The sequence below is a fragment of the Thalassotalea fusca genome (assembly GCF_053485835.1).
The window spans coordinates 346,027-403,697 of the sequence record NZ_JBQRUN010000001.1; the positions used below are offsets into that span (position 1 = coordinate 346,027).

General features: G+C 40.4%; 47 protein-coding genes (2 of these 47 only partly in view). 21 read left to right on the forward strand and 26 right to left on the reverse strand.

Annotated elements, in window-relative coordinates; all coding sequences use genetic code 11:
• From ACSLUK_RS01505 to ACSLUK_RS01525, 5 genes are all read right to left on the reverse strand, one after another.
• Positions 1–909: the start of an ABC transporter permease gene (locus tag ACSLUK_RS01505; RefSeq protein WP_448546726.1), read on the reverse strand. It extends 1,524 nt beyond the left edge of the window; only the first 909 of its 2,433 coding nucleotides appear in the window; its start codon is at positions 907–909; its stop codon lies off the left edge, out of view.
• On the reverse strand, positions 910–1,608 hold the full coding sequence (locus ACSLUK_RS01510; RefSeq protein WP_448546727.1) for an ABC transporter ATP-binding protein: 699 nt from the start codon (positions 1,606–1,608) through the stop codon (positions 910–912).
• Between the two features lie 9 nt (positions 1,609–1,617).
• Positions 1,618–2,862: an efflux RND transporter periplasmic adaptor subunit gene (locus tag ACSLUK_RS01515; protein WP_448546728.1), complete on the reverse strand. Its 1,245-nt coding sequence runs from the start codon at positions 2,860–2,862 to the stop codon at positions 1,618–1,620.
• 294 nt (positions 2,863–3,156) lie between these two features.
• Positions 3,157–4,317, reverse strand: a complete 1,161-nt coding sequence (locus ACSLUK_RS01520) for a cyclic di-GMP phosphodiesterase (protein ID WP_448546729.1) — start codon at positions 4,315–4,317, stop codon at positions 3,157–3,159.
• Between the two features lie 186 nt (positions 4,318–4,503).
• Positions 4,504–4,866 (reverse strand): winged helix-turn-helix transcriptional regulator, encoded by a 363-nt coding sequence (locus ACSLUK_RS01525; protein ID WP_448546730.1) that lies wholly within the window; start codon positions 4,864–4,866, stop codon positions 4,504–4,506.
• Positions 4,867–4,986: 120 nt separating this feature from the next.
• Between ACSLUK_RS01525 and ACSLUK_RS01530 the strand changes: the two genes are divergently transcribed.
• Positions 4,987–5,844, forward strand: a complete 858-nt coding sequence (locus tag ACSLUK_RS01530; protein WP_448546731.1) for an N-acyl homoserine lactonase family protein — start codon at positions 4,987–4,989, stop codon at positions 5,842–5,844.
• 67 nt (positions 5,845–5,911) lie between these two features.
• On the opposite strand, the gene ppx is transcribed toward ACSLUK_RS01530, so the two are convergent.
• The 7 genes from ppx to ACSLUK_RS01565 all read right to left on the reverse strand — a co-directional run bounded on the left by ppx (position 5,912) and on the right by ACSLUK_RS01565 (position 16,576).
• A complete protein-coding gene (ppx, locus tag ACSLUK_RS01535) occupies positions 5,912–7,423 on the reverse strand; it encodes an exopolyphosphatase (RefSeq protein WP_448546732.1) in 1,512 nt (503 codons plus the stop codon).
• A gap of 11 nt (positions 7,424–7,434) precedes the next feature.
• The gene (gene ppk1, locus ACSLUK_RS01540) at positions 7,435–9,561 is read right to left on the reverse strand and encodes a polyphosphate kinase 1 (RefSeq protein WP_448546733.1); all 2,127 of its coding nucleotides are present in this window, start codon (positions 9,559–9,561) and stop codon (positions 7,435–7,437) included.
• A 94-nt stretch (positions 9,562–9,655) separates the two neighbouring features.
• Entirely contained in the window at positions 9,656–10,156 is a 501-nt protein-coding gene (locus tag ACSLUK_RS01545; protein ID WP_448546734.1) for a glycine cleavage system transcriptional repressor, read from the reverse strand.
• Between the two features lie 58 nt (positions 10,157–10,214).
• Positions 10,215–10,586, reverse strand: coding sequence for a PilZ domain-containing protein (locus ACSLUK_RS01550; protein WP_448546735.1), 372 nt, complete (start codon positions 10,584–10,586; stop codon positions 10,215–10,217).
• A gap of 135 nt (positions 10,587–10,721) precedes the next feature.
• Positions 10,722–12,395 carry an energy-dependent translational throttle protein EttA gene (gene ettA / locus ACSLUK_RS01555; protein WP_448546736.1) on the reverse strand — a complete coding sequence of 558 codons (1,674 nt, stop codon included), beginning with the start codon at positions 12,393–12,395 and terminating at the stop codon, positions 10,722–10,724.
• A 186-nt stretch (positions 12,396–12,581) separates the two neighbouring features.
• Positions 12,582–14,486 (reverse strand): alpha/beta hydrolase family protein, encoded by a 1,905-nt coding sequence (locus ACSLUK_RS01560; protein WP_448546737.1) that lies wholly within the window; start codon positions 14,484–14,486, stop codon positions 12,582–12,584.
• A 128-nt stretch (positions 14,487–14,614) separates the two neighbouring features.
• Positions 14,615–16,576: a methyl-accepting chemotaxis protein gene (locus tag ACSLUK_RS01565; RefSeq protein ID WP_448546738.1), complete on the reverse strand. Its 1,962-nt coding sequence runs from the start codon at positions 16,574–16,576 to the stop codon at positions 14,615–14,617.
• 131 nt (positions 16,577–16,707) lie between these two features.
• Between ACSLUK_RS01565 and ACSLUK_RS01570 the strand changes: the two genes are divergently transcribed.
• Complete coding sequence (locus ACSLUK_RS01570; RefSeq protein WP_448546739.1) at positions 16,708–17,760, forward strand: hypothetical protein; 1,053 nt, start codon at positions 16,708–16,710, stop codon at positions 17,758–17,760.
• Positions 17,761–17,905: 145 nt separating this feature from the next.
• Here the strand turns inward: ACSLUK_RS01570 and ACSLUK_RS01575 are convergent, their stop codons facing one another.
• Complete coding sequence (locus tag ACSLUK_RS01575) at positions 17,906–18,388, reverse strand: hypothetical protein (RefSeq protein WP_448546740.1); 483 nt, start codon at positions 18,386–18,388, stop codon at positions 17,906–17,908.
• An 848-nt stretch (positions 18,389–19,236) separates the two neighbouring features.
• Here ACSLUK_RS01575 and ACSLUK_RS01580 point away from each other — a divergent pair.
• From ACSLUK_RS01580 to ACSLUK_RS01595, 4 genes are all read left to right on the forward strand, one after another.
• On the forward strand, positions 19,237–20,493 hold the full coding sequence (locus ACSLUK_RS01580) for an HlyD family secretion protein (protein WP_448546741.1): 1,257 nt from the start codon (positions 19,237–19,239) through the stop codon (positions 20,491–20,493).
• The gene (locus ACSLUK_RS01585; RefSeq protein ID WP_448546742.1) at positions 20,486–21,160 is read left to right on the forward strand and encodes an ABC transporter ATP-binding protein; all 675 of its coding nucleotides are present in this window, start codon (positions 20,486–20,488) and stop codon (positions 21,158–21,160) included. Before ACSLUK_RS01580 ends, ACSLUK_RS01585 begins: the two co-directional genes overlap by 8 nt.
• 659 nt (positions 21,161–21,819) lie before the next feature.
• The gene (locus ACSLUK_RS01590; RefSeq protein ID WP_448546743.1) at positions 21,820–23,544 is read left to right on the forward strand and encodes an ABC transporter permease; all 1,725 of its coding nucleotides are present in this window, start codon (positions 21,820–21,822) and stop codon (positions 23,542–23,544) included.
• A 140-nt stretch (positions 23,545–23,684) separates the two neighbouring features.
• The gene (locus ACSLUK_RS01595; protein WP_448546744.1) at positions 23,685–25,304 is read left to right on the forward strand and encodes a protein adenylyltransferase SelO; all 1,620 of its coding nucleotides are present in this window, start codon (positions 23,685–23,687) and stop codon (positions 25,302–25,304) included.
• Between the two features lie 15 nt (positions 25,305–25,319).
• Here the strand turns inward: ACSLUK_RS01595 and ACSLUK_RS01600 are convergent, their stop codons facing one another.
• Positions 25,320–25,757, reverse strand: coding sequence for a CBS domain-containing protein (locus ACSLUK_RS01600; RefSeq protein ID WP_448546745.1), 438 nt, complete (start codon positions 25,755–25,757; stop codon positions 25,320–25,322).
• Between the two features lie 307 nt (positions 25,758–26,064).
• Here ACSLUK_RS01600 and ACSLUK_RS01605 point away from each other — a divergent pair, with 307 nt between their 5' ends.
• The 7 genes from ACSLUK_RS01605 (at position 26,065) to ACSLUK_RS01635 (ending at position 34,710) form a co-directional block, all read left to right on the forward strand.
• Entirely contained in the window at positions 26,065–28,215 is a 2,151-nt protein-coding gene (locus tag ACSLUK_RS01605) for an ABC transporter permease subunit (RefSeq protein ID WP_448546908.1), read from the forward strand.
• 17 nt (positions 28,216–28,232) lie between these two features.
• Positions 28,233–29,870, forward strand: a complete 1,638-nt coding sequence (gene pstA, locus ACSLUK_RS01610; protein WP_448546746.1) for a phosphate ABC transporter permease PstA — start codon at positions 28,233–28,235, stop codon at positions 29,868–29,870.
• 79 nt (positions 29,871–29,949) lie between these two features.
• On the forward strand, positions 29,950–30,774 hold the full coding sequence (pstB, locus tag ACSLUK_RS01615) for a phosphate ABC transporter ATP-binding protein PstB (protein ID WP_448546747.1): 825 nt from the start codon (positions 29,950–29,952) through the stop codon (positions 30,772–30,774).
• Between the two features lie 23 nt (positions 30,775–30,797).
• On the forward strand, positions 30,798–31,499 hold the full coding sequence (gene phoU / locus ACSLUK_RS01620; RefSeq protein WP_448546748.1) for a phosphate signaling complex protein PhoU: 702 nt from the start codon (positions 30,798–30,800) through the stop codon (positions 31,497–31,499).
• 210 nt (positions 31,500–31,709) lie between these two features.
• On the forward strand, positions 31,710–32,390 hold the full coding sequence (locus tag ACSLUK_RS01625) for a TIGR00153 family protein (RefSeq protein ID WP_448546749.1): 681 nt from the start codon (positions 31,710–31,712) through the stop codon (positions 32,388–32,390).
• A gap of 9 nt (positions 32,391–32,399) precedes the next feature.
• The gene (locus ACSLUK_RS01630) at positions 32,400–33,665 is read left to right on the forward strand and encodes an inorganic phosphate transporter (RefSeq protein ID WP_448546750.1); all 1,266 of its coding nucleotides are present in this window, start codon (positions 32,400–32,402) and stop codon (positions 33,663–33,665) included.
• 388 nt (positions 33,666–34,053) lie between these two features.
• The gene (locus ACSLUK_RS01635; RefSeq protein ID WP_448546751.1) at positions 34,054–34,710 is read left to right on the forward strand and encodes a hypothetical protein; all 657 of its coding nucleotides are present in this window, start codon (positions 34,054–34,056) and stop codon (positions 34,708–34,710) included.
• A gap of 69 nt (positions 34,711–34,779) precedes the next feature.
• On the opposite strand, the gene ACSLUK_RS01640 is transcribed toward ACSLUK_RS01635, so the two are convergent.
• On the reverse strand, positions 34,780–35,061 hold the full coding sequence (locus ACSLUK_RS01640; RefSeq protein ID WP_448546752.1) for a peptidylprolyl isomerase: 282 nt from the start codon (positions 35,059–35,061) through the stop codon (positions 34,780–34,782).
• 157 nt (positions 35,062–35,218) lie between these two features.
• On the opposite strand from ACSLUK_RS01640, the gene ACSLUK_RS01645 reads away from it, so the two are divergent.
• The 4 genes from ACSLUK_RS01645 (at position 35,219) to ACSLUK_RS01660 (ending at position 38,391) form a co-directional block, all read left to right on the forward strand.
• Positions 35,219–36,136, forward strand: a complete 918-nt coding sequence (locus ACSLUK_RS01645; RefSeq protein ID WP_448546753.1) for a hydrogen peroxide-inducible genes activator — start codon at positions 35,219–35,221, stop codon at positions 36,134–36,136.
• A gap of 117 nt (positions 36,137–36,253) precedes the next feature.
• Complete coding sequence (locus ACSLUK_RS01650; RefSeq protein ID WP_448546754.1) at positions 36,254–36,802, forward strand: RNA polymerase sigma factor; 549 nt, start codon at positions 36,254–36,256, stop codon at positions 36,800–36,802.
• Entirely contained in the window at positions 36,795–37,490 is a 696-nt protein-coding gene (locus tag ACSLUK_RS01655; protein ID WP_448546755.1) for a hypothetical protein, read from the forward strand. Before ACSLUK_RS01650 ends, ACSLUK_RS01655 begins: the two co-directional genes overlap by 8 nt.
• Positions 37,483–38,391, forward strand: a complete 909-nt coding sequence (locus tag ACSLUK_RS01660; protein ID WP_448546756.1) for an OmpH family outer membrane protein — start codon at positions 37,483–37,485, stop codon at positions 38,389–38,391. The genes ACSLUK_RS01655 and ACSLUK_RS01660 overlap by 8 nt, the downstream gene beginning before the upstream one ends.
• 87 nt (positions 38,392–38,478) lie before the next feature.
• Here the strand turns inward: ACSLUK_RS01660 and ACSLUK_RS01665 are convergent, their stop codons facing one another.
• The 5 genes from ACSLUK_RS01665 to ACSLUK_RS01685 all read right to left on the reverse strand — a co-directional run bounded on the left by ACSLUK_RS01665 (position 38,479) and on the right by ACSLUK_RS01685 (position 43,561).
• Complete coding sequence (locus ACSLUK_RS01665; protein ID WP_448546757.1) at positions 38,479–38,874, reverse strand: hypothetical protein; 396 nt, start codon at positions 38,872–38,874, stop codon at positions 38,479–38,481.
• 231 nt (positions 38,875–39,105) lie between these two features.
• Complete coding sequence (locus ACSLUK_RS01670) at positions 39,106–41,274, reverse strand: malate synthase G (RefSeq protein ID WP_448546758.1); 2,169 nt, start codon at positions 41,272–41,274, stop codon at positions 39,106–39,108.
• 238 nt (positions 41,275–41,512) lie between these two features.
• Positions 41,513–42,214, reverse strand: coding sequence for an LrgB family protein (locus ACSLUK_RS01675; RefSeq protein WP_448546759.1), 702 nt, complete (start codon positions 42,212–42,214; stop codon positions 41,513–41,515).
• Positions 42,207–42,605, reverse strand: a complete 399-nt coding sequence (locus tag ACSLUK_RS01680) for a CidA/LrgA family protein (RefSeq protein ID WP_448546760.1) — start codon at positions 42,603–42,605, stop codon at positions 42,207–42,209. The genes ACSLUK_RS01675 and ACSLUK_RS01680 overlap by 8 nt, the downstream gene beginning before the upstream one ends.
• Before the next feature lie 14 nt (positions 42,606–42,619).
• Complete coding sequence (locus tag ACSLUK_RS01685; protein WP_448546761.1) at positions 42,620–43,561, reverse strand: LysR family transcriptional regulator; 942 nt, start codon at positions 43,559–43,561, stop codon at positions 42,620–42,622.
• A 306-nt stretch (positions 43,562–43,867) separates the two neighbouring features.
• Between ACSLUK_RS01685 and ACSLUK_RS01690 the strand changes: the two genes are divergently transcribed.
• The gene (locus tag ACSLUK_RS01690; protein WP_448546762.1) at positions 43,868–45,457 is read left to right on the forward strand and encodes an isocitrate lyase; all 1,590 of its coding nucleotides are present in this window, start codon (positions 43,868–43,870) and stop codon (positions 45,455–45,457) included.
• An 86-nt stretch (positions 45,458–45,543) separates the two neighbouring features.
• Here the strand turns inward: ACSLUK_RS01690 and ACSLUK_RS01695 are convergent, their stop codons facing one another.
• The 6 genes from ACSLUK_RS01695 to tkt form a co-directional block, all read right to left on the reverse strand.
• Positions 45,544–46,326: a DUF481 domain-containing protein gene (locus ACSLUK_RS01695; protein ID WP_448546763.1), complete on the reverse strand. Its 783-nt coding sequence runs from the start codon at positions 46,324–46,326 to the stop codon at positions 45,544–45,546.
• Positions 46,316–47,146 carry a mechanosensitive ion channel family protein gene (locus ACSLUK_RS01700; RefSeq protein WP_448546764.1) on the reverse strand — a complete coding sequence of 277 codons (831 nt, stop codon included), beginning with the start codon at positions 47,144–47,146 and terminating at the stop codon, positions 46,316–46,318. Before ACSLUK_RS01700 ends, ACSLUK_RS01695 begins: the two co-directional genes overlap by 11 nt.
• 166 nt (positions 47,147–47,312) lie before the next feature.
• Complete coding sequence (gene fba, locus ACSLUK_RS01705; RefSeq protein WP_448546765.1) at positions 47,313–48,377, reverse strand: class II fructose-bisphosphate aldolase; 1,065 nt, start codon at positions 48,375–48,377, stop codon at positions 47,313–47,315.
• A 448-nt stretch (positions 48,378–48,825) separates the two neighbouring features.
• On the reverse strand, positions 48,826–50,004 hold the full coding sequence (locus ACSLUK_RS01710) for a phosphoglycerate kinase (RefSeq protein WP_448546766.1): 1,179 nt from the start codon (positions 50,002–50,004) through the stop codon (positions 48,826–48,828).
• 121 nt (positions 50,005–50,125) lie between these two features.
• On the reverse strand, positions 50,126–51,139 hold the full coding sequence (epd, locus tag ACSLUK_RS01715) for an erythrose-4-phosphate dehydrogenase (RefSeq protein WP_448546767.1): 1,014 nt from the start codon (positions 51,137–51,139) through the stop codon (positions 50,126–50,128).
• 52 nt (positions 51,140–51,191) lie between these two features.
• Positions 51,192–53,186: a transketolase gene (gene tkt / locus ACSLUK_RS01720; protein WP_448546768.1), complete on the reverse strand. Its 1,995-nt coding sequence runs from the start codon at positions 53,184–53,186 to the stop codon at positions 51,192–51,194.
• A gap of 244 nt (positions 53,187–53,430) precedes the next feature.
• Here tkt and ACSLUK_RS01725 point away from each other — a divergent pair, with 244 nt between their 5' ends.
• The 3 genes from ACSLUK_RS01725 to ACSLUK_RS01735 form a co-directional block, all read left to right on the forward strand.
• Positions 53,431–56,124, forward strand: a complete 2,694-nt coding sequence (locus tag ACSLUK_RS01725; RefSeq protein WP_448546769.1) for a CHASE domain-containing protein — start codon at positions 53,431–53,433, stop codon at positions 56,122–56,124.
• Between the two features lie 160 nt (positions 56,125–56,284).
• Entirely contained in the window at positions 56,285–56,422 is a 138-nt protein-coding gene (locus tag ACSLUK_RS01730; protein WP_448546770.1) for a hypothetical protein, read from the forward strand.
• Positions 56,423–56,673: 251 nt separating this feature from the next.
• Positions 56,674–57,671 carry the 5' portion of an ankyrin repeat domain-containing protein gene (locus ACSLUK_RS01735; protein ID WP_448546771.1) on the forward strand. Its footprint extends 985 nt past the window's final position, so 998 of the gene's 1,983 nt are visible here — the first part of the coding sequence; it begins with the start codon at positions 56,674–56,676; the stop codon falls past the right edge of the window.

A 57,671-nucleotide genomic window follows, 5' to 3' on the forward strand; every position in this document is an offset into this window, starting at 1 on the left:
GAATAAATTAGCTAAATTCGCGCTAGCAACTAAGAGCAACATCAAAGCACCTAACAAAAGCAGCAAAGCTAGCTCATCTGCATTTCCTATAATCGCTTCCCTTAAGGGAATTACTTCGCTTTTTATTGTGCTTAAATTGAGTAATGGGTGATTAATAGATTTGCTGAGTGCTACGCTGAGTGCTTGTACCTCTTCTGTATAAATCGCGCTACGGTTAGAAAGCCCTTTAGCGATTAAACTTGCTTCACCTTCTGACACTTTGTCAGTGCCAACCAAATCAGCGTTTGAATAATCCAAAGGGAGATATAGCGTTGGTTGTCTGGCTGATAAGTTTTCAGGTGCTTCTACGCCCTCGCTTAGAATGCCTATTATTGTATAAAACTGGCCGTCGATATTAATCTGTCTACCAATAATCGTTGGATTGCCAGAAAATTTCTCTTGCCACAAGTGGTATGAAATAACGGTAGACGGTGTATAACTACCTAATTGCTCTTGATGGTTAAATCCTCTGCCGAGAATAAAAGTTGATCCTAGTTGCTCAAAATAGTTTTCTGAAACAAAAGCTGTTTCCAATTTGAACGTTTGTTGAGTCAACTCTAGTGTGCGAGTTTCTGCAATATACATAGCAATAGATTCAAAACTCGTTTGTTGCTCAATAAAGCGGTGTTGTAATACAGGTAGTGAAGGAAATGTCTTTCCCGCGAAACTAAGTTTCAGATTGACTGCATATTGTTTGTCTGCGTCTTTATACGGTAAAGACTGTAGGAGTAATAAGCTGTTCAAACTAAATATGCTGATTACAGTCGCCATTGAAAATGCTAGCGTTAGAATGACTGTTGCGACAAATTGTGGGCGTTTACTCAAACTACGCAACGCAACACGTAGCTCCATTAACCAATAAGCACTCATTTACGCTATCTTCCTTTGCGTTGAACCTAAGATTTTTCCATCGAATAAATCAATTCGACTTTTAGCTTGATTAGCGTAGCGAGCATCATGGGTTACCATACATAAGGTTGTTCCTTGTTGGTTTAGCTCATTTAGCATTGACATGACTATATCGCCATTGTGTGAATCTAAGTTGCCTGTAGGTTCATCTATGAGGAGTATTGATGGCGACATAACTAATGCTCTCGCAATTGCAACACGTTGTTGTTGACCCCCAGATAACTGATTTGGAAAGTGATTAAGACGGTGGCGCATTTCTACCATCTCAAGGGCCTTTATTGCTGCTTCTTTAGCGCCAGCACCTTTAGCGTCACTATAGAACAGTGGCAGCGCTACATTTTCCCAAACACTCAATTCATCGATCAGGTTAAATGATTGAAAAATAAAACCGATTTCTTTGTTTCGAACCTCTGCTAATTGATCAGCATTTAATTTGTTTACATCAATGCCGCTGAGGTGGTAGCTACCAGAAGTTGCCTTGTCCATTAGACCCAAAATAGATAATAACGTTGATTTTCCACAACCTGAAGGACCTGTAATTGCTACATAGTCTCCTTGTTGAATGGTCAAATCGATACCGTCAACTGCCGTAGTTGTCATGTCTTGGCTAATAAATTTTCTTGTTATGCCTGCCAATTCGATTACGCATTTTTTATTCATTTTACTTCCTTAGTTCAAGAGCACAATTTGGTCGAGTTCTCGCCATTTTTCTACGTCAGAGACGACTAACTGTTGGTTCGCTTGAGCGCCATCAATAACTTCAATGTATCGCCCTGCAATACGTCCAAATGTAATTGGTGTTGTTTTAGCTAGTTGCTGCTCTTCATTAACCATGAACACATTTGCTTTAGAGTTGCTGGCAATATTGGCTGGTATTTCAACGAATAATGCATCGGGAATGACACTTGATGTGACAAATCCTTGGATATTAATGTCTGGGCGAGCACTTGCTGGTAACGTCTGTTCTATAGTGGCTTCAATAGTGACATAGCCATCCGTAACAACGGGATCAATGCGACTAACGCTTGCACTAATCGATTGATGAGCGATTGTTAACGTTACCGGACTACCTAGCGCTATTTCAGCTGCTTGGCTTTGAGGGACCTTGAGTTCAGCGTCTAATTTATCGACACTTCCAACAATGGCAAGTTTGTCTCCAGATAAGATGTTTTCACCTAACTCTACAGGTAGGCGCTGGAGTACACCTTTGATTCCCGAGCGTACAACAAGGGCGTTTTGATTGTTAAGGTGTAAATTTAGCTGGCTTTCAGCTAACTTCACAAGTTCACGTTCAACTGATAGCCTAGTATCATTAATTGCTTTTAGATGCTCCATCCTTTGTTGGGCAATTGATAATCTGACCTCAAGTTGTTCAACAGTAATCTCAGATGTTTGAATTTGTAATTTTGAAATAGTCCCACTTGATTCGAGACTTTTTTCCGCGGTGTACTTTAATCGTGCAGACTTCAGTTCTGCTTGTAATAGCGCGATATTTGATTGCTGCTGCAAGCGTTCGTCCTGAAGCTCGATTTCTAACTTTTTCAAGTTGGTATTGGCTCTATGGACGGCAAGTTGCGCAGCTTCAACTTTTTGATTTAGTTCAGGGTTGTTTAATTCTAAGATGATGGTGTCTACATCAACCTGGGCACCGGGCTTTAATCGTATTTTCTCAACAGTCGCAGCAACGGGAGCTGTTAAGATTCGAGTATCCTGTGAAATGAGTTTCCCATAAGTATTTATAACTAAAGGTAAATCTCCACGTTTAACCGGTTTGATGTTGATTTGGCTTCTTTGAATGCTCACATCATTGGTTGACTGAAACCAAATGATAAAAGTTAAGACCACTAATACGGTAATCGCATTGAATTTATTATTCTTAAATACATCCGTAAATCGCTTATTGGATTCAGTCATGACATCCATATTTTTTGCCCATAATTAGAGTATAATGCTCTCTACGTTTACAAAAAGCATGCCATCGTATAACTGTATAAGATTCAATTGGTTATGTTTTGTGTGTTCGGTTGAAAAGGTGTTTTGTGATCGGAAATGGTACGGATTTGCGAAAATGGAATAGAATTTTTTCTAAACTAGTGGGGATTATTTCAAGGAGAATTTACGCATTCTTGGATTGCCACTCCACTGTCTTTTTCAGTGAACTTCTCAAACACAAGATAAGTGGGTGGTATTGGACAAAGAGTTTATTGACTAGCCTTCCATTAGTAACAATTCAGTGATCTCTTTCATGTTCAAATTAAAGTCATCGGCTCTTACACTTTTTACGATAAAGTCATCACTCTTACTTAAATCTATATCTTGAGTATTGAGGTAATGTTTTAATTTTACGCTGTAAAATGAGCGCACCGTTGGTTTGGTTGGATCTTCACTGTTACGTTGTTCAACGACGGCGAGTTTTTTCGAGTTAAGCTGTACAAGCGAGCCAACAGGGAAAGAGCCAATGCATCGGATGAAGGCTTCAACTAGCGTATGATCTAGGTGATTTTCTTTTACTAGCTCGCGCAAAATACTAAAAGCTTTCACATGGGTGAAACCTTCTTTATATACACGTGTCGCTGTTAATGCGTCAAATATGTCGCAAACGGCTATCATACGACCGAATTTCGAAATATCATCCCCTTTAACTTGGCGTGGGTAACCTCCGCCATTAAGTTTTTCGTGGTGCAGCGCGGCAACTTCCAAACTTAGCTTTGAAATACCTGGTGTTTTTTTGATGATATCGATGGAGTGGCTGGCATGCGTTTTCATTATGGCAAACTCTTCATCGGTGAGTTTGCCAGGTTTGTTTAATATTTCGTCGGGGACCATAATTTTCCCCACATCGTGCAGAAACGCGCCAATGGACAAATGTTGAACTACCTTCTTGGGCATTTTTAAATGTCGGGCAAAAATGCTCATGTAAACACACACGGCTACCGAATGTTCGAGCAAATATTCATCTTTCTCACGAATATTGACTACGCATGCAAGTGAATCTGGGCTATTAAATACTGCATCTACGGTTTTATTTGTCGCTTCGATTACGGGGGCTAAGTCTAAGTCGCAACCAGCTAACGCATCAGCAAATACCTTTTTCTGGATTGATTTCGATTGATCAAAGATGGCTTTTGCTTCTTTTACTTCTTTGGCTATCGTTTGCCGATCTTTTCGAGTAGTGCTTTTTTCGTCGTTTAAAATTGTTTTAGATTTATCAATGAGAACAGAGGTAACACCTTTGTTTTCCAAGTTACTAATAACGGCTTTGTTTTTGATGATGCCAGGAGCAGACAGCGAATAGTTGTTTTGTTGTGTGGCAATATCAACGACATAATAGCCGACGACTAATTCGGATATTTTTACTTCTTCGATCATTATTGAACTGCTCTCTCTTCTACATGTCGTAATTACTAATTGCAAATGGCCGTTTTAAATTATTGTTATTATGAATGTTTGAATATTTGCCATACAACGATGGAAAATAGCATTCCATAAAATTTATGGATAATCAATTGGCAATAGACCAATGTGCAAATAATTACGAGTAACGCACAACTTTCACTAGTTTTGAATAGCTACAGAGTTTTCGCTCTTATCTATTTGTGAAATATGACGAGCACCCCATTCGCCAAGTACTTTGATCACCGGTGCTAATGTTTGGCCATATTCTGTCACTGAATATTCTACCTTAGGAGGAATTTCTGGATAGATTTTACGCGCAATAAGGTTGTCAGCTTCCAGCTCTCTGAGTTGCTTAGTCAACATACGTTGCGTGATATTTGGCATTAAACGGCGCAACTCATTAAAGCGTCTTGTATCAGCTAATAAGTAATACATGATTATCCCTTTCCATTTTCCGCTAAGTACGGTTAACGTAGCCTCAACGGGGCAGCCAAAATTACAGTCATATTGTTGATGAGCCATCTTTTAATTCCCTATTTTACGGTATACAAATTGATACTGGGTTTCAAAACTGTGCGTACTTACGTAAATCGAATATACCGTATATGATGGCGACACTAAACATAGAAATGGAGTTATTTGATGAAAGGTGTAGCAAAAAAATTCGTAAAGCAGTCAATGGTCGCAACGAGTACGATGGTGGCGGCGTTGTGTTTCAGCAATCCGTTACTTGCGTATGATAAGGCCAGTAATGCACTTAAGTTATATACGTTTGATTGCGGGACAATCGATGTGTCGAATATGGACGTTTTTTCATCTTCAGGCGATTATGCCAACCAAAGTCAGCGATTAGTGGGAAGCTGTTATTTGATTCGCCATCAGCAAGGTGACTTGCTTTGGGACACAGGATTGTCAGCTGAGCTAGTTAACAAGGAACCATTGGTGAACGGTGTATTTACATTGTCCATGAATTCGACTTTGGCAGAACAACTAAAAACATTGGCGCTTACGCCAGATGATATCGAATACATGTCTATTTCACACAGCCATTTTGATCATACCGGACAAATGGCACAGTTTCCTGCCGCGACTTGGTTAGTAACAGAGGCGGAGCTAACAACAATTACAAAAGGGGAAGATTTACAGCCGCTCTATCAACAAATAAAAACGCTTCCACGAAAAACATTTACCGGTAGCTATGATGTATTTGGTGACGGTAGTGTGGTTATTTTAGAAATGCCGGGACATACGCATGGACATACAGTGTTACAGGTGAACTTAGCCAATACGGGCCCTGTGTTGCTTTCTGGCGATTTATATCACCAGGCAAAAAGCCGTGAGTTGAAGCGTGTCCCTCGCTTTAACGTAGATGAGCCACAAACGCGTGAATCAATGGATAAATTTGAAGCGCTTGCTAAAGAATTAAATGCCAAAATCATCATTCAACACGAGAGTAGCGATATTGAGCAACTTCCTAAGCTGCCAAAATATCTAGACTAGCGTGATGAGCCTGACATGATCGTAGCTTCACCCAACAACTGATGTGCTTATAGATAAGTACTTGGTATTAATGGGCTATTGTGAGTGTCAGGCCAATTTTCTTCAGTGATTTTTTTTCATAATATAATTCGGTGTCAACAATAGGGCGCTCTTGTAGCCACTGCGTATCTACTGTGAGAGTAATATTATGTTTGTTAACATGGAGCAAAATTCCATCGTTTTGATTTATTTGGCGTTGTTGACAAACGATAATGGCAAGTCTTAGTACAGCACACAATCGTTCTAGCGTTTTGGAATTGAGTAAGTACCATGTGTGCTGGTCAACAGGTAGTATTTTTTTGCGCTGACTTCCAACAAACCATGCTAGTGCTTGTTGTTGCTCCTGATTAAATCCTGCAATGTCTGCATGTTGCAGAATATAATGTCCGTGTTTATGGTAACCCGACGGATTAATGTCAATGCCCAGTTCGTGTAGTTTGATCGCGGCCAATAATAGCTCTTTGTATATTGGCGCTTGTAGTTGCCACCCTTGTTCGATATTTGTCCACCATGTATGAACTAATTGGCTGATTTGTTTAACATGGGTAACATCAACATTAAAGCGTTCAGCAAGACTATTAACACTGCGTTCGCGAATGTTGTTGTTGAGTTTTTGATCGAGTTGCTCAAACAGAACGCCTTCTCGCAGTGCTGAAGTGCAATAGTCTATGCTATGAATATCTAGCCTTTCAAATAAGGCAATTAACACCGCTAACCCACCACATATAACACTTTTTCTCGATTCTTTTAAATCGCTTAGATTGATTTTTTCGACACGTTTATAGCTGATGAGTTGATGTTTAAGTTTATGTAATTGGTCAAGTGTAATCTCTTGGGGCAGTGCTTCATTGGCATTGATGAGTGAATGAATCGCTTTTATCGTACCTGAAGTACCAACTGCGTTTTGCCAACCCGCGCGTCTAAATCGTTTGACGATTGAATCTAACTCATACTTAGCCGCATTGATAGCGCGTTCAAATGCTTTGGCCGTGATTTTACTATCAGGAAAAAATTGCTGTTGATAACTCACACAGCCCATTGTTAAGCTTGCTAACGTTTCAATGTTATGTCCAGTACCTATGATACATTCAGTGCTACCGCCACCAATATCAATAACAATGCGTTTGTTTTCTGAATAAAAATTATGTGCCACACCTTGATAAATGAGTCGCGCTTCTTCGTGTCCAGAAATTATTTCGATATCAAAAGGGAACACCTTTGAGGCTTCTTTTAGGAACTGAGTTGCGTTTTTTGCTTGTCGTAAGGTAAAGGTGGCTACTGCACGAAAGTTTTCTGGCTGAACTTGCGCAGTGCTGATGGCTAAACTCTCTAAAATGGCAATGCCACGTTTTATTGCTTTTGCTGAAAGCTTATTTTCATCATCAAGCCCTTGTGCAAGCTGCACGCGGTATTTCTCAGAGTGTACAATTTGCAATTGCTGCTCAACTTGACGAGCCAAGACAAAATGAAAGCTGTTTGAGCCTATGTCTAAAGCCGCGAGATAGTCTTGTTGAGGTGAGGCTGCACTGGGCTTATTCATATATTGGAATGTTACTTTGTCTCGTTTTCGATAATGTGTGCGTCGTCAATTTCCGTGTCCACTAGGTATTCGTATATGGCCATTTGTGAGCGAATCGCTCTGTTTTTTCCTTGTTTAACATACTTGTTGGTTTGCTGCTTATCAATGATGCGCGCTTTCTGATTATCATTTAATTGTAGTGTAAGTGTATCAATGATACGTTTTTTTAGGGCTTGATCGTATATTGGACAGCTTACTTCAACGCGGTGGTCGATATTACGTTCCATCCAATCGGCAGAGCTAATGTATAGCAGCTGTTCGCCCCCACTATGAAACAACATGACTCTAGGGTGCTCAAGAAACTGGTCAACGATGGATATGGCGGAAATATTGTCACTTACACCTTTTATATTCGGTACGAGTGAACACATGCCTCGCACAATTATTTGAATCTTTACACCGGCTTGACTCGCCGCATACAAGCGATTAATCAAACCTTTGTCGACCAAGTTGTTCACTTTGAGAATTATAGATGCCTGATTGCCTTGCTCAGCCTGTTCTATTTCATGATCGATAAGTTGATACAGTCGTCTTCTCGAGGTTAGCGGAGAGACAATTAAATGGTTGAACCGATAACGCTTGTAGCTATGTGCGATAAATGAAAACACATTATCCACTTCCTGTGTAATTTCTTTATGTTTAGTGAACAACGAAAAATCGGTGTAAACACGGGCATTTTTTTCGTGAAAGTTACCTGTGCCGATATGGGCGTAATTGACTATTTTATCGTTCTCAATGCGTTTAACTAAGCACAGTTTAGAATGAATTTTTAAGGTGTCGATACCAAACTCTACCTTAATACCGGCATCTTTCATGCGCTTTGCCCATTCAATATTGGCTTCTTCGTCAAAACGCGCTCTAAGTTCAACCACTACCGTCACTTTTTTGCCATTTTTTACGGCTTCGATTAATGAGTGAATAATTTCCGAATGTTTTGCCACGCGATAGATGTTGATCTTAATGTGTACGACATGAGGATCATAAGAAGCTTGGCGGAGAAACTCGGTAAAATGCCTGAATTTGTAATAAGGATAATATACGAGAACGTCATTTCGTGTAATAGCATCAAATGAGAAGTTGCAACGCGTGAAGCGGCTCGCATCTAAGGCGGGTAACTCTTGCTTTTCCAGCGTCGGGCTGCCTAAGTTTGGAAACTTAATAAAATCTTTGAAGTGGCGATATCGAACGCCCGGTACCATATTGTTCTTATCTTTGATTTTTAGCGCTTTCTTGAGAAACTTTTGCATGTAATCCGGCATGTGCTGATCGTAACCCAAGCGAACAAGATCAGCGGTTAATCGCTGTTTAAGCCCTTTGGACATCTTGTCCAGCAGGCTTTGATCTAATTCATCATTCAAATCGTACTCTGCATCACGCGTCAATTTGAGGGAATAGGCGTCTTTTTCTGTGTAGTCAAATATCCCTTTAAAGATACGATCCATAAAGAAATGAACCACATCGTCAAGCATGACAACACGCTGCATTCCATGGCTTGTAGAGCGTGGAAGAATAATGAAGCGGTCGACTTCCTCACGTGGAATTTCAACGAGTGCGTATTGGTTTTTGTCGGCTTGCTTTAAACTCACTAGAAAATAAATGCCGTCATCGTCTAAGCATGCGACAAGGTGTGTATTTGAAGAAATGATGATAGGAGTAATGTGGCGAATTACGTGGTTGTTGAAATAGGTTTCCAACCAGACTTTTTCAATTTTTGTCAGTTCTTTAGTAAATGTTCGAGATTTTTCATTGTTGAACAATAATTGAATTTGATGTTTCTCTAACTCAGCAAATGCTCGTTTGGCGGTTAGCCTAAATGTCTCAGTTAGGTTATTCACCTTACGGTTAATTTCATTGAGCAATTGTGCTAAGTGATCATGTTGAGCTGTTTGCGTTTCACTTGTCGCATCTGCTAACAGAAGTTTTCGGCGCAAATTAGCCACCCGTACTCTAAAAAACTCATCTAGGTTGGCTGAATATATACCTAAAAAGCGAATACGTTCGATTAGTGGAACTGAGTCATCGGCGGCCTCTTGTAAGACGCGCTCGTTAAAAGATAACCAGCTTAATTCCTTATCAAAAAACATACTTATGTCTAACATCAGAGGCGAAATATACTGGGAAAATCTCAGTATATGATTCAATTATGACACTTTTAAGAAAATCGACACGTAAGTGTCATAATTGAACGGTGGTCTATTTACGTGAAATATCAACCATTAAATCGTCAGCTAAGTTTTCTAGTGCATCAATTAACGCATCTAATTGCTGTTCAGTAACTGTGACCTTAGCTTGTGCTTTAAACAGGTCTTGACCAGAGTGAGGAGCACTTTCACGCGAGCTATTAAGGTTGAGCAAATTGCCGCCTTGTTGATGAATTACCGAAGAAATCTCCTTAACAATGCCAACACGATCATTTGCAGTAAGTTCTAACGTGACATTAGCAGCATCGGGATCTGTCGTTGTGCTGGCGGCTTCAATGTTTAGTTTAAAATTCGGCAATTCTTGAAGTGAGGCAATTAATACCGGAGCTTTGTCGTCATCAATGGCGACTTCAATAACACCCGCAAAAAAGCCTGATAAATGGTGCATACTACTCGTTTGCCAGTTACCGTTAAATTGGTTAATGGTATTGGAAAGCTGATCGACAAGCCCTGGACGGTCTGGGCTGATAAAGGAGATAACCAAATGCTTCATACGTTGTCCTTTTAAATAAAGTTAATTGGGAATAGGAGTCACCTTTTAGGCTACATTTTTAATTGTCGTCATTAATGCTGGTAAGCTGGTATAACTCTTTGTTTAATTGGGTTTCATCGCCTAAATTGAGTTCGACAAGTCGCCTTAAATGCGTCACGCTTTCTATGTCGATTGCATTGCAACGTAGCCCCATCTCTTTTTCTTCTTGATGAATTACGGCGACGTGCATTGAAACGCATGATTCACCGTCGGCTAGTTCAAAGATTAATTCACCAAGTTTACCTGTGAGGGAAGGTGAGTCTTGAGGGTTACTGATCAATGCACCGTTTAACGAAATATCATGTATTGATACGGGGTACCGTACTTCATCTACTTCTAGGTGAGCATTTATTGAAAATAAAATTCGAGAGAATTGACGTCTATTTTCCATTGATACCAGGCTAATTAATGATCATTATCTTTAGCATAGCTTGCTTTTAAAAAAAAGGCACCCTAAATACGATTAAGGTGCCTTTTATTTGTTGATAACTAACGAATTAGTTAATTTGCTAGTTTCGGTTAGTCGTTAGCTAATCTTTTTGTACTTGATACGATGTGGTTCAAGCGCTTCAGGGCCCAATGTTTTCTTCAACCATTCATTGTAATCACTAAAGTTACCTTCGAAGAAGTTAACCTGACCTTCATCACGGTAATCAATGATATGTGTTGCAATACGATCTAGGAACCAACGGTCATGCGAGATAACCATGGCACAACCAGGGAACTCAAGCAGTGCTTCTTCCAGCGCACGCAAGGTTTCAACGTCCAAATCGTTGGTTGGTTCATCAAGCAGTAACAGGTTACCGCCAGTCTTAACCAATTTAGCTAGATGGACACGGTTGCGTTCACCACCAGAAAGGTCGCCAATAAACTTTTGTTGATCGTTGCCTTTGAAGTTAAATCGGCTACAGTATGCGCGGCTTTGGATTTCATAGTTGCCAATTTCAATGATATCACTGCCTTCCGATATTTCCTGATAGACGGTGTTCTTGTCTTCCATGTCGTCACGGAACTGGTCAACACTGGCCAATTTTACGGTATCACCTACAGTAACGGTACCAGAGTCGGGTTGTTCGGTACCTGATAGCATTTTGAACAATGTTGATTTACCCGCGCCGTTCGCCCCGATAATACCGACAATCGCCCCTTTTGGAATGCTAAAGCTTAAGTTGTCAATAAGTACACGGCCGTTGTATGACTTAGTTAAGTTTTCAACATCAAGCACTTTGTCACCCAAACGTGGTCCAGGTGGAATGTACAACTCGTTAGTTTCGTTACGTTTTTGATGCTCTTGGCTGTTAAGCTCTTCAAATCGAGCCATACGCGCCTTGTTTTTAGATTGACGTGCTTTAGGATTTTGGCGAACCCATTCAAGTTCTTGCTTGATGGTTTTTTGCAATGCACTTTCTTTACGTGCTTCTTGCTCTAGGCGCTTATCTTTTTGCTCCAACCACGATGAGTAGTTGCCTTCCCATGGAATACCATAGCCGCGATCAAGCTCTAAGATCCAGCCTGCTACATTGTCTAAGAAATAACGGTCATGGGTAATCGCCACAACAGTACCTGAGTAGTCATGTAGAAATCGCTCTAACCAGGCAACAGATTCTGCGTCTAAATGGTTAGTTGGTTCGTCGAGTAATAACATGTCTGGCTTTTGTAGAAGAAGACGACATAAAGCAACACGGCGACGTTCACCACCACTTAAGTGCTGTATTTTTTGATCCCACTCAGGTAATCGCAATGCATCAGCGGCACGTTCTAATTGATTGTCTAACGCGTGTCCGTCATGGCTGGCAATAATTGCTTCTAATTCGCCTTGCTCTTTTGCTAATGCGTCAAAGTCTGCATCTTCTTCTGCATAAGCTGCATATACTTCATTAAGGCGAGTCATCGCATTTTTAACAACTGCTACCGCTTCTTCAACGATTTCACGAACGGTTTTGCTTTCGTCTAATACTGGCTCTTGTGGTAGGTAACCAATGTTAGTGCCGGCAAGTGCCTTTGCTTCACCTTCAAATTCGGTGTCGACACCCGCCATGATTCTTAATAGCGTTGACTTACCCGCACCGTTAAGACCTAACACACCAATTTTGGCACCTGGGAAAAATGAAAGAGAAATATCTTTTAAAATTGTGCGTTTTGGTGGCACAACTTTACTGACGCGATGCATCGAGTAAATAAACTTATCTGGCAATGCCATAAAAAACCTTTTGATTTGTTGCGTTTAAAATTGACGATATTTTAGGTTAAAGCACTAAGGATAGGCAAATAGGAAAGAGATTTATTTTATTACTAGGGTTAATTTATTTGAATGGTTTGTGAGCCAAGGCGTGGTTTATATATTGAGGTGCTTGCGGTCACAAGCACCTCAGAATTGTTTGTGAGATTATTGCAGATACACAGATAAGAACTTTTCTAATGAGGTGAGCACGGCCAATCGGTTCTTTTCAATTTCCAGATGATGATTACCTTGTGGAAGCTCAATATAATCAACTTTCTTGTCGTAATCTTTTAGCTCATCAAACATGTTACGGCTGTGTCTGACATCTACTACACGGTCGTCTTCACCGTGGATAAGTAAAATTGGAATATTGATTTGTTTAGCGTAGTTGATTGGCGATTGACGCTCCAACGTGTCATCATCAGTGCCAAACTGTTTTTTTACAACATCATAGTTAGTAAAGCGTCGAGAGCGTCTCACGACGTCTTCCAGGTCAGAAACACCCGCAAAACTTGCTGCGCATTTGAATGTTGATTGCTGGATAGACGCCGCCATTAGCGCTGCGTAACCACCGTAACTTGCGCCAAATATGCAGGTGTTGTTTTTACCCGCATCAAATGTTTCCTGAACCCACAGGGCTGCATCTTGCAAGTCGTCTTGCATAGCTCCTCCCCATTCTTGAATGGCTGCCATTTCGAATTCGAATCCGTAACCAGATGAACCTCTGAAGTTTGGTTCCATAATCAGATAACCGCGACTAGCTAAAAACTCGGAAAACCAATCAAAGCCACCATAGTTTCGTACCATTGGACCGCCATGCGGCATAATTACTACAGGGTTGTTTTTCTTTAGTCCACCGTAAGGCATGGTTACATAACCTTCTATTTCCAGCCCATCTCTAGCTTTGTAGGTAACTTTTTGACGTCCAGATTGCTGCTGATCAACTAACAATGGGTATTGATAGGCAACAAGTTCCAATGAGCCAGCATCTCTATCACCAAGCAGATAAGCGCCAGGGTTTTTATCGTCGCTGGAAAATAGAATGTATTTACGTTCATTTTCACTGTAACTGACGACGTTATTGTAGGCGTCAGGTATAGCCTTGTTCAATGCTGTTTGAAACGCTTGATGTTCTTCCGAGAAGTAAATTTTAGATTGCTCGGCTTCACCATGATAAACACCGATAACGTCGCCTGTTTTACGAGAGTATATTAAACTGCCTTCAATATCATATTTCTCGTCGGCATAGACTAGTGTTCGTTTCAGATCTTTTGTTGATACATCAACTTTGAAAATGGCGTATCGCTTGTTGTGAATTGCGCGAATGTATAGTTCATTCTCATTTAAACCAAATCCTAATGGCGTAATGTCTGGCGCATCAAAAATCTCATAGCGCCAAATAGTGCGCCACTCTTCAGTAGCCAAATCGTAAAGGCGATAGAAAATCGAAGTATCGTCTCTGCCAAAACCAAGTCTGATACGATGCTGCTGGTCTGTCATCCAATTATTGATGTAGGATTTACGCTTGAAGTGTAAGCTTTTTTTACGTACTGAGTTTAGGTTGACTTTGTACACATCTGGCATGTTTGCCACATTCACATCTAATTGGACTAAAATATGATCCGGATCGTCCGGAAGTATATCTACGATGCGATCTTGAAATTGAGGCACATTTTCGTCAGTTTTCGGTCGGTAGATAGTTGTAGGGACGCTTTTACCATCAACGGAAACTTTTAGTAGACGACTCTCGGAGAATTTAAGTCCGTATTGAAGTTGCGGGTAGGCAGCACTGACTAGCAACATTTCATTATTGGCCCATTGGTACCAGTTGATTTTATATTTCTGATTGTCTGTTTTTACAATAAATTTGTTATCACCAGTTGCGATAGTGACAACACCGATTAATGAATATCCTTCAATATTTTTAATATAAGCAAACTTTTTTCCATTCGGAGATAGCTTGACTTGTGAACTAGAAGGTAATTTACCAAAAGCTTCAACAGGCAAAGGCTTTTGCGCCGCTGAAACGGTAAAAGTAAGTGTTAAAAGAATAAATAGGAAGTAAGGCATCCGTGACTCTATTATTAGGTAAAACAGCAAATTCTAGTGGTTGCAGCTTTAAAGTCAATAGTTTGCATTACGCCACATAAGTATGCGAATTGTCACGGATAACTCGGCCTAATTTTCAGTTTGTGGAGTTAAGTTCTGAATTTATTCACAAGCGTACTTAAACCTTCCGACAGATTAGTGAGGTTTGTTGCATTAGTGCCTGCATCATTGGCAGTATTGGAAATATCATCAGCGGAGTTTTTAATGTCTACGATGTTGCGACTTATGTCTTCTGCAACATGCTGTTGCTCCTCTGCAGCCGTTGCTATTTGTGTGTTTAGATCGCTGATCATATCAACAGAATTTGAGATTTGATTGAATTCCTGCTGAACACTTTGTGTGAATTCAACTGTTTGGCTGGAACTCTCTAGGCTTTCATTCATATCTTTTGATGCGCCTTGTGTCATGTTGCGCAGGCGGTCAAGTTGCGTGGCAATCTCTTCTGTAGATTCCGAGGTGCGTTTAGACAACGCACGTACTTCATCGGCTACAACGGCAAAACCACGACCTTGTTCACCAGCGCGTGCAGCTTCAATGGCGGCGTTAAGAGCAAGTAGATTAGTTTGTTCTGCTATGCCTCGTATTACGCCCAAGATAGACATAATGTTTTGGCTTTCAGTGTCTAGTTGCTGAATATTATCTGAGGCACTCATGATGGCGCGACTAAGCTGTTCAACACTGGCAACGGCTTTCTCAATGACCAGTCGGCCGTTCTCTGAAGCTTGCTTTGTATTATTTGCAGAGTCTGCGGCATTTGAGCAACTTTGTGCTACTTCATTTGCTGTGGCGGCCATTTCGTTAATCGCCGTTGCCGCCATTTCCAGTGCTTCTTGCTGGTGATGGATTGCCTTATTAAGTAACTGAGAAATGTCGTTGGTACTATTGGCTGATTCGTTCACTTGGGTTGCGCTGTTATTAATTTCAACCACAAGTTCACGTATGGTAGTGATGAATTGGTTGAAGCTTTCTGCCAACTGACCTGTTTCATCGGCAGATAATACAGCTAATTGTTTGGTTAGATCGCCTTCGCCTTGCGAGATATCTTCTAACCCTTTGGTCACCGTAATAATGGGCGTTGAAATTAACCGTGCAACGTATACGGCCAATGCTGAGAAAATACCTATTAATGTCAAACCAATTAAAATAATTGTCCAAGTCATGGTGGTTGCATCAGACAACGCTTCACTCTTGTTGATAAAGCCGACAAATTTCCAATTGAGGCGAGGGGAGGTATAAACATTGGCTAGATAAGTTTCGTCATCAATGTCAATTTCAGTAAATCCTGATGAACTGTTAGCGATATCATTATAGATACCGTTTTTCACTTGATTAATTTGTTTGAAGTTATTTTCGGGATGTTTGGCATCAACCAAAATATTGCCCGAATCTTCAACCAGCATTAAATAACCAGTTTCACCCAGTTTAATTTTTCTCACCATTTGCGTTAAGCCGGCTAACGAGACATCCATGCCTGTAACACCTGCAAACCGACCGGCATCATCTTGAAAAGCAGTAACAGTAGAAACGATTACCGCATCATCTGGCTCCCAATAATAGGCTTGTGTGCGTACAGTTTTACCATTAGCATTCTTGCCTGTGGTATACCAAGGGCGGGTTCTAGCGTCATAGTTGGCACTTACATTACCTTGCGGCCATTGAATATATCCGCCTTCTTCATTTCCCGCATAAATGTAAGAAATGCCGTCATGGGTATCGCCAAAATCTCTAAAAAGCTGATAGATATTTGCTTCAGTTTTACTATTTTGCAACGACGTCATCGCTGTTTTAGTCGAGTTTGCCATATAGGTTGTAATATCGGTTTTCGCTGCCTTGACTTGTTGAGTCTGTGCAAGAAAATTAATGTCTTTTGTTATTTCATCAAATAATAAATTTATCGCATTGTCGATTTGAGTCACTTCACGGGTATTAGCGCTGGCAAAGTTGTCATAGGCGAGTTGGCGGACTTGGTTGATCATCAATATTGCAATGACAAGAATAGGTAAAATTATTGTCACCATAAACGCTGCGATTAGTTTTTGTGAAATACTCATGGCATTCATTTTTCTCGGGCAAATGTATTGTAACTATAGAAATAGATCTCATAAGCCGCAAAAATTTCAGCAATGCTGATGAAGTTAACTACACTTTGATAAATCCACTGTTGAAAAAATTGAGGCTGCCAATGCGACTATTACTACTGGTTATTCTTTTGGGGTTGGTAAACGCTAATCAAGCGCTAGCGACAACCACGTTCTCTGGTGGTATTTGGTACAACTTTAGTTATTTAACTGAAACCGATGAAAGCTTTTTTGGTGATGAAGCGCTGGTGCTATATATCGATGGTAAGCCTAAAACTCGCAATGAAAACTGGCGATATTCAGCGGAAGTCAGGTTTGGGCCCGGTGGTTTTTCTGATAAAGAAAACAACTCCAGTGGTGATTACTCAGTTATTCACAAGGCATGGGTAGCCTTCGATTTTGGCAAAAAGCATTCCCTCACGATTGGCAAGAGCCAAGTACCGTTTGCTTGGAAGACTGAGAACTTTTGGCCGGGTGATATGTTCCAAGCCGCGTATGGTGACCAAATGGATGTTGGCCTGAAGCTTGACGCTGACTATCGGTATTTCGATATGAGTTTGGCGTACTTTCATGCGGATGATTGGGGCAACACTTCAACGGATTCGACCGACGATAACCGACACTGGGGAAGTAGTACTACGTATCGCAAAGTACGGACATGGGTGGCTGATTTTCGTGTACCTGTTGTGCGTAACCAAACCGTTGGATTGTCATTACAATCAGGCGAGTTGGAAGAGTTAATGACAGGAAGTCGCGATACCGATGGACAACATCAAGCGGCTGCCGTGTATTACTTGGGTGATTGGCAAAAATGGCAATTCAAAGCTGAATACATCTGGGGGGAGCGGGATTTGCCTAATATTTACGTTAGCCAAACCGGACTACCAGAAACAATTGAAAACCAACGGCTTGGGTTTGAGTTTATCTTTGATTGGCAGCAGTGGCAGTTTATTTTAGATGCAACCTGGGCATTTCCTGATACCCAAGGAAGTGATGCTGACACCATAGTTGCATACGCACCTGGCGTTAAGTTTGACTATGGCCCCGGCTGGATTTACTTAGAATATCTAACCCAAGACGGTTGGATTGATCGAGATATGCAAATTCACGAAGGCGATTTCTCGGCTTGGTATTTAACCTTTGATTTTTATTTTTAGGCAGCCTTACTTTTGCAATAGCAGCATAAGATTCAATATATTATGTAATTAATCTCTTGCGGCATACATTAGCCAAATTAGGGAGCCAACTACCAACTACTTTAGCATTTAACATAAAGCTTTGCGTTATGGGTGTTTAGATTCATCACCAAATGGTGTAAACCTTAAACTTGTCATCTGCAGTTAGAATAGCTTTTAATTGGTGCTCCATTTGTGTAGAAGTTTTTTGATTCGGAAAAAGTTTGAGCATATCCTCTCCAATATTATGATAAAACACAAGGTAATCTGCCTTTAGTTTCGACTTAAACAAGTGACTCATCACTTTTTCTTTCTTAACATTTGGCAATTTAGGTGTAATGAAAATGTTTGTGGTCATATCTTGGATTTCACCTAGATCATTGTTACCTAATACCAGCTCAATCGCTTGCTCTTTTGACAAAAACCTTTCATTTAACAGATCGTAAATTGTTACGGATGGGATTGGAATATCTTCAGTTGCTTTAACTTGTGTATGCAACTGGTAAATATCGAAAATTTTATCGCCAAGATGTTGTATTTCTTGGGCTTTTAAAGGACTTGGGCTAACTAGTGCTAAGGTAGCTAAAATGAGCGAGCACAACGATTTCATGGAAAGTCCTTTTAGAGTATTTTATTTCATAAATGGTTGAATGTGATTTATTCAACCATTGTGCTTAGTATCAAATTATTTAGTTAAAGCTCTATTGGTGCCGGTAAGTAAGTGCATACTATTACTTCACCATCATAAGCACAGCATATGCTTTCTGTGCTAGCTCGTGTGCATTTTATAGAGATTGATGCTTATACATTTTTTGTAAATTTACGATAGCTGTAACTCCAAGCGTAATCAGTAATTTTAATTTGTTTTCCATGATTTTTCTTAGAGTCAAATTATCGTAAATGTCATTCAACAATAATTCAACAATTTTTTGGAGGTATGGTTGTTTGTTAGCCGCAGATGATTCATGGCTCTATGCTTAAGTTCGAGATGGCGCACAAAAACGTTTGAGTATTGATGATTGAACTTTTTAAACTGAAGGGAGGTTTTGTGTATATTGTTTTTGAGTTATTAAATTTATGATTTATTAATGTTTTTATAAATGGGTACTTGTTTGACAACGGTTTTATCTACAGTTTATTATTTGATAAACGTATACGGAACAAAAATTTTATAAGGGAATATGAGTCATTTTAACATTAAATCCTATATCAGTATTATCTTGCTTGCCGAAATGACTGGTCTCTTCGTTTCACGAATTTCTAACATTTATATTGCTCAATACTTTATCATTGATGTAGATGACAATGTTCATTTTGCTAACGAGTCATTTTGCCTTAGGCCATAACGAGCGTCCGTTATAAAAGTCAAAAGATAAGAAAATAATCGGCTTTAAAGAAAGCGTATATCTGCAATTCTTTAATGGTTGGTTTTAAATTAATAACACCACAGGTTAACAAGTGATAGAAATTCCAGAAAAAAAAGTCTTTTTCGATAACAAAACAAAACTAGCCATTGCGTTGTTAATGCTATTAAGCATTTTTTTATTCATTGCACTGAGTGACTTTAAGCAAAGTGTATCGAAAGAGTATGTTGAAAAAGTAGAGTTGTCGGAGCTCAAAATTGAACTGGATACTTATGGTAAGTTGAGAACTAAGAATCGAGTTGGCCTGATTGCCGAGTCTAAAGGTAACGTTGCACAAATATTCTTGAAGCCTGGCGCCAGTGTAAGGGAAGGCGAGGCCATATTAAAACTTGTTAATCCAAAAACGTTAAGGGCTCTGAAAAGTGAGCAGTTAAACTTACAAGTAGAGCATCAGGAAATTGCTAAATTAAAGGTTGATTGGGAACAAAAGTTGAAAGAGCAAGAGGCTGAGGTGTTGCTGGCAGAAGCGCAGTTTAATCTTTCTACGGTTGATCTCCAAGCCAATAAAAAGTTAAAGCAGAACAACGTCATATCAGCGCTGGAGTTGGAAAAATCTAAAGTGAAAAATGCGCGAGATAAAAAAGTGCATGAAATTGAAAAAAGCCGACTCGAATCAATTCAAAAAATTTCAACTGCCACAATTGAAGCGGCTAAACTCAAGCTGAAACAAATTGAATCTAATGTTGAGTTGCTTCAATCTGACGTTGATAAATTGGTCATTAAAGCCCCCATGGACGGCATATTAATGTCTTTGGATGACAAACTGGAAGTTGGGAAACAGATTGATGATGGAACGTTTCTAGGTTTGGTAATTGATAAAGAATCACTTTACGCTGAATTATTAGTTAGCTCTAGCAAAGCACACTTGTTAAAACTTGGACAAGACGTGTTACTTTCAATAAAAGGGAGTGATGTGGTAGCAGGTATTACTCGAATTTCACCGATTGTGGTTAATGGTAGTATTGAAATTGATGCTGAAATAAAGACTGAGCTTCCCAGCATTGCGATCCCCAATATTGACGTCACAGGAAAAATAGCCGTACTTGCATTGAATAATACGTTGGTCGCTAAACGTCCTGCATTTGTTGACGAACCAAATGCGTCCTATCACATTCATGTTAGCGATGGGCAAAGCAATGACTTTGTTTTGAAAGAAATTTACATTGGTCAAATAACTAAAGAGCATATGCAAATTTTAACACCTTTGCAGCCAGATACATTATTCTTGTTCGAGTTGCCTGCCCATTTGCAAACAACACACAGTATTCATGTTGGAGAATTAGATGGGTAGATTAATCATTCAAACTGATAACTTAGAAAAGTCATTTTATGCAAAAACCAACCGTTCTCCTGTGCTCAAGAAATTAAACTTGTCTATTTTTGAAGGTGAAATGACAGCTATTATGGGGCCGTCAGGTAGTGGCAAATCAACATTATTATCAATTCTAGGCTTATTAGATGCAGACTACGAAGGCAGCTTAAAATTTTGTAATACTGATGTGAGTACCCTAGACAACAGACAAAAAAGCATCTTGAGGAATAAAAATATCGGCTGGGTATTTCAAAACTTTAATTTAATCGGTGACATGACTGTATTGGAAAACGTATGTTTGCCACTGCGTTTTAACAAAGCCATAAAAAAGAGTGCATATCAATCATTGGCTCTAGAGCAGTTAGATAAACTTGGCTTAGAAGATAAAGCTAATAGTTTCCCCGAAGAATTGTCCGGCGGGCAGCAGCAAAGAGTTGCTATTGCAAGAGCCTTAGTGACATCTCCTGACATAATCTTATGTGATGAGCCAACAGGTAACTTGGATAGTAAAAATGAATCAGGGATCATGGACTTATTGCAGGGAATACATAAGCAAGGCCGAACTATCTTAATCATCACGCACAGTGATAAAGTCGCTGAACGCTGTGAACGCGTTGTATCGATTAGTGACGGCGTTTTATGTTAAGTAAAATTGATAGCTTCGACATCAAGTATGGCTGGAGAAAGTGGAAGAATAACAGATTAGCTTGGTGTGTAATTACATTGAGTTTATCATTATTTACAGGTTTCTTGGCGGTATTGATAGGCTTATTTTCATACATTAATCATGACAAACCTGAATGGGTCAATACGACAGCAAATATATATACCGTTGCCAGTCAAAGTTTAAGTGGTGAAATCTACCCAACGTCTCGTTACGATATCGAAGCACTTAATAGTCTTCATAACGTGACTGGAGTGGCGAGTATCTACTTTAGAAGCATAGATTTGAGAGTAGACGATAAGCTATTACCGCAAATTAAAGTTGCTTTTTATTCAAGAGAACTACCAACATTACTTCAACTTTCGTCACCTTTTAAACGTGATTCATGGTCAGTTGGCGATGTTTTTATTTCACCTACTCTAATCGAAAAATATGATTTACCTGCAAGTGACAATGTAGTATCGATTGTGGGGCGAAAATTGAAGATTAGTCATGTTGTTTCGGAGTCAATGACCAAATTTAATGATAAAACGATCGACATCTGGTTGCCAGATAGTCACCTGAACCTTTTTGTGCCCAAAATGATTCCTCTGAAAGAATCATTTGTTAAAAGTGACCCAAGCTATTTTGGTTTCTTTACGATGAAAGATAATGGTCTTTCCTTGGCGGAAATAACCCAGCTTGCACAAGCAGTGGTCGAACAAGCGCCTAGTGATAACGCAGTATTTATAAAGACGAATAATACGCTGCTGGTGTCAGAAGGTGTGGAGCTTAACCCTATTGCTAAACGGGCGCTCAAGATTCAAATGTGGGCGCTGACCTTTCTTTTTTCAGGATTCGGCTTTTTGGTCTTTGCTACTTTTGTCAACATGCTTGGCGAGCAAGCGACAGCACGCATGCAGGAGTTCAAACTTAAAACATCACTTGGTGCTAGCTATAGTAGCCTTTTTGTTTCTGGAGTCATAGAAGCATTACCTATGATTAGTGTTTTTGTCGTGCTTAGTAAATTAATAGCTACAATAACTATGGAGGCTGCTTCTAGTGGCTCCGTTTTTCGAGCCTATTTTGGCGATAATATTAGCATTGATTTTGGCTATTGGATTGCCGCAGTTTCGATAAATTTAGGACTATTCTTGCTTGCAATATTCTTAAACTTGTCCACGATAAATAGCAAAAACACATTTACGCGTTCTCAGCAAGGAAGTCAGACAAAGCTTCAGAGCAAAATTAGAAACGTTAACTTGACTATTCAGTTGGCTATTGCAATTGCAACCTTTGCCTACACTTTAACGATCTTTATCAAAGAAGTGAAAAATAATGAAATAGTTAACGTAAATGGATCTGCGCTGGAAATTACAACCAAGCAAACCGGAAAAAGTGTCGTTTCATTGAGCTTACAAAATAAACATGGAGAATTTGAAGACTCAACGAAATTAGCTTTAAGTTCAACTCAGTTTACCACCATTGATAGTACAAATTTCCAATATAAGTTTTCTAGTAGTGATAATGCTTCAGCTCTGCCTGTTAATGGTACTTTCGTTTCTGCAAATTACTTTGAAGTTTTGAAAATCCCTCATTATAAGAGTGAGCCACTAGTTGGGAATTACACTTACATCAATGAAAATTTCGCAGATTATTTAATTAAAGAAAGTGAGCAAATTAGTTCGCCACAGGAATTGATTGGTAAGCCCATTGTTGTTGAGTACTTTCCGGCTACACTCGAACTCAGTATTGCAGGTATTGTTGCTAATGCTCCGCACTTTGGAATTCAGTCAAACAAAAGTGTAATTTATGTCAGCTACGAAAGGCTACCATCATTGATTTCTACTAAGCTTGTTCCTGTGTTTTATAGCGCTAATAATCATGAGGAACAGGCATTCAGTACAATTAACGACTGGGTGGCGTCGAACACTATGAATATTGAGCCTTATGATAATAGTAAGCGCATCTTTGAATCAGTTTACGAACTTAATCTTGGTGGTAGGTTTTTGTTTGTGGCAAGTGCAGTCATGAGTATTTTGATAGTCATGTTGTTGTCGCTTTCTTTGTATTATCGAATGACAGAAGATATAACGCGAGATAGGAGAAAATACGGAACGTTTCTTGCGCTTGGTGCGTCAAAATTCACTACTTATAAAATGAATAATACAAATATACTAGTCATCCTAATTAGCGCAGTTCCAATTGCCTTAGTGCTCACTTATTTGGTTGAACATCAACTTTCTTATTTTGCTAGTATTGATTTGTTCAATATTAACTTTTTAGTTGCTTTCTTAGTTGTGGCTCTCTTAGTTAAAATATTCAATCTGGCTGCATTATCAAAGATACTCAAGAGCTCAATTGTAAATTTGCTAAAAAGTACGTAAATGGCGAGTGGGCGTTCAATACCTCCCAACCACAAATTACTGTGAACGACAGCAATAAGTTGTCTGTCGTTAACTAAAAACTTACCCCTTACAATGGTATACTCGTTGTAACTTTCTCTTTAACACTGATTGTCAATGTCATGCTAAGCCCTGAACTCATCACTTTTGTTAGTCAAAAACCCAAGGCAAGTCCTCAATATTATCGCCTCAATGACCACTTCACTGCGCAATTGCCTGCGGATAGCAATTTGGAAAACTACACGCGTCAAGTGAGCAGCGCTGCATATTCTTATGTGCTGCCTGCAACGGTTAACAAACCCCAATTAATTGCCTACTCTGCTGATGTTGCCAATTTGCTCGGACTGCCAAACGACTACTTAGACAGCGATGAGTTTGCTGAAGTGATGACAGGTAACAAGATTGTTGAGGGAAGTTGTCCCTATGCTATGGCGTATGGTGGTCATCAGTTTGGCAACTGGGCAGGGCAGTTAGGTGATGGGCGCGCTATTAATTTAATGCAAGTTGATGTTGATAATGGTCAAAACTTTACGCTGCAATTAAAGGGATCCGGCGAAACACCATATTCACGTTCAGCTGATGGCCTAGCGGTTTTACGTTCATCTGTTCGTGAATTCCTGTGCTCTGAAGCCATGTACCATTTAGGTATTCCTACAACACGCGCCTTAAGTTTGTGTTTGAGTGGCGAATCAGTGGTAAGAGACATGTTTTACGATGGGCATCCTCAAGAAGAGCTGGGCGCCATTGTCTGTCGTGTTTCTCAAAGCTTCATGCGTATAGGGTCGATAGAGTTACCTGCGAGTCGCGGAGATTTAGCATTAACGCAGCAGTTGGTTGATTATCATATCCAACACTACTATTCGCACTTGGGGGAGCCGAGTAAAGCGACTTATCTTGCATGGTTTGATGAAATTTGTGACCGAACTTGCCGCTTAATAGTTGATTGGATGCGTGTTGGTTTCGTTCATGGCGTGATGAATACCGATAACATGTCGTTGCTCGGAGAAACAATTGACTATGGTCCATATGGCTGGATAGACAACTTTGATCTGAACTGGACACCTAACACCACCGATGCAAAAGGCAAACGGTATTGCTTTGGTGCACAACCAGAAATCGGTCAATGGAATTTGTTTCAGCTAGCCAATGCCATTTATCCCTTGATTGACGACGCTGAACCTTTAAAGGCGAGTTTAAATAAATATGCTGCAAATTATCAGCAACAGTGGCTAGTGATGATGGCACAAAAACTGGGTATTGAAGTGCTTGATTCTCAAGAGGATACGGCTTTGTTTATACAACTAGAACAAGTGATGAGTGAAGAGCCTACGGACATGACGATTTTTTATCGATTATTGGCTACGTTGCCTCAAGAGCAATCGCTATGGCACTCTCATTTATTGCCTTGTTTTTATGGTGATATGCCTGAAGAAAGTGAAACGTGGCAGCACTGGCATAAGTGGTTAACTCATTATTTTGATCGAATTAATAAAAATGAAATAGATAACGAAGAAAGAACTCTACGCATGAATGCGGTTAATCCTTGTTTCGTTTTGCGTAATTATTTGTCTCAGCAGGCCATTGAGAAAGCGGAAGCAGGAGATTTTTCAATGATAGAGGAATTGCTCACCGCGCTGCGACACCCCTATCAAGAAGAAAAAATTGCTGAACACCTACGAGCGAAAAGACCCGATTGGGCACTGAACAAAGCTGGGTGTTCAATGCTGTCGTGTAGTTCGTAACTAAGGGCTATTGATCTATGCTTTTTCAGGAGCTGTGCTTTTTTGGCGATATTGTATGGCGATGAGTCGGAGAATGTCGCGCCACGTAATTATGCCGATTGGCTCACCTTCTTGGTTTATGATGGGCAAACAAGACACATGATTGTCATGAAACAATAATACGGCTTCATTAAGGGTCGTATTCACTGTCGCTGTAACGAGATCACGGCTCATGATCAAGTGGACTTTTTTATTGAGTAACGTCGCATCGCGTGGGGTTTCTTTGTGAGTACCCACTGTCGGACTTAAATGTTTGTATAAATCACGATCGGTAATGACGCCGGCGAGTTTTTTGCCATCGAGCACTAATAGATGATGAACTTTATTTTCTGCCAGGAGTTTCTTGGCATCGGCTAGGTCATCGTCCATGTCTAATGTTATCAAAGGTTTAGACATTAAAGTGGCAATACTCATTGAAGGTCCTTAACAGTTTCAAAAAAATTCAAGTATCCGTTCACTAACATAATGAAAATTTTGATTAAAAACAAACATTATACGAGCCGTTTTTTGCTTTCATTCCGAATATGACAGTCCTGTCACAAAAGTGTCACATAACTGTCTTATAATTGCCGCAACTTAAATTAGTCTCCATATATCAAGGGTTATCTTAGTGACAATAGCGTTGAAATCAGCGGGTTCTAGGAAGCTGAAAAATTCAATCGCACGATGGTTAATAACACTCGGCGGCATCAGTGTTTTATTTACCTTAGTGTTGATCTTTATGTATCTTCTATACGTTATCAAGCCTATTTTTGAATCTGCGAAAATAGAGCCGTTAACGAGTTTTGCCGTTACTTCAAACAGTGAAGTGTTAGCAACGGGGGTCGACGAGCTAAAAGAATTGGCTTACACCATACGCAAAGACGGTACCGTTGATTACTATCAGTTAAAAGCTGGTAAGGATATCACTGTAGGAACAGTAATTTATCAAGAGTCACTGTTTCCGGATGGCTTAGTATCAGCGGAAGATAGCCACATAGCGAAAGTGGTAAATTTAGACGGCGATCAAAAGTTAGTCGTCAATGAGCAAGGTCAAACGCTTTTGGTAGCGTTTAGGTTTTTGTCTCAATTTGACACAGGTGAACGCGTAATTGTACCTAATATCACGTATCCTCTTGGCGAGGAATTTTTGCGTGTTGACGAAAATGAAGCACAATTTTCTCACCTCTCTTTTGCTATGGGCGACGAGCGTGCTGTTTTAGTCGGATATACGCAAGATAATCGTTTGATTAAGACATCATTGATTGCTGAAGATGATTTTTCTTATGATCCTGAACATTCTGTGGAATATCAGGAAATTAATTTTGAATTAAATCGTGTTGATCAAGTTGTAGTAACACCAGACATGCGTATGGCATTTGTTAGAAGTGCGAATCAAGTGCTGGTTTACGACTTAACAGACGAGTATGACGTGCCGCTAAAGGCAACGATTATTCCTCAATTAGCGCAAAATAGCAGTAAACCACATCAATTGACTAGTATGACGTTACTTTCTGGTAGCAGTTCTGTGTTAATCGGTGATAGCAGTGGTCAGGTAACGCAGTGGTTTGAAGTTGCTACAGACATTGGCCGTGAGTTCAAGCTTATCCGTTCGTTTGACGCGAGTGAAAATGAAGCGGTAGCCAGAATTTACACTGAACAATACCGCAAGAGCTTTTTCACGGTTACTACTTCAGGTAATGTTGGCGCGTTTTATACTACAAGCCAAGCAGATTTATGGCACGGCAGCTTAATTGGCAGCCTACCTAAAACGTTTACCATCACACCTCGTGCAGATGGTTTACTAGCGTTTGATGGCAATGAATTACACTTATTTTCAGTAGAAAATGAACACCCTGAAGTCACGTGGCATGCACTATGGCAAGAGGTTTGGTACGAAGGCTATCCTGAACCCGAGTTCATTTGGCAATCAACCTCAGGTTCAGATGATTTTGAAGGCAAGTTTTCTTTAGTCCCTATTTCTTTTGGTACGATTAAAGCCGCACTTTATGCGATGCTATTCGCTGTACCTATCGCGTTAACAGCAGCAATTTACACCGCTTATTTTATGACGCCTGCGATGCGTAAAAAAGTGAAGCCTACCATTGAAATTATGGAAGCGTTACCTACTGTAATTCTCGGCTTCTTAGCAGGCTTATGGCTGGCGCCTATCGTTGAAAAGTATTTACCTGCCATCGGATTGTTGTTCGTATTGTTGCCTTTGTCGGTGTTTATTACCGCATTCACGTGGCATAAATTACCTAAACAATATAAAGCTTTAATTCCAGAAACTTGGGCGCCAATTATTTTGATCCCTGCGCTAATTTTTGCGGGTTACTTATCATTTGCATTGTCGCCGGTGCTTGAAGCTTACTTATTTGGTGGTGATGTACGTCAATATCTTACAAATGATTTAGGTATTAGCTTTGACCAGCGAAATGCGTTGGTTGTAGGAATCGCTATGGGGTTTGCTGTGATCCCGACCATTTTCTCAATGGCAGAAGATGCAATATTTAGTGTGCCTAAGCATCTTACTAGTGGTTCATTAGCACTTGGTGCAACTCAATGGCAAACCTTAGTCAAAGTTGTATTGCTCACTGCAAGCCCAGGGATCTTTTCTGCGGTGATGATGGGCTTAGGTCGTGCGGTTGGTGAAACCATGATTGTACTGATGGCAACGGGTAATACACCAATTTTGGACTGGAGTGTGTTCCAAGGGATGCGAACATTGTCGGCTAACATTGCCGTTGAAATGCCTGAATCGGAAGTTGGCAGTACCCACTACCGCATCCTGTTCTTAGCGGCATTCGTGTTATTTGTATTTACTTTCGTCTTTAATACGGTCGCTGAGTTTGTTCGTCAGCGTCTCCGTGAAAAGTATAGTTCGTTGTAAGGTAAGGAACTGAATAAATGAATAATTGGTTTAAATCGGGTTCCCCTTGGATTTGGCTTTCCGCAGCTGGTGTGAGCTTAAGCTTGATTTCAGTACTAGGGTTGCTATGGCTAATTGCTTCTCGTGGATTGTCATTCTTTTGGCCATCAACGTTGCATCAATTTGAGATTGTTGACGAGTTTGGCAAACCGTCAACCGTTATCGGTGAGATTTATGATCGTGAGAGCATTCCTGCTGAGCAGCTTGCTCATCGTAATCTCAAGCTCGATAGCGATACCGAAACTGTAGAGCGCTTGCTAATTAAAACGGGGAACCGTGAATTAGTGAGCCTTGATTTTCGCTGGATACTCGTGCCGCAAGTTATTTCTCGTTCAACACCGGAAGATATTGCTCTCATAGAGCGCCGCACCAACGGTAATTTTTACGGTTATATTGAAGAACTGATTTTAGATGGTCAGTCTGTTGAACTTGATCGCATGGACGAACTACTTGAACGTGTGAATAGTTTTCAGGAAGAAATAGAAGAACTACAAAAAGTAGACATTGGCGCGATTAACTACCAAATTGAACGTCTGCGGTTGAAAGAAAAGAAACTGGCACTCGAAAATAAGCTAGACGAAGCGAGCAAAAGTGAGATTGATGCGCAAGTTCAAGCACTGAAAAAGGATTACGATTTATTAGAAAAAGACTTGATGGCATTGCGTGACAAAGTTGCGCGCGATCAAATCAAAGTACGTGCGATGGGTGGTGAAATTGTCACAATCAGTTTTGAACAAATCCTAAAGATTGAATTTAATAATCGCTTGAGTGGATTTGAAAAGCTTGGCATGTTCTTCAGCCAAATTGGTAGCTTTATTGGTGATGACCCACGTGAAGCAAATACCGAAGGTGGGGTTTTCCCTGCAATATTCGGTACGGTGTTAATGGTATTACTTATGACAGTAATCGTCTCACCGCTAGGCGTGGTTGCAGCAATTTATCTTCATGAATATGCAGGTAACAACGCACTCACTAAGTTACTGCGTATCGCGGTTATTAACTTAGCGGGTGTGCCGTCGATTGTTTATGGTGTATTTGGCTTAGGCTTCTTTGTTTATATGGTTGGTGGCAGCTTAGATCAGTTGTTCTACCCTGAAAACTTGCCAAGCCCAACGTTTGGTACACCTGGTGTGATGTGGTCTGCGATTACACTAGCAATACTAACTTTGCCAGTGGTGATAGTGTCTACCGAAGAAGGCTTGGCACGTATTCCATCTGCAATGCGTCACGGAAGCTTAGCGCTTGGCGCGACCAAAGCAGAAACGCTATGGCGTATTATTTTACCGATTGCTAGCCCTGCAATTATGACAGGTATCATCTTGGCAATTGCGCGAGCGGCGGGTGAAGTTGCGCCATTGATGTTGGTTGGTGTAGTAAAAATGGCACCAACACTTCCACTTGACGGCAACTTCCCATTCTTGCACTTAGACAGAAAGTTCATGCATCTTGGTTTCCACATATACGATGTTGGTTTCCAAAGCCCGAATGTTGAAGCTGCGCGTCCATTGGTTTACGCAACGGCATTACTATTGGTCACAATCATTGTGGCATTGAATATGACAGCAGTTTCGATTCGAAACCGCTTACGTGAAAAATATCGTATGTTAGAGCACTAGTTTGTACTAGTAACTAACGAATAAACATTGTGCTTTAACAGGGAGCTTGCCTCCCAACAGAGAATTGAAAGAGTAAATTATGATTACTGTTAGCCCAAATAATTTATCGGAAAACAACGTAAAACTAGATCTAAACAACTTATCTCCTGAACAAGTTGCTTTAGAGATTAATAACTTAGATCTATACTATGGTGAAAAGCAGGCGCTGCATAATATATCGATGGCGATACCAAAGGGACAGGTAACTGCGTTTATCGGACCAAGTGGTTGTGGTAAGTCGACGCTACTACGCTGCATCAATCGTATGAATGATCTGGTAGATATTTGCCGCATTGAAGGTGAAATTAATCTTCATGGTGAGAACATTTATGGTAAACATGTTGATGTTGCAGCATTGCGCAGAAAAGTTGGTATGGTGTTCCAACGTCCTAATCCATTTCCAAAGAGCATTTATGAGAATGTTATCTATGGATTACGCATTACGGGAGAAAACAACCGTCGTGTGTTAGATGAAGTGGTTGAACGTTCACTAAAAAGTGCAGCTTTGTGGAATGAAGTAAAAGATCGATTGCATGAGAGTGCATTGGGCTTATCGGGTGGTCAGCAGCAACGTTTGGTTATTGCGAGAGCAATTGCAATCGAGCCTGAAGTGTTGCTATTAGATGAACCAACATCTGCATTGGATCCGATTTCAACGCTAACAATTGAAGAGTTGATCAATGATCTCAAGAAACAATTTACGGTTGTGATTGTTACCCATAACATGCAACAAGCAGCACGTGTATCTGACCAAACAGCGTTCATGTATATGGGCGACTTAATTGAATACAGCGACACGAATACACTATTTACGACGCCTACGAAAAAGAAAACTGAAGACTATATTACTGGTCGTTACGGTTAAGCTGAACAAGGTTAGGAGACACAATGGATAATTTAAATATTGGTCGTCATATATCAGGCCAATTTAACGAAGATTTAGAAAATGTCATTAACCATGTCATGAACATGGGGGGCTTAGTTGAAAAACAGTTAAGTGATGCATTAGCGTCTGTTTACAATTCGGATGAAGACCTAGCTAAACGTGTTCATAGCAACGACTACAAAATAAATAATCTTGAAGTAAGTATTGACGACGAATGTACGCGCATTATTGCCAAGCGTCAGCCAGCTGCGGGTGACTTACGTTTGATTATGGCCATTGTAAAAACCATTGCTGATTTAGAACGCATTGGTGACGAAGCTGAAAAAATTGCGAGTGTTGCACTAGAAAGTTTCTCAAGCGATTCAAAGGATTTGTTGATGAACTTAGATAATTTAGGGCGCAATGTTTTAGAGTGCCTACAGGCGACTTTAGATGCTTTTACTCGTATGGATGTGGAAGCTGCAATCAAAACGCATGGTAACGACGATAAAATTGACCGCGAGTACGAAGCGTTAATGCGTCAATTAATGACTTATATGATGGAAGAGCCTCGCCAAATACCACAAATAATGAGTGTTATTTGGTCAGCTCGCGCACTCGAACGCATTGGCGACCGCTGTCAGAATATCTGTGAGTACATCATTTACTTTGTAAAAGGTAAAGTGGTGCGTCACACATCGCCTGAAGACATGATGAATCTATAAATTTTTGTATTTTTTGCAGAAGGGTGAGGAACATCCTTCTGTATATTTTTGTAATGTAATCAATAAGTAACCGTATGGTTAAATGGTATACACAGGGAGTGAACAGTATTTGACCGATAATTGTCCGCTTTGGCGTTTTAACTTAAGCTAAAATAGGGTAATATCCGCGGCGAACAACAACAACGAGCCTTTAGCTCCTGGAAAATAAATATGGCCAGAAACTCAATCCTTGGTGTTTTTGCTAAATCACCGATAAAGCCTTTAGAAAAGCATATTCGATTGGTTAGCAAATGTTCACATCAATTACTCCCGTTCTTAGACGCAGTTTCGCGACAAGATTGGGAAGCAGCCAGCAAAGTCAGAGCTGACATTTCAAAGATCGAGCAAGAAGCTGATACATTAAAACGTCAGTTGCGTTTAGAACTACCGGGCGGATTATTCATGCCAGTAGATCGTGCAGATTTGCTTGAATTGTTAACGCAGCAAGACAAAATTGCCAATAAATCAAAAGATATTGCAGGTCGTATGTTCGGCCGTAAATTAGTCATACCTGAGCAGCTACAAGCGGAATTTAGAAGCTATCTACAGCGCTGTATTGACGCAATTGATAAAGCAGCGGATGCGATTAACGAGTTAGATGATTTGTTAGAAACAGGTTTTCGTGGCCGAGAAGTCGAATTAGTCGACAAAATGATCCATCAATTGGATGCAATCGAAGACGATACTGATTCAATGCAAATTAAAATTCGTGCCGAATTGTTAGCAATTGAAAACGAACTTAACCCTGTTGACGTAATGTTCTTGTACCAGATCATTGAGTGGGTAGGTGATTTGGCCGATTTAGCAGAACGCGTCGGCGCTCGATTAGAAATATTATTAGCGAGAAGTTAAGGTTCAGTAATGGATATTTTATTAACACATGGCTCAATGTTAGTCATGATTGCCGCTTTTGTCGGCTTTTTTATGGCCTGGGGTATTGGTGCTAACGATGTAGCCAATGCCATGGGTACTTCTGTAGGTTCGAAAGCACTTACAATCAAGCAAGCGATAATCATCGCGATGATTTTTGAATTTGCCGGCGCATACCTTGCTGGTGGTGAAGTAACTTCAACCATTCGTAAAGGCATAATCGACCCTGAATATTTTGTTGATATTCCAGAACAGTTAGTGTTTGGTATGATCGCAGCTCTCTTGGCTGCGGCAACATGGTTATTGGTGGCGTCTATCTTAGGCTGGCCGGTATCTACTACACACTCTATTGTAGGTGCGATTATTGGTTTCGCGGCAATTGGTGTCAGCCCTGATACTGTAGCTTGGGGTAAAGTGCTAGGCATAGTCGGCAGTTGGATTGTTACGCCGCTTATATCTGGGGTTATCGCTTTTGTTATCTTTAATAGTGCGCAAAAACTCATTTTTGACACTGACAAACCATTAGATCAAGCTCGTCGCTATGTACCTTTTTACATGTTTTTGGCCGGTTTCGTATTGTCATTGGTGACAATCAAGAAAGGCCTTAAGCACATTGGCTTAGATATTGGCTCTACTGAAGGCTTTATCTATGCAGCATTGGTAGCATTTGTCGTTGCACTTATTGGTAAGTTCTTTATTAGCCGTCTTAAGTTTGATGATAGTGCGGATAGATCTACCCAGTACGCCAATGTAGAAAAAGTCTTTGCTATCTTAATGGTCGTAACTGCTTGTTGTATGGCATTTGCTCATGGCTCAAACGATGTAGCGAACGCAATTGGACCACTAGCGGCGGTTGTAAGTATTGTTGGTAACGAAGGTCAAATCGTTAAGAAAGCGGCACTTGAATGGTGGATATTACCATTAGGTGGCTTAGGTATTGTGGCTGGTTTAGCCATATTTGGTCATCGTGTAATTGCTACAATCGGTAAAGGAATTACGCACTTAACGCCTAGCCGTGGTTTTGCTGCAGAACTAGCTGCGGCATGTACAGTGGTTATTGCATCAGGTACAGGCCTACCTATTTCGACAACACAGACACTTGTAGGTGCTGTATTAGGTGTAGGTATGGCACGTGGTATTGCGGCAATCGATTTAGGGGTTGTACGTAACATCGTAGTATCTTGGGTAATTACACTGCCAGTAGGTGCCGGGTTATCTATTCTTATCTTCTGGGCATTACAAGGCATCTTTAGCTAATATTGGCTTTATTGAAGATAAATGAAACATGAATAATAGCCTGCCACTGCAGGCTATTTTTTTATCTGTTCAAAGGCAACTTAATGCCTATCAGTATAATTCCGTTATAAAAAAGCGGCAGCTTTTTGTCAAAAAGTGTCAGTCATTCTTACGGTTTTGGCACCATAAATTTTTTCAACGTTGTAACTTGCTGTAAATTTTAGTGAATATTTTATGGTATGTTTTCTGCTTCAAATTAATCAAACAGTTTTACTCGTAAAGTACAAATGTTCCAGTGGGACTATGAGAAAAGTTTTCGTTTTAGGCTTGGTTAATACCGCTGTGGTTAGGTAATTTCCGAGTTTAAGACTGTAATTCTCTATCAAACAGTGATCAGGTTAGGTTATTCATGAATTTAAACATTGAACTAACCAGGGACGGAGAATTATTAGCGCAATATTACAAACTCCGAGAGAAGAGCTTTCAAGAGATGCTGGGCATTTCCGAGTTTAATGGCGCAGAAGAGGCATTAGATAGAAGTTCAGACATTATGATCGCAAGAGTAGGTGAGCGGTGTATTGGCGGTATTCGAATTTGTGGTGCCCATCAGAACGTCAAAATTCCATTAGAAAAGCATTCAGGATTTTTGGCGCAACAATTATCGAATTTGGACTTACCACATTTTGGCTACTGCCAGTGGATGAGGTGCACTATTTGTCCTGAGTTTGGTATGCCCAGAGCATTCATTCAACATCAATTTATACTCGCAACCGTCTTATTCAGTGCCGCTCTAGGTTACCGCTATGGTTTTTGCGCATCCAGCCGAGCACATCATCGTTTTTATAAACGAATATTGTCAAAATTTGGTTATGAATATAATGAATGTGGCTACATCGCCGTTGAGAAAGAGCCTGAATTTACTAACTTAGAACATGTTTTGTATATAGCCGATTTACATTCTAGTGAAGCAGACGCAAAAGAGAATTCAGGGTTTAGCGCCTGTGGTAGTCTTTGTTTAAACTTAGAAGAACAAGAATCAATATGCCAATCGATGCTTGTTTGTTGATTAAGGAGTTGCTTGTTACAACTCCTTAATAGCCACGTTGTGTAGACGTTCGCTTAATGAGAGGACGTTTTATTCTGTGCGCGCGGTAACTTCCACTAAATGATATCCAAATTGTGTTTTTACTGGGCCTTGTACAGTATTTAACTCAGCATTAAAAACAACTTCATCAAATTCTCTCACCATTTGACCGCGGCCAAATGAGCCTAACGCTCCACCTTGCACTTTTGATGGGCAACTAGAATGGTTCTTGGCTAAATCTTCAAAGGAAGCGCCAGCTTCAATGTCTGCTTTTAGTGCTAAACATTGCTCTTCAGTATCAACTAAAATGTGTCTTGCTGAGGCAGTAATCATAGTACTTCTTTTCTCTATCTATAAACTCGCTAGTAACATAACCTTACTTTTGCCGAAAAACAAATAAATTGTCAATTGAATAGACAAAGTGCCACTATAACTGTTTACAATGATTGAGTTACTTATGGTTGAGATAGAACAATAGGGTTCGTTTTACATGGTGAAAAACCTTCCAAACTTGAAACACTTGCAGTACTTATTAGCATTGCATGAGCAGCAACATTTTCATCGTGCAGCGCAGGCTTGCTTTGTCAGTCAGTCAACGCTAAGTAGTGCAATACTAAAATTAGAAGAGCAGTTAGGCTGTCAGTTAGTAGAGCGAGACAACAAGTCGTTTATTTTTACTGCACAAGGTGAAAAGCTCGTTGAAATGGCACGCGATATTATTCTTGCTACAGGTGAGCTGATGTCATTTGCTCAGTACCAAGGAGATCCTGAAAAAGGGGAGTTATGCTTAGGAAGTATTCCAACGATAGCACCCTATTTATTACCTGACCTAGTACAAACTTGTCAGCAAGAATTACCGGAATTGTCGTTGTTTTTAAAGGAAGATACGACTGAAAATCTGATGTCCGCTTTGGCGAACGGAGATATAGACATTGCCTTACTTGCATTACCGGTGAGCCCGCACAATTTCAAAAGTAAAACTGTTGGGCGGGATGCGTTCTTTATGGCCGGTGATAAGCAGTTAGTCGCACTTTATCATCAAGACCACAGCTATGATAACCTACCGGAACAAAGCATTTTCTTATTGTCTAATGAGCATTGCCTCACTGAGCATGCTGTGTCTGCCTGTCAGTTAGCTGATTCTAGTCGTATCAATCGCTTTTCTGCATCAAGCATTACGACTTTAGTACAAATGACAGCTTATCATCATGGCTTTACTTATTTACCTGAAATGGCGGTAAAGAAAGGGGTAGGCATGAATGAAGGGCTTGTTGTTGAACGGATGCCCGACTCTATGTACCGCGAAATAGGTATTTTATGGCGACCTACCAGTCATCGACAAACAACGTTCTTAAAAATTGCTGTTTTGATAGAAAAATTACTAAGTAATAACAATGCTTTGCAATAAGTGATAAAAAAAGTGAAAAATTTTCAAACTATTTTTAGTGTTTCCTCGACATTAATAATAACAAAGAGATAGTAAGCGCAAATATTGTCTCTACATAACAATCTTATAGGAAATTTTGTGTTTGAGCGAAGTGATGAAACACTTATTAAACAAGCGCTAAAGGGAAAAAAGTCTGCTTGGGTGGCGTTGGTTAAACGCTATGAAAAATGTGTCTACAACTATGCATTGCGTATGGTGAGCAACCCCGATGATGCGTTGGATTTGATGCAGGACGTATTTATGGCGGTATATCGAAACCTATCAACATTTCGTGGTGACAGCCCTTTCAAAGGTTGGTTATTAAAAATTGCGCATTATCGTTGCATTGAATATTACCGAAAAAAACGACCTACACAATCACTTGATGAAGCACCTGAGCCTGAAGATGAAAGCAAAATTACATGTCCAGAATCGGTTGCTGCAATAGGTCAACAAGCAAAGCAATTAACGGAGGCGATTAATTGTTTGCCGATTAACCAGAAGCTAGTGGTAGAGCTTAAGTTTTATCAACATTGTACATTTGATGATATTGCTTATCAGTTAGGCATATCTGTCAATACAGCTAAATCAAGGCTTTATAGTGCACTTGATAAGCTAAAAGGTCATTTGGAGTTAGAACATGTCTAAAGACAAATCAATTAATGATCAAGACCAGTTGGAGCAGTGGTTAGACGAAGTTAGTGATAGCGCTAATGCCCCAGAACTATCTGACGAAGCCTGGCAAAGACGCGCACAAACAGCGGCATATATACGCCATCAGGCCAATATTATAGGCGAACAAGAAGTACCTCATTGGCATCGTGGCTCAGCAATGGACAGCAATGAGAAACGCTGGTGGCAATGGCAAGGGTTACCCGCGTTATCAATGGCATTTTCATTTATGGCATTAACGATGGTGATCTTTAAAGTGGAGTTCATTGTAAAGCCTGAAGGGATGATGATTAGTTTTGCGGGAAATCACGCTGCCGAACAAGAGAAAAAACTGGCTGAGTTAGTGGATCAGCGTTTACAAACTTTTGCCAGCGAACAACAAGTGATGTTGGCTAATTACACTAGTGACTTAAAGTCGCAGCAGCAAGATAGCAACCTGCAATTAGCGAACTACATAATGACCACATCACGGGAAGAGCGGCGTGAAGACATGACGGACTTCATTCAGTACGTGAACAAACAGATGCAAGAAGATCAATTCACGCAACAGATAAAATTTAAACAAATTGAACAAACACTGAATTACCAAAATAAGTTACTTAATAGTGTTGATGTACAAGCTCAGCCGGCTATTTGGATTGAAGAGGATACAACTGATGAATAAATTAACCAAAATTTTCCCCATGACGCTACTCAGTCTGTCAATGGTGACGGCACAAGCAGAACCTGTTAAATATCAGGACATGTATAAACAATTAGACATTATGACCAATATCATTAAGTCATCAGTGTCGCAAAATGGCAGTAGCCGCAATGCACAGTTAACCAGTATTGAAAGTACCTATTTAGAAGGGCAGGGTGTGGTGTTTTCAATTAGCGCTCGTGCGAATAGCCGTCAGTGGGGAAATTTTAATTTTGCAATACCTGAACCTGCTATTGCGCCGATGGCACCAGTGCTTGATGTTGACGAAATTTTTGATGAAAGTTTTACCGAAGAGATGGCTGAAAGCATTGAACATGCTGCGAGAAGTTATGAACAAGCGATAGAGTCGCTCATGCATGATCGCGAAGGCTTGCACAAATTGAAAGAAAAAGAGCGTGAGCTGGCATATGATTTAAGAGAAATAAAGCGTGAAGCAAGAGATCTTGAATATCAGCTTAAACGTGCAGATAAAGAGGCCAAAAAGGAACTCAATAAAGAGTTAGAAGAATTATCTACCAAAAAAGGTGAATTGGCGAAGCTAAAAGAAAAACTGGAAAAACAGGCGAATGCGCTAGCTGAAAAGAAAAAAGATAAGGCACGCAAAGTAAGCCAAGAACGCAGTGAGTACTACCAGCAACTTTCTACCACACTGGCCGAGACATTTTGTTTGTATGGCAATGGTTTAAAAGCACTGCCTAAAAATGAAAAAATAAGTGTGATTATTAAAGGTGCTGGTGAACAAAAGGGACGTCGTTACACTGATCAAATCTTTGTATTTGATAAAAATGACGTACTTGCTTGCGCCAGTGAGCGCATTGATGTGGCAAAACTAATGGAGAAAGGGGCGAAGTACAGCTTCTAACGCGATAAACCTTTTAGACTCAAATAAGCAAAAAAGCCAGTAACAATGACATTGTAACTGGCTTTTTTGAACACACTTAATTTTAAACTATGGGCTGGTAATCTCTGCTCCACCAATACCACTTGGCTCTTCAATTAATTTAGCTGTTTGGTAGCTAGGCGTATCACCAAAATATGAAAGAAACATTTGCAGCTTGTCGTTAAAGATTGCGGTGAGTTCGTATATTTCGTTTTTCTTCTTGCTGCCACATGTGTGCTGAAAATTTTCTTTAGGCTTGTTGTCAGCAATTTTATTACTGTACACACGAATACTGTTAGATGAAACATACTTAGATGTTGAGACATCGAGAAATGGTGAGTACGAATTGTCTGACTGTTGAATTACCGGTAGTGCAATATTTTCTTCTGCACTAGATAAACTACAAAATAATCCCAACGAACTAACCATTGATGCTAGTATCACGGGTTTAACTAGTGATTTCATATTGCAATCCTCGTCCAACAAACTCACAGTAAGTGTAATGTATTAATCTTAGTATGTAACAAACTTGCCTATATTGTAACCATACTGAATGCTCATTTGAATTACCAGCCATCTGGGACAAACAGCATATTATTTAAGATTAACGGTAACTTGGTAAAGTAACTTGCGCTTAAGTTTATTAGACACGGTTTGTTGCAAAATAATTTCAATTTTTTGCAACAAACCGTGAAATTATTTCAATTTCTGCAATGACCTGTAATGATGAAGCAATGGCTCAGTATAGCCTGAAGGTTGTTCAATACCGTTAAAAATTAAAGCACTAGCCGCTTGAAAGGCTAATGAACTTTCAAGCTCATTTGTTATTGCTAAGTATTGAGGATCCCCTCTGTTTTGTTCATCTACAATGCCCGCCATGCGGACTAAGCTCGCTTCAACTTGCTCGCGAGTGCATATACCATGCAATAGCCAGTTGGCGAGGTGTTGACTCGAAATTCGCAAAGTTGCTCTATCTTCCATCAAACCAATGTTGTTAATGTCAGGTACTTTTGAGCAGCCAATGCCTTGGTTGATCCAACGAACCACATAGCCAAGAATGCCTTGAACGTTGTTATCAATCTCTTGCGTTACCTCTTCTGCCGACCAACTAACATCTTCAGCGAGGGGGATAGCTAACATGTCGTTGAGTAGTGAAGGGGCTGGTTTGGGTATAGATAGCTGTACACTGCTGACATTGATTTGATGATAATGAATGGCATGGAGTGTAGCTGCGGTAGGGCTTGGCACCCAAGCTGTTGTTGCACCAGATAGTACATGCGCAACCTTTTGTTCTAGCATGTCAGCCATGTTGTCTGGTATCGCCCACATTCCTTTACCTATTTGTGCTCTTCCCGCTAAACCACAAGCTAAACCAACCGCTACATTGTTCTCTTCGTATGCCGAAATCCACTGAGTGTTTTTAATATCAGCTTTACGTTCAACAGGCCCTGCATTCATTGAGGTATGAATTTCGTCCCCTGTTCTATCCAAAAAGCCGGTATTGATGAATGCAACACGCTCTCGCGCTTGATAAATACAGGCTTTCAAATTCACGCTAGTGCGGCGTTCTTCATCCATAATTCCCATTTTTATGGTATTTCTTGGGAGTTGTAACAGATCTTCGACATGAGAGAATAAGGTATTAGCGAAGGTGACTTCCTCTGGGCCATGCATTTTGGGTTTCACTATGTAAATGGAATTTGTATGAGAATTTCCACAACCAGGTTGATTAACTAGATCATGCATAGCGATTAATGAGGTAACAATAGCGTCAACTATTCCCTCGTAAACATGATCACCATTTTCGAATATGACCATGTCGTTTTTCATTAGATGTCCAACGTTTCTCACAAACATAAGACTTCGACCTTTAACCGTAATTGCAGAACCGTCTGGTGCGCAATATATGCGATCATTCGCCATTCTACGTTCGATAACCCTACCATGTTTAGTGAGATTGGCTGACAGTGTCCCTTTGTTTAGCCCAAGCCAGTTTTGGTAAGCTAGTATTTTGTCTTCCGTGTCTACTGTTGCTACGGAATCTTCGCAGTCCATAATCGTTGTTAATGCAGATTCCAACTCAATGTCGCTAACACTGGCTCTATCGTTGCGCCCTATATTACTGGTTGCGTCTATCTTTAATTCAATGTGTAAACCGTGGTGTTTAAATAACAATGATGAAGGCGTAGATGGACTTCCCGTGTAGCCGATAAACTGGCTATGGTCTTGTAGTTTCTCCATCGACCCATCATCTTGCAAAACGCATAGCGTTTGGCCGTCGACAAAATACTTGGCAACAGCATTGTGGCTGATATTTCTGAGCGGCAGGTAACTGTCTAGGAACGCTCTACCAAAGGCAATCACGCGTTCTCCACGCACCGGATTATATTGGGTGCCGCGCTCAGCCCCGCCAGATTCGTCTATTGCATCGGATCCATATAAAGCATCGTATAAACTTCCCCAACGAGCGTTAACTGCATTAAGTACAAATCTTGCATTGGTAATCGGTACTACGAGTTGTGGGCCCGCTAGTTGGGCGATTTCAGGATCAACGTCTTGTGTTGAAATGCTAAAATCGGGAGCAGGAGGCGCTAAGTATCCGATACGTTGTAAAAATGCCACATACTCGTCGTTTTGCTTGGGATCATAGCTATTATTGTTGTGCCAATCATCTATTGCTTGTTGAAGGTTTTGACGCTTAGCTAATAACGTGTCGTTTATTGGTGTTAGTGATTCAATAATGTTTGCAAAGCCTTGCCAAAAGTTCACAGGTTCAATGGGGAGGTCAGGTAAAACCTGCTTTTCAATAAATTCATATAACGGCTGAGCAACCTGTACTTTACCGATAGAGATCCTGTCTTGCATGCTAGCGCCCTCAAGTAGTTGAAGCGAATTGTGAAAATTTACAAAGTGACTTTAGAGTAGGTACTCAGTAGGTGCAATGGCTGTTGCCAAGTTAGAGTGAGAATGGATGTTGTTATATTTATATTTATTTCCTTTAATTCAGTGAGTTACGGGCTTAGCTGGGGCGCTATTTAATAACTCAATACCCACTATTTAATTTGTGAATGGTATTGTGTTATCGTCTCTTTTCTGTGAATGGCTAGCTGGCGAGTGACAACATTAAGGGAAATATGATTGGGCTAATAAATGCAGTGAATATGGCAGAAACAATTAATGCCACTGAGCTATAAGCTGCATGTTGAAAGCTCACTTGGCTTATTGTAGCGGTTCCTAGGGCATGGCTGGCAGCTCCAATTGCCAAGCCTTGGGCTTTTATCGAATGAATATTAAGAAACGATAACCATTTTAAACCCAAAATAGCCCCGACCATACCAGCTATTATGATGGCGATTGCGGTAATGGCCTGATTGCCATTGAATTCAGCTGTCAATGCTAAGCCAATTGGTGTCGTGATTGACTTTAGTGCTAGCGACACTGCCACTTTAGATTCGCCAACTAAGTAAATTGTCACAAAGTAACTGAGCGTAATCGCAAGGATGGTCGCCACAAGTAAAGTAACGCAAATCGGTAACCAATGCTTTCTAATCGTGGGGAGATGTTGATAGAGTGGAAAGCCCAACGCAACGACTGCTGGTTCTAATAATTGACTTAGTAAACGGGTATGTGTGGCGAATTCTTTGTAACTAACGGCGAACGTTAGTAGCAGAGGAATAATAACAGCGATAGCCAATAACATGGGGTTAAGCCATATTTTTTTTGATTTATTCTGTAGTTGGGCAAACAATTGATAGATAAATACAGTGAGCCCAATGTAAATGACAGGGAGCAAGATATTATTCATTTTCTTTGCTCCCATTTCGGGTGTCATTAGGATCGAGTTTTCGATAAAAATAAGCAACGAAGGTAAGTAACATAAGCGAGGTTACAAATGTTATACCTACAATCGCTAATCCATGTTGCTTGACGAGTTGAAAGTGCTCGATAATGCCAACGCCCGCAGGTACAAAGCAAACCCCCATATTGCGTAGTCCCCAAGCTATGCTAGCTTTCACGCGATTGGCGTCAATCCACCGCCAATGTAGCATTAGCGTGAACAAAATTAAGCCGTACAAACTCCTTGGTAACCCGCCCAGATACTCGGAGATAAAATGCCCCAGTATTAAGCACAAGCCAATAGTAGCAGCACAATAGAGGGCGTTAATCGCACTATGTAGACTCGTCGCTTTCTTCATTGAAGTGACAAGTTTTATTCGCTAACGGCATTTGCAGCTTCAATAACCAACTGCCTAAACCAGATATGGCTGGCATCGTGATGCAGCAAAGGACTCCATATCATTTTGAGTTCTATGTCGGGTATTTCAAACGGGGGTTTAACGATTGTATAATTAGGGTCGTCTTTATGTAAAAGTGCCGCTCTAGTGGGCAATGTTGCCACTAAATCGTCCTCAAATGCGAGTTGCATTGCCACATGGTAATTTCGGGTAAAAACCTTAATATCACGTTTTTTTCCGAGACGAGCAAGCGCTTCGTCAACCCACCCAAGTTTTTGAACGTCTTTAGGATCCATGCCCACGCCAACACCAAAGCCAGTTTTCGATACCCATACGTGTTTCGCGGCCAGATAGGTATTCAAATTAAATTTACTAACCACAGGATTGTCAGCGCTCAACAAGCAAGAAAAGCCGTCTCGCCAAATCGTTTTTTGATGAAAAGACTGGGGCAGTTCGTCAAAGCGATTAATAGCCATATCAATCTTACCCGCTTCTACATCATGAAAGGTGACATCACTTGGTGTCATAATATCCATGGTGACATTGGGCGCAATCTTATTAATACGTTTTAGCATACGCGGGATCAGTGTTGAAGCTGCGTAATCACTTGCCATGATCCTGAAGACACGTTGACTCTTCTGTTCGTTGAATTCTTCTTCGCCTTGTAGCGCTTCTTCAAGATCTAGCAATACTTTGCGTATTGCTGGGGCTAAAGAACGCGCCCGTTCAGTAGGCACCATGCCGTCTGATGTTCGTACCAAAATAGGATCATTAAACAAAGTTCTAAGGCGCTTAAGGCCGTTACTCATCGCTGGTTGAGTGATATTAAGCTGGCTTGCTGCACGAGTCACATTTTTTTCGCGAAGAAGCACATCGAGATAAATCAACAAGTTTAAGTCTATTTTAGATATATTCATAAAGTAAATGTTCTTCTTTGTATTTATAACTACTCTATATGTCATGTTGTGCAAGCAAAGGCAAGTGCTTTTTCGCTGAACAATTCAATGAATGGCCTGTTAATTGATTAATGTTGCTATGTTTTATTCTGTATTTTACTGAAATTTAAAGGGAAATCATTTGTATTGATTTTGTGAATGGTGGTGATTGATATTATATATTTTGATGATGGCTGTTGCTGGCATAGTATTTTTGTTGTTCAGGTTGTGTGATTACCAAGCTAATTACACTTCTAATTTTGAAAGCAAACGCTGGAGAGCAAAGAGATGACTAACTACCGCGCCGAAATTGATAATGCGAGCACTGAAATTCAAAGTAAACCTACGTGGCAGGGAATCAACCCCGAGTCTGTTGCACGCATGCGTTTGCAGAACCAATTTAAGACTGGGCTAGATATTGCGAAATATACGGCAGCAATCATGCGAAAAGACATGGACGCCTATGATAAAGACAGCAGCCAATACACGCAGTCTTTAGGGTGTTGGCATGGCTTTATTGGCCAACAAAAAATGATTTCAATTAAGAAACATTTCAACAATACAGACCGTAAATACTTATATCTTTCGGGTTGGATGATTGCGGCGTTACGTTCAGATTTTGGTCCATTGCCAGATCAATCAATGCACGAGAAAACGTCTGTGCCAGCACTTATTGAAGAGTTATACACTTTCCTACGCCAAGCAGATGCACGTGAACTTGGTGGGTTATTTAGAGCGCTGGACGATGCCAAAAGCAAAGGGGACGAAACTACCGCAACAGACATTCAATCACAAATTGACAACTACCAAACACATGTAGTACCAATTATTGCCGATATCGATGCGGGGTTTGGTAACGCTGAAGCCACTTATTTGCTAGCCAAACGTATGATTGAAGCTGGCGCATGTTGTATTCAAATTGAAAACCAGGTTTCAGATGAAAAGCAGTGTGGCCATCAGGATGGTAAAGTGACTGTTCCGCATTCAGATTTTCTGGCAAAAATTCAGGCTGTACGTTATGCCTTTATGGAGCTTGGCATTGATGATGGCGTTATTGTTGCCAGAACTGACTCGTTGGGTGCTGGGTTAACTAAACAAATTGCTGTTACCCATACTCCGGGTGATTTAGGCGACCAGTACAATTCGTTTTTGGATTGCGAAGAAGTCTCAGAGGCATCATTGAATAATGGTGACGTGGTTATAAAGCAAAACGGCAAGTTAGTACGCCCTAAGCGACTTGCGAGCAACTTGTTCCAGTTTAAAAAGGGCACTGGCGAACAACGTTGTGTGCTTGACTGTATCACTTCATTGCAACACGGTGCAGATTTAATTTGGATTGAAACAGAAAAGCCGCATATTGGACAAATTGGCGGCATGGTAGATGCTATTAGAGAAGTTGTGCCAAATGCTAAGCTGGTTTATAACAACTCACCTTCGTTCAACTGGACGTTAAGCTTCCGTCAGCAAGCGTTTGATGCAATGGTCGAGAATGGTGAAGACGTTTCTGGCTATGATCGAGATAATTTAATGAGTGAAACATATGATGAAAGTGAATTATCAAGACGTGCTGACGAAAAAATTAAAACCTTCCAGAGAGATGCCGCTAAACAGGCGGGTATTTTCCATCACTTAATTACGTTGCCAACATACCATACTGCGGCATTATCTACGGATAATTTAGCGAAGGAGTATTTTGGTGAACAAGGCATGTTAGGTTATGTACAAGGCGTACAACGTAAGGAGATTCGCCAAGGTATCGCCTGTGTTAAACATCAGAATATGGCGGGCTCAGATATTGGTGACGATCATAAAGAGTACTTTGCTGGCGATGCGGCTTTGAAAGCTGGCGGTAAAGATAACACGATGAATCAGTTCTAATACCAAGTGAAATAATAGTTTATCAAATCAATTGCTTAAATTGAAAAAGGCCCTGAATGGGCCTTTCTACGTATAACGAATCAAACTTAAAAACTATATACCAGCGTCATGGCCGTTTGTGTTTCAGTTTTTTCGTTACCTTCATCAACAATTGAGTTGTGATCTATCGTAAATGAAAACTTAAGCTGTAACGTTTCAATTAACTTCGTTGAGATTGAGGTTACTGCTTTGTACTTGTCATTTTCATCGCTGTCAGGAGCAAACTTGGCACTAAGTGATTGCTTAAACTCAACATGTTCATTGATTTTAGTCACATATAAGGCTTGTGCCTGAATAATGAATGACGATAAAGTTTCGCTTTCTTTGTCAGCTGTTGCTCTAGTGACATCGCGTTTGTAACCCGGACCAATGTCGGCAAAAAATGATGTGTCTTTGCTTTTGTACCATTGGCGACCCCAACCCATAGAAATAGAGCTCTGATCTTCATAACCGCTAAATCGGTTATTTTCATAGGCAATATCACCATAGATATAGTTTTTGCCGTCTTTTTCGAGGGTGTAGTTTGTCTTTGAGGTAATAGTCCACTTTTGATCTGTAGTTTCTAGTGATTCATTACCGTTTTCATCCGCTTGTTCAGCCTTTTTGACCAGCATGTCCCAATCGAGTGTACTACGCCATACATCTTCTTCCCACTTGATGTCAAAGCCGGCTTTTATGTCGCCACTTTTGGTATTACCCGTTTTATACAGTAAGCCAAGTTCTGCCGATGCTGTGATGGATGATGGCTTTTCAGCCGTTGTACCATTGTCAGCAGCATTTGTAATAAGTGGCGCACAGCATAGCGCAAGCGAAATAATTTTACGATTCATTACTTTCCTCGTGGTTTACATGTACAGAGAGTTGAGGGAATGGAATTTCAATTCCGGCATTGTCGAGTTCAACTTTAATTGTCTCGAGTAAGTCGAAGTAAACAGGCCAGTAGTTTTCTGTTTTCACCCAAGGGCGCACAACTAAATTAACTGAGCTGTCTGCTAGTTCGCTAACACCGATAGTTGCAGGTGTGTCTTTGAGAACTAACTCATGTTTTTCAACGATTGACTTTAAAATATCTTTGGTCTTTGCTAAATCAGCATCGTAGCTTACACCAATTACTAAGTCGATTCTGCGCGTAGGTTTAGCCGAGTAGTTAGTAATAGTGCCACTTGCGATCGCGCCATTTGGGATGATAACTGTTTTATTGTCGCCAGTTCTTAATGTAGTCGAGAATATCTTAACTTCTTCTATAATGCCTGATACGCCAGCCACATCAACAAAATCACCTGCCTTAAATGGTTTGAAGGTGATAAGTAAAATACCAGAAGCAAAGTTAGCTAAAGAGCCCTGCAGTGCTAAACCAACTGCCAAACCAGCTGCACCAACAATGGCAACTAACGAAGAAGTATTAAAGCCAAGGTGTGAAATAGCGACAATAAATGCCACTAAAATAACTAAGCCATACACTAAACTCGAAATAAATGAACTGACGGTATTATCGACATTTCTGTGATTAAGGAGTTTTACTGTTGCTTTAGCGACAAGTTTTGCTAACAACTTACCGACAATTAAGATAATAATCGCGATGATGAGCTTGATCATAAAAGCAATTAACATTTCTTGGTTGTTGGTAAACCAGTTGATTACACTATCCATTGATTATTTCCCCTGTGATTTTTGCCGCGAATTATAACAAAGGAAATGTTAATCCCCATTAAAAAAAGAGGGAATTGCAAAAAAATATTAAAATGCGCAATGAAAAAGGGGCATATCAGCAGATATGCCCCTTAAAAGATTAGGAAAAGCTCTATACCAATTGGTATTATTTTACGATTGCTTTTAATTCACCTTGTTCGTAGCGAACAAACATGCTTTCTAACGAAATAGGCTTAATTTTTGACGCGTTGCCCGCAGTGTTAAATGATTCGTAGCGTGCTTTACAAATATCATACATAGCGTCAGTAGATACTTTAAGGTATTTACGCGGGTCAAATTCACTTGGATTTTGCGCTAAGAAACGGCGAATTGCACCTGTTGAAGCTAAACGTAGGTCTGTATCAATGTTTACCTTACGTACACCGTTCTTAATACCTTCTTGAATTTGCTCAACTGGTACACCATAGGTTTCAGGAATTTCGCCACCAAATTCATTGATTATCGCTAACCAATCTTGTGGTACAGAAGATGAACCGTGCATAACTAAGTGCGTATTAGGAATACGTGCATGGATCGCCTTAATGCGGTCAATCGATAAAATGTCGCCTGTTGGTGGGCGAGTAAACTTATAAGCACCGTGAGAAGTACCACAAGCAATGGCCAATGCGTCTACTTGTGTCTTTTTAACAAAATCAGCGGCTTCTTCAGGGTCTGTTAGTAATTGTTCTGCACTTAGTACACCTTCTGCACCTACGCCGTCTTCTTCACCAGCCATACCTGTCTCTAAAGAACCTAGGCAGCCTAGCTCACCTTCAACAGATACACCACAAGCATGGGCCATTTCAACGGTACGACGTGTTACGTCTACGTTGTATTCATAACTAGAAGGGGTTTTGCCGTCTGCACGTAAAGAACCATCCATCATGACTGAAGAAAAGCCTAATTGAATTGAACGTTGGCAAACGCTTGGTGATGTACCGTGGTCTTGGTGCATTACTACTGGAATGTGTGGGAACTCTTCGATAGCAGCTGAAATTAAATGTCTTAGGAAAGGCGCGCCAGCGTATTTGCGAGCACCTGCTGAAGCTTGAAGAATAACAGGGCTGTCTGTGTCGTTTGCCGCCATCATAATAGCGCGAACTTGCTCTAAATTATTTACGTTAAATGCTGGGATACCGTATCCGTTTTCAGCGGCATGATCTAACATCTGGCGCATTGAAATTAAAGCCATGAATGAACTCCTAAGATTAGAAAAATGTCAAAGTGCTATTTTTACCAGCTCAAATCGCTGGTAATGCTTTCATTTTGAAACTTATTGGTTTCGTTGCGTAATTATAACACCATATTTAACGGCTTTGCACGATAGAAATTACCTGACACCAGTGCCGAAAGTTTCGATTCAAGTTAAAAAGTTACGATTTGGCAATTTATTACGTAAAAGAGGCGCGGTATTTAGTAGAAAAGGTAGTTTTTTATAAGTGATTTATGTAATTTTACAACACTGTCGCGGGTAAAAAGTTGTTCATATGCTCGAAGTTTGCCATGGAAGGGGTTGTGTCATAGAACTGGAAAATAGCTGAATTTGCAGCCGAGAATGATGGGAAATAAAAATCCCTTGCATACAATTTTTATACAAGGGATTCTATTAAAACTGTTGATTGCTTCTGTATATCGAGCGGTTAGCTTTGAGCACGCTCTTCCAAAATAGCAACTGCAGGTAATTTTTTGCCTTCTAAGAACTCCAAGAATGCACCACCACCTGTTGAAATGTATGAAACTTTATCTGCGATATCGTATTTATCAACGGCTGCAAGCGTGTCACCACCGCCAGCAATTGAAAATGCATTACTGTCAGCAATTGCTTGTGCAATACGCTTAGTACCTTCGCCGAATTGATCAAATTCAAATACACCAACTGGGCCATTCCATACAATGGTACCGGCTTTCGCAATAATATCCGCTAACGCTTCTGCTGAATCAGGGCCAATATCAAAAATCATATCTTCGTCGGCAACATCTGCAACCGCTTTTAACGTTGCTGTTGCACTTTCAGAAAATTCAGTGCCAGTGACTACATCAGTTGGAACAGGAATGTCACCGTTGTTAGCTTGTGCCTTAGCCGTTAAACGATTCGCTTCATCAACAAGATCAGCTTCATATAGTGACTTACCTACGTTGTGACCGGCTGCAGCAATAAAGGTATTTGCGATGCCGCCACCAACAACTAGCTGGTCAACAACATTAGCAAGAGACTCTAATACAGTAAGTTTTGTTGATACCTTAGAGCCACCAACAATGGCTACTAGTGGACGAGCAGGGTTGTCGAGTGCTTTGGCAAGTGCTTCTAATTCACCAGCTAAAAGAGGGCCAGCACATGCCACAGGGGCGTATTTTGCAACACCATGTGTGCTTGCTTGTGCACGGTGAGCTGTACCAAAAGCATCCATTACAAATACGTCACACAAATTAGCTAATTGCTGCGCAAGTTCGTCGTTGTTTTTCTTTTCGCCGATGTTAAAACGTACGTTTTCGAATACAACAAGTTCACCAGCATTCACCTCAATGCCGTCAAGGTACTTCTTAGCTAATGTAACAGGCGCATCGAGTGCATCAGAGAGATAATTAACGACAGGCTGTAATGAAAACTCTTCGTTGAACTCACCTTCAGTTGGGCGACCTAAGTGCGACATCACCATTACTTTTGCGCCTTGCTCTAAAGCCAGCTTAATTGTAGGTAACGCAGCTCTTAATCGTGCATCAGAGGTAACCTTTCCGTCTTTAACTGGTACATTCAAGTCTTCGCGAATAAGTACGCGCTTACCTGCTAAATCTAGATCGGTCATTTTGATTACAGACATGTTTTGATCCTATTTAATAGATTAAAAAATTTATAACTGATGATAAAGCGTAATGCTAATTGGCAACCAACACCTTATAACAAGATATTGCTAACTCTTAAGTTCTTTATCACCTTAGTAATTATGTTAGCTTTGCAATGACGGAAGCCGTATCCAGCATCCTATTAGCAAAGCCCCATTCGTTGTCACACCATACCAGCAACTTAACTAAGTGTTTATGGCTAACACGTGTTTGGTTACCATCGACAATGCATGAATGAGGATCATGATTAAAGTCGATAGATACTAATGGTTCCTCAGTATAGCCAAGGATCCCTTGTAAACCGTTAGTTTGCGCTGCTTGAATCGCCTGATTGATATCACTTATAGAAACTTCCTTATTTACTGTGACACTTAAATCCATCGCCGTCACATTCACAGTTGGCACTCGAACGGCAATCGCCTCGAAACGCCCGGAAAATTTCGGTAGTATGCGTTCAATGCCAATGGCAAGTTTAGTATCTACAGGAATGATTGACTGACTTGCGGCTCGCGTGCGTCGTAAATCTGGATGATAGGCATCGATAACTTGCTGATCGTGCATCGACGAGTGGATCGTCGTGATTGTGCCGCTTTCTACGCCAAATGCATCATCAATGACTTTTATCACCGGCACAATACAATTGGTTGTGCACGAACCATTAGAAATTAGGCGGTGGTCACTGGTCAGTGTGTGATGATTAATTCCGTAAATGATCGTTGCATCGAGATCTTGCGCGCCTGGCTGTGAAAATAAAACGCGTTTAGCACCTTGTGCCAAATGTTGTTTGCCTTCTTCGTGATTCGCAAATTTTCCTGAACAATCTAGTACCAAATCTATGTTTAAATCGCCCCAAGGTAAATTGTCGATGTGTTCTTCCGATAGCAATTTAACCGGCGTACCTGCGATAATTAAATTATTGCCTTCAAGCTCTACGTCAAACGAAAATCTGCCGTGAGTTGTATCATACTTGAGTAGGTGAGCGATTCCTTCGGCAGAAGCAAGCTCATTGATCGCAACTAAATTGAATGTGTCAGTTTGGTTATTTTCAAAAAGTGCACGGGCGATACTACGTCCTATGCGTCCAAAACCGTTGATGGCAATATTTATAGGCATATATCAATTCTATGATGAGGAGCGCACCACCAAGCTGATGGTGCGCATCTTATTAGCTTAAGCTGTTAACAGTATTAACAACATTGTCTACAGTAAAGCCAAAGTGTTCCATCAGTACGCCACCTGGTGCAGATTCACCAAATGTTGTCATACCAACTACTTTGCCACCAAAGCCAACATACTTATACCAGTAATCTGTATGAGCTGCTTCAACAGCAACACGCTTAGTTACTGCAGCCGGTAGAACAGATTCTTTGTATTCTGCTGATTGAGCATCGAATGCGTCAGTTGAAGGCATTGAAACTACACGTACTTTTGTACCAGCTTGATTTAACTGCTCAGCAGCTTTTAATGCCAATGATACTTCAGAGCCGGTAGCGATAAGAATTACATCTGCCTGACCGTCACAATCAACTAAAACGTAACCACCTTTAGCGATATCACCTACTTGGTCAGCTGTACGACTAATCGCAGGTAAACCTTGACGGCTAAATACTAGCGAAGTAGGGCCGTTACGGCGTTCAACTGCCGCTTTCCACGCTACAGCTGCTTCTGTTGCATCACTTGGGCGCCAAGTTGACATATTAGGTGTTGTACGTAAGTTAGTCAGTTGTTCAATTGGCTGGTGAGTTGGACCATCTTCGCCTTGACCGATTGAGTCATGAGTATAAACAAAGATATTTTGGATACCCATCAAGGCTGACATACGAACGGCGTTGCGTGCGTATTCCATGAACATCATGAACGTTGCACCGTAGTTAATAAAGCCACCATGCAGTGAAATACCATTCATGATGCCGCTCATACCAAATTCACGTACACCATAATAAATGTAGTTACCCGCAGGATCGGTTTCGATACCCTTAGAACCAGACCACAATGTTAGGTTTGAACCCGCCAAATCTGCTGAGCCACCTAATAGCTCAGGTAGCAACGCACCAAATGTTTCGATAGTGTTTTGTGATGCTTTACGAGAGGCGATGTTTTCAGATTTTTCCTGACAAGATAAAATGTATTCGTTTGCTTTTGCTTCGAACTCTGCCGGTAATTCACCCTTAATTACACGACGCTCATACTCAGCTGCCAATTCAGGATGTGCAGACTTGTATGCGGCAAACTTATCATTCCATGTTGACTGCGCTTCACTACCTTTGGCTTTTTGATCCCATTCTGCGTACACATTTTCTGGTACTTCAAATGGCGCGTGTGGCCAGTTCAAAAATTCTCTTGCCGCTGCAATTTCTTCTTCACCCAGCGGTGCACCGTGGCAGTCATGGCTACCTGATTTGTTAGGTGAACCAAATCCAATGACTGTTTTACAGCAGATCATCGTTGGTTTGTCGGTAACAGACTGTGCTTCTTTAATTGCCGCTTCAATAGCTTGTGGATCATGGCCATCAACGTCAGCAATTACATGCCAGCCATAAGAAGCAAAACGTGCAGGTGTGTTGTCTGTGAACCAGCCTTCAACATGACCGTCGATAGAAATACCATTGTCATCCCAAAAAGCGATTAACTTGCCGAGTTTCAACGTACCAGCCAGTGAACAAGCTTCATGTGAGATACCTTCCATCAAACAGCCGTCGCCTAGGAAACAGTATGTGAAGTGATCAACGATATCATGGCCTTCACGGTTAAATTGTGCAGCAAGTGTTTTTTCAGCAATTGCCATACCTACCGCATTCGAAATACCTGCGCCTAAAGGGCCTGTTGTTGTTTCAACACCTGGCGTATAGCCATACTCAGGGTGACCTGGTGTTTTTGAGTGAAGTTGTCTGAAGTTTTGTAGTTCAGACATAGGTAAATCGTAACCTGAAAGGTGTAATAGTGAGTAGATTAGCATCGAACCATGACCATTCGACAGAATAAATCTGTCTCTGTCTACCCAGTTAGGATCGTTCGGGTTATGTTTTAAAAAACTACGCCATAATACTTCGGCGATGTCTGCCATACCCATAGGCGCTCCAGGGTGCCCTGATTTTGCTTTTTGTACTGCATCCATGCTTAACACACGAATTGCATTGGCCAGTTCTTGACGCGACGGCATAATTGCTCCAACTATTATTTATTTAGAATGAGGGTGAAAAATGCGTATATTTTCGCCCAGACTGCCCCCAAACTGCAAATGTTATTACGCTATTTATTATATTTTTATGAAGATAGCGAAAATCTTATTGCTCAGGTTCTATTGACTAATAATAAAATGTTGTAATTATAGAGAATTAAATGGGTCAGTATTTCATTTATTAGAAACAGTTTTTGAATTTAAAAGGACCATTAGCGAATTCTGTATGAAAAAAAATACTCTTAGGGTAGTGATAGGGATATTTATATACTTATCCGTGTGCATCCTCGTTAGTTTGACGTTTAAACCTTTCTCAGAAGTCAATTTTATTGGGCCTGCAGCCGGTATCGCTAGTGCAATCGTGATTACTTGGGGGAGCATTGGCATTGTTTCGGTTGTGTTAGGCACCTTACTGTATGCGATGTACATGCATCTTGTTATGCAGTATCAGATACCAATGGCGATTTGGACAATTAGTTGTTTAGCCATCGTTTTTCAGGCTGTGTGGGCAAAGCAACTCAGCTATAGACTGGTTGTTAAGCAGCGATGGTTGGAAAGTAGAGCAACTTTGTTCTCATTTATTTTAAGGGTTGGTGTAGTTGCGAGCATTGTTGCGGCAATAAGCAGCCTAATTGTATCATCGTTTTCCCTCAGTTCTTTTCAATCTCCTTTGCCTTATGTATTTTCAGTTGGGTGGTCTAGTAGTTTATTAGTCGCCGTGTTTGCTACGCCTACACTATTGTTTACCAAAGGTCAGCAACATTTAACTCTTTCTAAACGGCTTTTTGTTATCGTTGCTTCTATTCTTGGCTCGTTGGCAATTGCTATTTTATTTAAAATTTCTCAGCAAAATCATCAGCACAAAAGATTGGGGAATTTTGAAACAGCAACGAGTGATTTCGTTACGGAATTCACTGAAGAGCTTAATCATATTCAAGCCCAAATTACGGCATTATCGGCATTTTTCGATGCCAGTGATTATGTTACAGCAAATGAGTTTCATCAATTTGCCTCCCACATCTACCAAGCGAATACGAGTATCAGAGCACTAGAGTGGGTTCCGGTAGTGTTTGACAGTGATAAAGCTAACTTTGAACATTTCGCGAGTGGTAGATTAGGGACACCATTTAAAGTCTTTGATCAGAATAAGTTTGATGGCAATGTTTCACCGGTGGTCGGCGTCAGTTTTCCCGTATTCTACTTATACCCCAGAAATGAAAATCTCTCTGCATTAGGACTTAACCTGAATAGCCACTCCGCTAAAGTGCTGGCGATTCAGCGTGCCATGAACTCTAAACTTGCCGTTGCAAGTGCACCGCTAACGCTAATTCAAGATGAGAGTTACAATCCTGGTATGTTGGTTTTCAAACGTATTGTAGAGGCACCAAACCTTAATTCCTTTGGTTATGTGGTGAATATGCAAGGCGAAAGAATTGCAGGTTTGGTTGTTGCAGTAATTCAATTTGAAGACGCTATCAGCCGAATTGCGGGCAAATATAGTGATGTAATTAACGTAGGTGTTCATGATACAACAAATCGCGAGGCCTTTATAATTCGTGAGCAAGAGCCAGCAACCCTGAGTCAGCTAAAAATTACTCACTATGCCGATGTGTTCGGACGACAGTGGGTAATAACCCTGAGCGAGGCAACACCGTGGATAGCGCAAGGTAAGAATTGGCAAACATGGGCTATTTTGTTTGGCGGTACTGTGGGCGGATTACTGTTTCAGTTGCTTATCTTAATGATGGCCGCTTATTCGACCGAGCTAAGTTATAAAGTAGGTTTAAAGACGCGAGAACTTATATTAGCAAAAGAGTTGTCGGATAAAGAAAATGAAACGAAGACACGATTTTTGCAAACGCTAAGTACAGAGCTTGGGACATCGTTGTCGTCAATTGTTGAATTTTTAGCGAAAGCGCGGTTGTCAAAACATGCCAATATTTCCCCAGCGCTATATAACGATTTGTCGGCGGCATCAGAACGTTTAGGGCAGTTGGTAGACAGTGTGAATGATCTCTCATTACTGAACTTACACGCGACGCCAGTAGAGAACCGTATCTTTGATTTTTATGCTTTCATCAGTGAAATTGAACGACATTATGCAAGCACTGATATTGCCACTGCGCAACGCATTAAAATAATCACCGATAACAATTCACCGAACCATATCAAAACAGATCCGAGCTTACTCAAAAAGATGTTGCTGGCATTGCGGCCAAACTTGGTGGAGTTGTTTGATGATTACAACATACAGTTATCGATAAAACCGCATATTCACCAGTACCATGCAACGTTGTTTTTGACATGTAGTGCTATTGACTACCGCGAAGACGGCAGTCATCCATTACCTATTGAATCATGGTTTGATAAAGATCTGGCAAACTATAGTACGAGCATGGCGTTGGTAAAAGAGTTGTGCTTATTACTCGGTGGTGACGTAAAACTGTCAAAACTACCTTCAGGCAGTGCGGTGTTAACCTTGTCTATTCGCATGATAATTGAAGATCAAGGGAGCAAGGTTAGTGAGATAGCTGCGATTAATCATAAATCCCATGAAGCACGGAATATTATCTTGGTAGAAGAGCCACTCTCAACTAATTTTGAGATCACACCGATTTTACTTGGATTAAATTATCAGGTTGAAATTATCGATGACGTGGCCGAAATATTCGAACGGTTATCAGAAGAAAAATATGAACTCATCATTATTGATAACGTTACTTCAAGGCCGTTTATTGAACAACTTGAACAACGATTATTAGAAAGCGGTGAGGCCAGTTTACCACCAATTTTGGGAGTTTACAGAGGAATTGAAAGTCGTCAATTACCGAGTGAATTCAAGCATTGCATCAGTGATTTTGTTACTTATCCGGTCGATGAAGAACGGTTGCACAAAGCAATTATTTCACTATGTAATTAAGGAAAATTAACGGCTTAAATTACTAGTAATTGGTTCGTAGAAAAATGCTTTCTAAGTAATTGATATAAAACATTGAAATCTTATTTGTAATAGTATAACGTTTACCGTCGCTGTACAGAATTTGACAACAATAAGAATACCTGCATAACAGGACATGGTAATGAATAGATCGTCTTCAAGGGGATTTAAACTGACCACCGTTATAATAGCAGTATTTGTTTTAGCGGTATCAGCCGTAATGAGTAACACCTCGATTGCGGACGACATGGAAGTAGCAAAAAAAGAACAATCCAAATAATGACTTTTGGTGTATTGAAAACCTCGCTTTGGCGAGGTTTTTTTATTTGCCTTTTTTTTCTTTAGCTGGGCTGTTCGTTGGCAAAATGGTAACGTGTTCGGTGCAAGTGCTTATAGTATTGTAGTTTGCCAAAATTTAAATAATTTCAAATAACTAGTTGTTTATCCTAGTCGGAGAAGGTTAAATAGCGGTACATCATTTTTATTATAGAAATAAAACAAATTCTACAATCTCACGGAAAGGAATCTCTGATGCAATCGCTCAAGCTCTCTTTAATCTTATTCACTCTTGCGTCATTAATTTCATTAAGCGCATTGGCCAGTAATTCTTTGGAAATATCTAATATTGAATTGGTGGAAGACTATTATTCAGAAAAAATATTTAAGGCGACGTTTAACTACGATGGAAAGTTAGGTAACTCGAACTTTTTTGGCGCAGAAGCAATTACAAATGAAAGGGTGGGTAGTGCATCTTACTTTCCAAATCGAATTTCAAAGGGAAAAAATGAAATACGGTTTTCTGTCAGGCGGCCTGCTACCGAATCAACTTATTCTTTTAAGTCTTATTCAATTAAGTTTACTGTTTACAACCAAAATGAGTCGATAGTTAAAGCGGTAGACTTTGAGCTCGATTGGCAGCCTTTTGAAGAGTTCTTTGAAACCAAAAACGTTAAACGACAGAAGTATCAATTTACAACTATTAAATCTTTACGGATTAACGAAAGCATTGCAGGTATAAGTGGTTTGGTGCGTGATTTGGTTGCTGCAGGGATTCAGCCTAAAAATATAGATCCTGTACATATTGATAACTCGAATATAGGTAATGGGCAATCAAGTTTTATTTTTTCTGAGTCAATTTCGTATGCAGATTTTAGACATTTTATTACCCTTTTGAAAAACAATGATGTCGCACTAAACATGGTTGGATTTTTGAACATTGCACATCCAAATTTTAAAATAGGTTACATTGACATGATTGGTTATCGCGTATCGTCGATTTCTCATGTAACGGAAGCCGATATTAACAAAACACTCCAAAGTAATAGCCTTAAATCGTTGTTTGCAAAACTTCAATTTGATCCAACACCCCGCGATGAACTGAATCAAAAGTTACTAGATCAAGCTATCGTCCTTAATAACGCCGGTGGAAAAAGTAACGGTGAAAAAGCCAAAGAGATTGCTGAGTACCTCATCGATATAGGCTACCAAAATAGTCGAATTTACGCTGAATTAGCGCGTGCCTATGGGAG

What these genes read in the sequence shown, in the direction of transcription:
- ACSLUK_RS01625 (WP_448546749.1), top strand. Translation starts at nt 31,710, where the DNA reads ATGGCCAGAAACTCAATCCTTGGTGTTTTTGCTAAATCACCGATAAAG.
- ACSLUK_RS01690 (WP_448546762.1), top strand. Translation starts at nt 43,868, where the DNA reads ATGACTAACTACCGCGCCGAAATTGATAATGCGAGCACTGAAATTCAA.
- ACSLUK_RS01670 (WP_448546758.1), bottom strand. Translation starts at nt 41,274, where the DNA reads ATGCAAGACAGGATCTCTATCGGTAAAGTACAGGTTGCTCAGCCGTTA.
- ACSLUK_RS01730 (WP_448546770.1), top strand. Translation starts at nt 56,285, where the DNA reads ATGAATAGATCGTCTTCAAGGGGATTTAAACTGACCACCGTTATAATA.
- ACSLUK_RS01675 (WP_448546759.1), bottom strand. Translation starts at nt 42,214, where the DNA reads ATGAATAATATCTTGCTCCCTGTCATTTACATTGGGCTCACTGTATTT.
- fba (WP_448546765.1), bottom strand. Translation starts at nt 48,377, where the DNA reads ATGGCTTTAATTTCAATGCGCCAGATGTTAGATCATGCCGCTGAAAAC.
- ACSLUK_RS01680 (WP_448546760.1), bottom strand. Translation starts at nt 42,605, where the DNA reads ATGAAGAAAGCGACGAGTCTACATAGTGCGATTAACGCCCTCTATTGT.
- ACSLUK_RS01655 (WP_448546755.1), top strand. Translation starts at nt 36,795, where the DNA reads ATGTCTAAAGACAAATCAATTAATGATCAAGACCAGTTGGAGCAGTGG.
- ppx (WP_448546732.1), bottom strand. Translation starts at nt 7,423, where the DNA reads ATGAATAAGCCCAGTGCAGCCTCACCTCAACAAGACTATCTCGCGGCT.
- ACSLUK_RS01515 (WP_448546728.1), bottom strand. Translation starts at nt 2,862, where the DNA reads ATGACTGAATCCAATAAGCGATTTACGGATGTATTTAAGAATAATAAA.
- ACSLUK_RS01565 (WP_448546738.1), bottom strand. Translation starts at nt 16,576, where the DNA reads ATGAGTATTTCACAAAAACTAATCGCAGCGTTTATGGTGACAATAATT.
- ACSLUK_RS01605 (WP_448546908.1), top strand. Translation starts at nt 26,065, where the DNA reads ATGTATCTTCTATACGTTATCAAGCCTATTTTTGAATCTGCGAAAATA.
- ACSLUK_RS01590 (WP_448546743.1), top strand. Translation starts at nt 21,820, where the DNA reads ATGAAAGATAATGGTCTTTCCTTGGCGGAAATAACCCAGCTTGCACAA.
- ACSLUK_RS01665 (WP_448546757.1), bottom strand. Translation starts at nt 38,874, where the DNA reads ATGAAATCACTAGTTAAACCCGTGATACTAGCATCAATGGTTAGTTCG.
- ACSLUK_RS01710 (WP_448546766.1), bottom strand. Translation starts at nt 50,004, where the DNA reads ATGTCTGTAATCAAAATGACCGATCTAGATTTAGCAGGTAAGCGCGTA.
- ACSLUK_RS01695 (WP_448546763.1), bottom strand. Translation starts at nt 46,326, where the DNA reads ATGAATCGTAAAATTATTTCGCTTGCGCTATGCTGTGCGCCACTTATT.
- pstA (WP_448546746.1), top strand. Translation starts at nt 28,233, where the DNA reads ATGAATAATTGGTTTAAATCGGGTTCCCCTTGGATTTGGCTTTCCGCA.
- ACSLUK_RS01585 (WP_448546742.1), top strand. Translation starts at nt 20,486, where the DNA reads ATGGGTAGATTAATCATTCAAACTGATAACTTAGAAAAGTCATTTTAT.
- phoU (WP_448546748.1), top strand. Translation starts at nt 30,798, where the DNA reads ATGGATAATTTAAATATTGGTCGTCATATATCAGGCCAATTTAACGAA.
- ACSLUK_RS01520 (WP_448546729.1), bottom strand. Translation starts at nt 4,317, where the DNA reads ATGATCGAAGAAGTAAAAATATCCGAATTAGTCGTCGGCTATTATGTC.
- ACSLUK_RS01725 (WP_448546769.1), top strand. Translation starts at nt 53,431, where the DNA reads ATGAAAAAAAATACTCTTAGGGTAGTGATAGGGATATTTATATACTTA.
- ACSLUK_RS01530 (WP_448546731.1), top strand. Translation starts at nt 4,987, where the DNA reads ATGAAAGGTGTAGCAAAAAAATTCGTAAAGCAGTCAATGGTCGCAACG.
- ACSLUK_RS01550 (WP_448546735.1), bottom strand. Translation starts at nt 10,586, where the DNA reads ATGGAAAATAGACGTCAATTCTCTCGAATTTTATTTTCAATAAATGCT.
- ACSLUK_RS01700 (WP_448546764.1), bottom strand. Translation starts at nt 47,146, where the DNA reads ATGGATAGTGTAATCAACTGGTTTACCAACAACCAAGAAATGTTAATT.
- ACSLUK_RS01600 (WP_448546745.1), bottom strand. Translation starts at nt 25,757, where the DNA reads ATGAGTATTGCCACTTTAATGTCTAAACCTTTGATAACATTAGACATG.
- ACSLUK_RS01685 (WP_448546761.1), bottom strand. Translation starts at nt 43,561, where the DNA reads ATGAATATATCTAAAATAGACTTAAACTTGTTGATTTATCTCGATGTG.
- ettA (WP_448546736.1), bottom strand. Translation starts at nt 12,395, where the DNA reads ATGGCATTGCCAGATAAGTTTATTTACTCGATGCATCGCGTCAGTAAA.
- ACSLUK_RS01635 (WP_448546751.1), top strand. Translation starts at nt 34,054, where the DNA reads ATGAATTTAAACATTGAACTAACCAGGGACGGAGAATTATTAGCGCAA.
- ACSLUK_RS01545 (WP_448546734.1), bottom strand. Translation starts at nt 10,156, where the DNA reads ATGAAGCATTTGGTTATCTCCTTTATCAGCCCAGACCGTCCAGGGCTT.
- ACSLUK_RS01595 (WP_448546744.1), top strand. Translation starts at nt 23,685, where the DNA reads ATGCTAAGCCCTGAACTCATCACTTTTGTTAGTCAAAAACCCAAGGCA.
- ppk1 (WP_448546733.1), bottom strand. Translation starts at nt 9,561, where the DNA reads ATGTTAGACATAAGTATGTTTTTTGATAAGGAATTAAGCTGGTTATCT.
- ACSLUK_RS01640 (WP_448546752.1), bottom strand. Translation starts at nt 35,061, where the DNA reads ATGATTACTGCCTCAGCAAGACACATTTTAGTTGATACTGAAGAGCAA.
- tkt (WP_448546768.1), bottom strand. Translation starts at nt 53,186, where the DNA reads ATGCCGTCGCGTCAAGAACTGGCCAATGCAATTCGTGTGTTAAGCATG.
- ACSLUK_RS01645 (WP_448546753.1), top strand. Translation starts at nt 35,219, where the DNA reads ATGGTGAAAAACCTTCCAAACTTGAAACACTTGCAGTACTTATTAGCA.
- ACSLUK_RS01510 (WP_448546727.1), bottom strand. Translation starts at nt 1,608, where the DNA reads ATGAATAAAAAATGCGTAATCGAATTGGCAGGCATAACAAGAAAATTT.
- ACSLUK_RS01570 (WP_448546739.1), top strand. Translation starts at nt 16,708, where the DNA reads ATGCGACTATTACTACTGGTTATTCTTTTGGGGTTGGTAAACGCTAAT.
- ACSLUK_RS01525 (WP_448546730.1), bottom strand. Translation starts at nt 4,866, where the DNA reads ATGGCTCATCAACAATATGACTGTAATTTTGGCTGCCCCGTTGAGGCT.
- ACSLUK_RS01660 (WP_448546756.1), top strand. Translation starts at nt 37,483, where the DNA reads ATGAATAAATTAACCAAAATTTTCCCCATGACGCTACTCAGTCTGTCA.
- ACSLUK_RS01630 (WP_448546750.1), top strand. Translation starts at nt 32,400, where the DNA reads ATGGATATTTTATTAACACATGGCTCAATGTTAGTCATGATTGCCGCT.
- pstB (WP_448546747.1), top strand. Translation starts at nt 29,950, where the DNA reads ATGATTACTGTTAGCCCAAATAATTTATCGGAAAACAACGTAAAACTA.
- ACSLUK_RS01575 (WP_448546740.1), bottom strand. Translation starts at nt 18,388, where the DNA reads ATGAAATCGTTGTGCTCGCTCATTTTAGCTACCTTAGCACTAGTTAGC.
- ACSLUK_RS01560 (WP_448546737.1), bottom strand. Translation starts at nt 14,486, where the DNA reads ATGCCTTACTTCCTATTTATTCTTTTAACACTTACTTTTACCGTTTCA.
- epd (WP_448546767.1), bottom strand. Translation starts at nt 51,139, where the DNA reads ATGCCTATAAATATTGCCATCAACGGTTTTGGACGCATAGGACGTAGT.